Raw genomic sequence first — 55,852 nt, 5'->3', positions numbered from 1 at the left:
AAGCCGAGCGTGGTGCGCACGATCAGGAACCAGATCAGCGGTGCCGCGATAAGCGCCACGATGACGCCGAGATGCAGCCGCGTGCCCTCGATCAGCACCGGAAAATTGGCCGAATCCTCAATCGGAGGCGAGATCGGATAGCCACTGAAACTATCCTTCCATGGCCCTTCGATCAGCGCCATCAGCGCGTAATAGATGACCGAATTGAGCAGCAGCGAACTGACGACGTCGTCGACCTTGAATTTCACCCGCAGCGTTGCCGGCACGAGCGCGACGGCTGCACCGGCCGCGGCGCCTGCCACTGCCATCAAAAGCATGGCGAGCGGTCCCGGCATCGGGATCGCGCCGACGAAGCAGCTCGCCACCGCGCCGGCAAGCAGTTGCCCTTCGGCGCCGATGTTCCAGAATTTGGCGCGGAAGGCGACAGCCACCGCCAGCCCGGTGAAGATCATGGGCGCGGCGCGCACCAGCGTTTCGGTGATCGCATAGCTGTCGCCGAGCGACGCCGTGAACATAACGCCGTAGGATTCGAGCACGCCGGCGCCGGCCAGCGCGATCAGGCCGCTGCACAGCACCAGCGCGGCACCGATCGCCAGCAACGGCAGAGCCAGGTTGAACCAGGCGGGCGTCGAGCTGCGGACTTCGAGGCGAAACATCAGCTATGGCCCTCCGCTCCGGTCATCAGCAGCCCCAGCCGTGCGATCGTCGCATCGGCGCTGGGAAGCGTGCCGGCGATGCGGCCCTCATACATCACCGCGATGCGGTCGCAGAGCACGAGCAACTCTTCCAGATCCTCGCCGATGACGATGATGCCGCAGCCCTTGGCGCGCATGTCGAGGAATTTTTCATGGATGAAGCGCGCGGCTCCGATGTCGAGGCCGCGCGTCGGCTGCGAAACGACAAGCACCTTCGGATCGAAGGCGAGCTCGCGCGCCAAAAGCGCCTTCTGCAGATTGCCGCCGGACAGGGCGCCGGCGCGCGTCATCGGCCCGGGGCATCTGATATCATAGGCCTTGATCTGCGCCTCGGCGAAGGCGCGGATCGCATCCGGCTTGAGCAGGCCCTTGCTGCTGAAAGCGGCGGTGCCAATGCGCGGCAGCACCATGGAATCGGCGAGCGGCAAGTTGGTGACCAGTCCCGTCGTCATGCGATCTTCCGGGATGCGGCCAAGGCCCAGCGCCTGCACCTCGCGCGGCGAGAAGCGAGACACTTTCTGCCCCGCAATCGTCATCAGACCGGCATCCGGGGCTCGCACACCCGAGATCACCTCCGCCAGTGCCCGCTGGCCATTGCCGGAGACACCGGCAATGCCGAGGATCTCGCCGGCGCGCACGGAAAGCGACACATCGCGCAGCGCCGTGCCCGAATGGCTCGAGGTGGAAATGCCGTCGAGAGTGAGCACCGCTGCCCCCGGTGTCGACGGCCCCTTGGCCGGCGGCACGATCTCGTGGCCGCACATCAGTCGCGCCATTTCCGCCGACGTGGTGTTGGCCGGATCGTCGACGCGGCCGGCGACGCGGCCATGCCGCAGCACCGTGCAGCGATGGGTGAGCGCGCGCACCTCGTTGAGCTTGTGCGAGATGAAGATGATGCCCAGACCCTGCGCCGCCATCGACCGCAAGGCCGAAAACAGACCGTCGACTTCGCTCGGCGCCAGCACCGCGGTCGGCTCGTCGAGAATCAGCAGTTTTGCGCCGCGAAACAGCGCCTTGACGATCTCGAGACGTTGCTGCTCTCCGACAGACAGCGCCGAGACCGGCAGGCTGGGATCGAGTGTCAGCCCGTGCTGGCGGCTGATTTCGGCCAACCGCGCCAGTCCGCCGGACCGGTCGATCCGCCCGGACTTGCCTGGTATGCCGATAAGCAGGTTTTCCAGCACCGTAAGCCGTGGCGCCAGGTGAAAATGCTGGTGCACCATGCCGATGCCCGCGGCCAGTGCATCGGCCGAACTGGTGATCCGCACCTTCCGGCCCTGGATGAGGATCTCGCCGGCGTCGGGCGCATAGGCGCCGAACAGCACGTTCATCAGCGTCGTCTTGCCGGCACCGTTCTCGCCCAGCAAGCCGAGGATCTCGCCGGGCGCCACGCTGAGGTCGACGGCTTCGTTCGCCTTGACGGCGCCGAAACTCTTGGTGATGCCGTGCATTTCGATGAGCGGGGCGGGCAAGGGCGCTCCTGCGGAGATGGCTCTACTTCACCCTCCCCCTTGTGGGGAGGGTCGGTTTGCGATCGCAGCGAAGCGAAGATCGTAAGACGGGGGGTGCGGCGCCGAAGACCCCACCCCGCTCCGCTTCGCGGATCGACCCTCCCCACTAGGGGGAGGGTAAGGAACTCAATCCGAAACCGGTGTGTTCTCGTCCACGTCGACGCGGAAATTGCCTTCAAGGATTTCGGCCTTCTTCTTCTCGACCATGTCCTTGACCTCGGCCGGCAGCGTCTTGTCAAACTTATGGTAGGGCGCCAGGTGAGAACCGCCCTTGGCCATGCGCGAGAAATCGCCATAGTCCTGCGCCGTGAAGACGCCGGCCTTGACCAGTTTTATGGCTTGTTCGACGGTGGGATACATATCCCAGACCGGGCCGGTAATGACGGTGTCGGGGCCAAGGCTCGACTGGTCGGACATATTGGAGATGGCGTAGATCTTTTTCTCCACCGCCGCTTCGATGACACCGAAGCGCTCGGCATAGATGACGTCGACGCCGGCGTCGATCTGAGCCACGGCCGCCTCCTTGGCCTTGGGAGGATCAAAGAAGGAACCGATGAAGGCGACCTTCTTCTTGATGTTCGGATTGACCTCCTTGGCGCCGGCGAAGAAGGCGTTGACCAGCCGGTTCACTTCCGGAATGCCCATCGCCGCGACGGCGCCGACCGTGCCCGACTTCGACATCTTGCCGGCGATCATGCCGGAGAGATAGGCGGGCTCGTGGATCCAATTGTCGAAGACGCCGAAATTGGGCTCCGCCGGCCCGGCGCCGGAGCCGAACAGAAAAGCAGTCTTCGGGAACTGCTTGGCGGTACGGCGCGATTCACGCTCGGCGGCGAAGGCATCGCCCAGCACCAGTTCATAGCCGCCCTGTGCATATTCGCGCATGACGCGGCTGAAGTCGGCGGTCTGCACCTTCTCCGACCATTTATACTCGATGCCGAGTTCCTTCTCGGCCTTCTGCAAAGCGACATGGATCTGATTGTCCCACGGCTCCTCGATGGGCGTGGCGAAGATCGCCGCTACTTTCAGCTTCTTGTCCTTGGCGAAGGCGGCGCCCGGCAGCATCGCCGCGGCCAGGCCAAGCGCGCCCAGCTCAAGCACGTCGCGCCGCGAAAGGCCTTCGCGCGTTGAATGAGATTTGTTCTTCCGGTTTTCCATTGCAGTCCCCTCTGTTCGACAGCCGTGTCGAGCCGGCCGTTCTAAAAATCAGACGAGGAACTATGGAACGGGTCCGGACTTTTGTCCACATGGTCAAATTTGGCAGATCGATCATATCCACTCTCCTGGACTAGCCGGGAGAGCGGTTGTTCAGACCCGTTCGAGCGCGATAGCGATGCCTTGGCCGACGCCGATGCACATGGTCGCCAGCGCATAGCGGCCGCCGCGTTCGCGCAGCTCCAGCGCCGCCGTGCCGGAGATGCGCGCGCCCGACATGCCCAAGGGGTGGCCGAGCGCTATGGCGCCGCCATTCGGGTTGACGTGCGGCGCATCCACCGCGATGCCGAGCTGGCGCAGCACTGCGATGCCTTGCGAGGCGAAGGCTTCGTTGAGCTCGATGACATCGAACTGTTTTGGCGTCAGGCCAAGCCGCGCGCACAGTTTTTGCGTCGCCGGCGCCGGGCCGATGCCCATGATGCGCGGCGCGACGCCGACGGCGGCCCCGCCGAGGATGCGGGCGATCGGCGTCAGGCCGTATTTCCTGGCCGCCGCTTCCGAAGCGACGATCAGCGCCGCCGCCCCGTCATTGACGCCCGAGGCATTGCCGGCGGTCACCGTGCCGCCTTGCCGGAACGGCGTCGGCAGCTTGGCCAAGGCCTCTATCGTGGTGCCAGCGCGGGGGTGCTCGTCCTTCGAGACGACAACCGGATCGCTCTTGCGCTGCGGAATGGTCACCGCGGTTATTTCCTTGGCCAGCCGGCCATTGGACTGCGCGGCGACGGCCTTGTCCTGGCTGCGCACCGCGAAAGCGTCCTGGTCCGCGCGGGAAACCGAAAAATCCTCGGCGATATTTTCGCCCGTCTCCGGCATGGAATCGACGCCATACTGACTCTTCATCAGCGGGTTGACGAAGCGCCAGCCGATCGTGGTGTCGTAGATCTCGGCATTGCGTGAAAACGCCGTCTCGGCCTTGGGCATGACGAAGGGCGCCCGGCTCATCGATTCGACGCCGCCCGCGATCATCAGCTCGGCCTCGCCGGCCTTGATTGCACGGGCGGCGATGGTCAGCGCATCCATGCCCGAGCCGCACAGGCGGTTGACGGTCGAGCCGGGGATTTCCTTCGGCAGGCCGGCCAGCAGCAGCGCCATGCGCGCCACGTTGCGGTTGTCCTCGCCGGCCTGGTTGGCGCAGCCGTAGACAACGTCGTCGACCGCCTGCCAGTCGACGCCGGCATTGCGCTCGATCAGTGCCTTCAGCGGAATGGCGCCGAGGTCGTCGGCGCGTACCGAGGACAGCGAGCCGCCAAAGCGGCCGATCGGCGTGCGGATATAGTCGCAGATATAGGCTTCGGCCATGTCAGTCAGCTCTCCCGTTTCCCTCATGCGCCGCCTTGGTGCGACGCGTGCAGGTCGCGCAATGTCGTAGCTCGGTTCGCTTGGCGCCGGCATTTCGTCAAGCGCCTGCGCGAACTTAACCACCCAGCCACAGCTCTCCTGCCCCTGCTGGCGAATCACGCTTGGATGCAGCGCCACGATCAGCGGGTTGGCCGCGAGCTCAATGCTTCATCCGATCCCTCATCGCATACCACAGCATTCCCAGCACATAGAGCGGCCCGCGCAGCGCCGTGCCTCCGGGGAAGGGCATCGGGGTCAGCGTCGAGAACAGGTCCAGCCGCGAGGCGTCGCCGGTGATGGCTTCGGCGAGCAGCTTGCCCGACAGCGTCGACAGGATGACGCCCTTGCCGGAATAGCCGTGCGCGTAATAGACCTCGCCATAGTGCCCGACATGCGGCAGTCGCGACGTCGTCACCGACACCAGCCCACCCCAGGCATGGTCGATCCGGCAGCCCTTGAGCTGCGGGAAGGTGCCTTCCATGTGCGGCCGCACGAAACCGGCAATATCGGCCGGCGGCGACGGCGTGTAGCGCTCGCCGCCGCCGAACAGCAGGCGACCGTCGGCCGACATGCGGTAATAGTTGACGACGAAGCGCGTGTCGGACACCGCGACATTGGCAGGAATGACGTTGCGGGAGCCCTCCAGCGGCTCGGTGGCGACGATGTAGTTGCCGACCGGCATGATGCGGCTGTTGACGCGCGGCTCCAGCCCATTGAGCAGCGCGTCGCCAGCCAGCACGACATGCTTTGCGCGCACCGATCCTTTTGACGTCGAGACCCGGATCGAAGGCTCGCGCTCAAGCCGCACGGCCACCGAATTCTCGTGGATGACGACGCCGGCCGCGCTTGCAGCGCGGGCAAGCCCGAGCGTGTAATTCAAGGGATGCATGTGGCCGCCGAGCGGCTCGTACATCGCGCCGTGATAGGGCGTGTCGACCTTGGCCCGGGCCTGCGCCGCCGACAGGATCTCGACGTCGCGGAATTTCATCACGCTCTCTAGGCATTTCGCCTCTTCCTCCAAATCCCTGAGATCGGAGCCGTTGACCGCGCCGACCAGATGGCCGGTCAGCCTGAGATCACAGTCGATCGTATGGCGCTCGATAATGTCGAGCACCAGGCTGCGCGCCTCGAAGGCGAGATCGAACAGCGCCTTTGCCCGTTCAGGCCCATAAAGCTTGACCAGGCCCTTGGCGCCCTTGCGCAGGCCGGGGATCATTTGGCCGCCATTGCGGCCCGAAGCGCCCCAGCCAATCTTGCCGCCTTCCAGCAGCACCACCTTCAAGCCGCGTTCGGCGGCGTGAAGAGCGGCCGACAGACCGGTGCAGCCGCCGCCGACGACCACCAGGTCGGCCTCGACATCGCCGATAAGTGCCGGATGGTCCGGCGCCGGATTGGCGGTGGCGACATAGTAGGACTTGCCGATGTCGAGACCGGAATTGAAACCCGTTGAAGATGCCATGATCACACCTTCAAGAGCAGGTGGTCGCGTTCCCAGCTCGTCACCACGCTCTGGAACAGGTCGAGCTCGACGCTTTTCACGCGCAGATAGGTCTGGAAGAAGTCCTCGCCGAGCAGTTTGCGCACCGGTTCACAGGCCTCGAAACGATCCAGCGCCTCCTCCATCGTTTTCGGCAGCGTGCTCTTGATCTTGTAGGCATTTCCGGATGCTTCCGCCGAGCGCGCCAGCTTCTGTTCGACGCCCAGATAGCCGGCCAGAAGCGAGCCGGCGATCGCCAGATACGGATTGCAATCGGCACCCGGCAGCCGGTTCTCCACCCGCCGCGCGGCGCGCCCGCCGGCCGGCACGCGCAGGCCGCAGGAACGGTTGTCATGCGACCATTCGATGTTGGCCGGCGCGCTGTGGTTTGGTCTAACGCGTCGGAACGAATTCACGTTGGGCGCGAACAGCGGCATGATTTCGGGAATGTATTTTTGCAGGCCGCCGATGAAATAACCGAACATCGCGGTATCGGCATCATCGCTGCCGGCAAACAACGTGTTGCCGGCCTCGTCGATGACTGACATGTGCAGATGCATCGAGCTGCCGGCCTGTGCGGCGATCGGCTTGGCCATGAAGGTCGCATACATGCCGTCTTGCTGGGCGGCTTGGCGCGTCAGCCGTTTGAACAGCAGCACCTTGTCGGCCAGCGGCAGCGCGTCGCCATGCAGGAAGTTGATCTCCAACTGCCCCGGTCCCGATTCATGAATCAGCGTATCGAGCGGCAGTCCGGCCGCCTCCGCATAGTCATAGACGCGCCGGACCACCGGTTCATATTCCTCGAGCGCCGCCATGTCATAGGGATGCTGCACGGCCTCGGCGCGGCCATTGCCGCCGGTCGGCGCGGTCAGCGGCTTGTCGGGATCGGGATTGGGCGCGGTCAGGTAGAATTCGAGCTCCGGCGCCACTACCGCCCGCCAGCCGCGCTGCCGGTAGAGATCGAGCACGGCGCGCAGAACATGGCGCGGCGAGGCCATCCATGGCCGGCCGTCCATGTGGAAGGCGTCGGCGAAGACGTAGGCCTTGCCAGCGCCGGCGCCCGGCGCCAGGCAAAGCGTCGAGACATCGGGCACCATGCGCATGTCGGGGTCCGAATACGCAAAACCCTCGTCGATGGAACCGGAATAGCGCCCGTCTATGCTGACCAGGAAGGCGCTGCTCGGCAGATAAAGCGCGCGGTCTTCCAGCGCCGCGAGGAATTTTGCCGTCGGCAGCGCCTTGCCGCGCAGCACGCCGTTCATGTCGGGCACCAGGCATTCGACCTCGTTGATGCCGTGCTGCGCCAACCATGCCTTGGGATCGCTGAAGGGCGCGGTATTCGTGTTCTTCTCAAGCATTTCGTTCAAGTCCGTATCAGAGAGAGTATGGCTTGCGCGGCCACGTTCTGGGTGTCAGCGCCATCTGGCTGCATTTCCCTTGAGGCGGGCGCGCATGGCGTCGTCGGCCAGCAGGCCGGGAATGGCTCTCTCCAATCCTCCTTCGGTCCAGCCGTCCCGGCCAATATGATCGCCGGTGCCGGTCTCTTCGGCGCGAGGTGCATTGTCGTGGCCGTCCCGGCAATAGGGCATGATCAGCGACGCCACACAGAAGCGCAGCGCCTCGCAAAAGCCGGTGTTGCCGCCGTGGTGGATGGACAAATCCAACTTCGCCACCGCCGAGGACTGCGGAAACCAGGCGCCGAGATAGACATTGTCGGGCACCGCTCGGTAAGCGTCGCGCAGGCCGCCGACATTGACGATGAAGCGCGCCGGCAGCTTGTCGGCAAAGACGCCGGAAAGGCCGGCATGGAAGATGAAGGCGGGGCCCCGCACGGCCCGCGCGATACCGACGCAATTCAGCGCCGCGCCGAAGCCTGCTTCGGGGAACAGCGCGATGGTCGGGCTGGCTTTACGCGTCAATTATTTCCTCTTCATTCCGGCCGGCTGATCATGCCGAACGGCGCGGGAGCGCCGCGGCCGGCCGCTTGCGGTCGCAGTTTGCGAGAGCCGCAGATGGACGCGAAGCAGATCGGCAGTAACCTAATACTGCCGGCTTTCGAGCTGGTCGAGTGCTTTCAGACGTTCGCGCAGCGATTGCCGCAGCCGAAAGACATTGGCGGCCACCGGTATAGATGCCGACAGCCGCCGCAGCTTAAGGTGATCGGACAACGCATCGGCCACGAAGCGATTGGCCGCAAACACGTGTGAGGCCGGCTGCCCCGTTGTCGCTGGCGATGCTACGGCGTCGGTTGCATGGCAGCGGCCGTCTCGTCGATCTTGCCGGCAAGGACGCCTTGGGCCCAAGCGGTGACCTCGGCGTCGACGGGCTTGTTGGCCATATCGGTCAACGCCGCGTCGAGTGCGGCCGGGTCGGTGCCGACCGCCGCCGCGTCGACCACTTCCTGCTGGGCGTCGATCTGGTCCTGCAGAGCCGATATCTGTCCAGGCAGGGCCGCCTGCTCCTCGGGGGTCATGGCGGCGATCTGGTCCGGCGTCAGCGACGTCAGCGCGTCCAGCTGTGAATTCAGGACGTCCAGCTGGGTTTGTGCGACCTTGGCTTTTGCCGACTGCGTCACGAAAGCCTGAAGCGCAGCGAATTTCCTGCTCTTGGAATTCATATAGGCGTTGACGTTGCGCTGCAGCGAGTTCAACCGGCCGAGCTTGGCGTGGAGGTTCTTTTCCTTGGGCAGGGACGAAACCTTTGTCTTCGTATCGACCGTGGTCGTTGCGTCCCTTGTCGCCTTGGCTACCTGCCCGCGGGCCGACGAGGACTTACCGTGCGCAGCGCCGCTGTTGCCGTGGGCGCCACCATTGCCATTGCCATTGCCGCCGCTGTGACCACCACCATTGCTATGCCCGTTGCCGCCGGCTCCGGCCAGTGCCGGAGACGCCAGAAGCGCCAGCGCGGCTAGCGCCGCCAACACAGTTTTCCGGTTTGTCATGTTAGTCTCCTGGGGAAACGCCGCCCTGCGCCCGCTGCTATCGTAAGTTCGTATGAGAAGCCGCTAATTATGCGCAGTAAACTTTAGACAAAGACTGTCTCAATAAGAGAGCTGGGCAACCTGTCGGCACAGTAACTGGTTGACATTCAAAGGAAATCTATGTCTTTGAACGGCTGCGGTACTGAAGTCCCATGCCGGTCGGACCATGGTCCGAACTGCCGGTCAGAGTTGATTTCGGCGCTGCCGGCCGGCGACGCGGCTCTGGCCCAGAACGCGCAGGCGACGGCGCTTTTCACCAATCGGCCGAAGGCCCAGACGGCTGATTCAGCCGATGCTTTCGCCACCGTCGATCACCAACGCCTGGCCGGTCATGAAGGATGACCGATCGGACACGAGGAAGAGGATCGCCTCGGCGATCTCCTCGGCGCTGGCCCAGCGGCCCATCGGGATCTTGGTGCGGACATAGGCTTCGATTGCCTCGCGTCCGCCCATCTGGGCGATGAACGGTCCATTGAACGGCGTGTCGACCCAGCCGGGGCAGAGCGCGTTGACGCGCACATTGTGGCGGGCATAGTCGAGCGACATCTGCCTGGTCATCGCCACCACGGCATGTTTCGAGGTCGCATAGGCGATCATCTCGCGGTCGTAGAACACGCCCGAATTGGAGGCCGTGTTCAGGATGACGCCGCCGCCCTGTGCGACCATCGATGGCATGACGATCCTTGCCGCCAGGAACTGCGCCCGCACATTGACCCGCCAGGAAGCGTCCATGCCGCCGGTCTCGACCTCGGTCAGCGTGCCGCCGACCTGGATGCCGGCGTGATTGTGCAGGATGTCGATGCGCCCATGCCGGTCGAGCGTACCGGCAAGGAGCTGCTCGACCGCATTGTCGTCCGAGACGTCGGTGGCGACCGCCTCCGCCCGGCCGCCCGCGGCGCGTATATCTGAAGCCGTCGCCTCGCCGCTGGTCCGATCCCTGTCCGCGATGACGACTACCGCGCCTTCCCTGGCCATGATCATGGCGCCGGCGCGCCCGATGCCGGAACCGGCGCCTGTCACCACGGCGATGCGGTCTTCGAGGATCATGATGCGACCTTTAGTTTGACGGCTTGCGCTGGCGCAGCTGCCATTGGGCAAGCACCACGAGCAGGACGGACGCGACGAGCACGATCGTCGCGATGGCATTGATCTCCGGCGTCACCCCGCGCCGGATCGATGCGAAGACATAGATCGGCAGCGTCGTCTGCGCGCCGGCGACGAAGAAGGCGACGATGAAATCGTCGAAGGAGAAGGTGAAGGCGAGCAGGAAGCCGGCGACCACCGCCGGCAAGATCTGCGGCAGGACGATGGAACGGAACGTCGTCAGCGGCGTGGCGTAGAGATCGCTGGATGCCTCGACCAAGTTGCGATCAAGGCTGCCCAGCCGCGTGCCGACGATCATCGTCACCAGCGCCATCGAAAACAGGCCGTGCGCGGCGATGATCGAACCATAGCCGAGCGACAGGCGCGGCGGCTGATCGTCCGGCCAGATCGAGGCGAGGAACGGATTGACGACGGCGAACAGCTGGACGAGTGCGACCAGTGTCGAAATGCCGATGACGACGCCGGGAACGACGATTGCGGCTCCAAGCAAGGCGTCGAAGACGGCGCGGGTCCGCACCCCGACGCGTGCCAGGCCGAGCGCGGCCGCGGTGCCGAACACCGCCGCCAGCAAGGCGCTGGTGGTGGCGATGAACAGGCTGTTCTTCAGCGCCTCGACCAGGAATGGGTTCGCCAGCGCCTTGCCGTACCATTGCACCGAAAAACCGGTGAACTCGCTGGCATGATGGCCGGCGTTGAAGGAGAACAGCACGACCAGTGCGATCGGCAGATAGAGGAAGGCGAAGACGGCAATGACGAAGGCGCGCATCAGATCAGATCCACCCGGCGGGCGCCCGAGACGCGGGTCGAGATGCGGTTGGCGGCAATCAGCACCACGACCGAGACCAGCACCAGCGTGATCGCGATGGCCGATCCGAACGGCCAGTTGCGCGACTGCAGGAACAGGTCGACCAGCGCATTGCCGATGAAGAACACCTTGCCCCCGCCAAGCAGCGTCGGAATCAGGTACTCGCCAAGCAGCAGGATCATCACCAGCGAGAAGCCGGTCATCACGCCGGGCAGGGACAGTTTCAGGGTCACGCCCAGAAAAGTGGAGAGCGGCGTCGCGCCGAGATCGGCGGAGGCCTCCAGCAGGCGACGGTCGAGCCGCTCGAGGCTGACATAGATCGGCAGGATCATCAGCGGCAGATAGCCGTAGACGATGCCGAGCAGGACGGCGCCCGGCGTGTTGATGAGCCTGACATCCTCGATGCCGACAAAGGCGAGCAGCGCCGGGATGCCGCGTCCGCCCAAAATGTACATCCAGGCATAGGTACGCATCAAAAGGCTGGTCCAGAACGGTATCACGACCAGCGCGAGCAGGATCAACCGCCAGCGCTGCGGCGCCCGCAGGGCGAGGTAATAGGCGACGGGATAGGCGACGAGCAGACAGGCGAGCGCGCCCACCGGAGCCAGCACCATCGTGTTCCAGAACGCGGTCGCCCGCGCCGGAAGATTGGCATATTGCGCCAGCGTGAAGGCCGCCTGATAGCCGCCCTCCGGCGCCCGCTCGCCGACGCTGAAGACGGCGATGGCCATGAACGGCAGCACCAGGAACACGACGAGCCAGGCGGCCGCCGGCCCGAGCAGCATGGCCGTCAGCAGATTTTTGCGAATGCCGCGCATCGAAGGATTGCCCCGGTGCCGGCGGGTCTGGGCCCGCCGGTCAAGTTGTCTCGAATGGGATTTGTTGCCCGCCTAGCTCAAGCCGACTTGAAGCGCGCCATCAGCTCGGCGCGGCCCGGATCGGTCAGCGTTGCAGCAGCGCCGAATTCCAGCGGCGTCAACAGATCGGCCGCCGGATAGAGGATCGGATTGTCCAGCACCTCCTTCGGCAGCAGCTTGTTGACGCGGGCGTCGGTGGAAGGCGCGCCGTTGGCGAGGTGCTCCTTGACCGCGACCTGCGGGTTCATCAGATAGTTGAGCAGGGCGTAGCCGGCCGGCTTGTTCGGCGCGTCCTTCGGGATGGCGTAGAAGTCGGTCCAGATCTCGCCGCCTTCCTTGCCCAGCACATAGGCGATCTCCGGAATGTCGCGATGAAGCTGCGCACCGTCATTGGTCCAGCACATCGTCATCCAGGCATCGCCCGCGCGCATGCCCGGCTGGTAGTCGGAAGACACCGCGAACAGATGCGGCTTGACCTTGAGCAGCAATTCCTCGGCCTTGGCGAGTTCGTCCTGCTTCAGCGAGTTGAAGGAGTAGCCGTAATATTTCAGCGCATTGCCGATGGTGGTCAGCTGATAGTCGTGCACCATAGTGCGGCCGTCGCCCTCGGTCATGGCGGTGTCCCAGAATTCCTTCCAGCTCGTCATCGGCTTGGTCAGCTTCTTGGTGTTGACGGCAAATCCTGTCGTGCCCCAATTCTTCGGCACGGCGTAGATCGTGCCGTCGATCGTGCCTTCCGAGGTGAAGCGCGGGTCTTCCTGCGTGCCGTCGAAATTCGGCAGCTTGGCCATGTCCAACGGCTCGATGATGCCGAGCTTCTTGTAGGTCGAGATGGTGTAATTGGTCGGCACGAACAGGCTCCAGCCCGACGCCCCGGCCTGCAATTTGGCCAGCATCTCCTCATTCGAGCCGAACACGTTGACCTCGACGGCCACGCCTGTGTCCTTCTTGAAATTCTCGAAGGTCTGCGGGTCGTGATAGTTGGGCCAGGTGGCAATCGACATGCGGTCGCCGAGGTTCTCGGCGGCAAAGGCCGGCGTCGGCATGATGCCGATCTCGCGCGCCATCACCGCCGTCGCGATGCCGAGGCCGGTGAGGCCAAGGAAGTCGCGGCGGCCGATCGAGCCGCGCTTGAGGCGCATCAGCTGGTCGACGAAATTCTCGGGGCTTATCGGCAGTCCGTCACGATATGATTTCGACATGTTTTTCTACCCTCTGGTTGGTCCCGTTGTTCTTTGGATCCGCGAACGCCAACGGCGTTCCGGCGGCAAAGCCGATGGCGACGGGTTCACCCGGCTTGAAGAGATTGCCCTGGCCGATCATGTGGTCGGCCTTGGCCAGCAGCGTTCCGATGCCCTGGACCTCGACTGCGTATTCCGCCGTGGAGCCCAGAAAGATCCGGTTGCGGACGATGCCCTTGAGCGGGCCGCTAGTCGGGCCACCGAGACTGAGCGATTCAGGACGCAGGCTGACCGAAACGGTTTCGCCCTGCCGCAAATCCACCCGCTTGCGCGCCGCGATGACGGTGCCATCGGCCAGCTTCACATCCACCAGATCGCCCGAATGCCCTGCGACGGCGCCGCTCAAGAGATTGGTCTTGCCGACGAAATCGGCGACGAACAGGTCGGCCGGTTCGTCATAAATCTCGCTCGGCTGCCCAAGCTGAACGATGCGGCCGCCATTCATGACGCAGACGAAATCGCTCATCGACAGCGCTTCCTCCTGGTCGTGGGTGACCAGCACGAAGGTGATGCCGATCTCGCGTTGCAGGTTCTGCAATTCGATCTGCATGTCGGTGCGCAGCTTCTTGTCGAGCGCCGCCAGCGGCTCGTCGAGCAGCAGCACCGCCGGTTTGTTGACCAGCGCGCGGGCGAGAGCGACACGCTGCTGCTGGCCGCCGGACAGTTCGTGGACCTTGCGGCCGCCATAACCGGCGAGCCGCACCATTTCCAGCGCTTTGCCTGCCCGCAGGCCGATCTCGCGCGACGACAGCCGCGGTCGTGCCTGGCGCAACCCGTAGGCGACATTGTCGTTCACGTCCAAATGCGGGAACAGTGCATATTGCTGGAACACCATGTTGACAGGCCGCCTGTAGGGCGGCGTGTCGGCCATGTCCTGGCCGCGGATGAGCACCTTGCCCTCGCTCGGCTGTTCGAAGCCGCCGATCATGCGCAGGCAGGTCGTCTTGCCGCAGCCGGATGGTCCGAGCAGGGCGACGAAGGCGGAGGGCGGCACGGCCAGATCGATGCCGCTGACCGCGGTCACCGCGCCATAGCGCTTGGTGACGCCGCGAAACTCGATGTCGGGCACTGCGGTCAAGGCTGCGGGCTCCAGCGACAGGACGATGCGATTTCGGGACGCTACCAGAGCCAATGGCAGCTAGTATATACCTCGCAGGTGGTATATCTGACCTATTTTCTTGTTTAAGGGGGTATTGGATGTCCCGCAGCGACGACTACAGCCAGCTCGCCGCGCTGGTCGCGGCGACGCGGGAGACGAGCGGCGACGTCTTCGGCAGGGCGATGGTCGCTTGGCTGCGGCAGCACGTCGACTTCGATCATTGCGTGATCTTCGGCTACCGCGGCGCTGCCCGTCCGCCGCTGCTGTTCGAGACCTTCTCGTCGGCCGAGAGCCATGTCTTCGTCGCGCTCTATCAGGAAGGCCCATACCTGCTCGACCCGTTCCATCACGCGGCGGTCGAACGCAAGGAAGGGTTCTGGCGCATGCGCGAGCTGGCGCCCGACCGCTTCTACGCCAGCGAATATTTTCGCTCCTACTACAGCCAGACCAGGCTGGCCGAGGAGGTCGGCTTCTTCGTTCCGCTGCCGGGCAAGGATGCGCTGGTGCTGTCGCTGATGCGGTTGCGCGCTTCAGGTCCGTTCGGGACCGCCGACGCCAGACTGCTGCGCGACATGGCGCCGGCGGTGGTCGCCTTCGCCCGATTGCGCTGGCCCGCCCTTCCCGCCGACGAGCCGGCCGAGGCCGGGCAAGACGATGCATTGGCGGCGGTCAACGAGTTCGATCGCGCCCATATCTGGAAGAGTCTGTCCCTGACGCCGCGCGAAAAGCATGTCGTCGACCTGGTGCTGCAAGGGCATTCCACAGAATCGATCGCCCGGGCCATGCGCATCGTGCCGGGGACGGTGAAGGTCCATCGCCGCAACATCTATCGCAAGCTCAAGATCAAGTCGCAGGCCGGCCTTTTTGCCCGCTTTGTCGAAATCATCGACGCGCGGATAAGATAGTCCGACCCACTTCGACCACCTTTCGATCAGGGTCTTGCACCAGCTTCCCAGGAGCCGGTCTCGGCCATCCGTTTCAGCAGCCGCACCGGCTTGAAAACATCCTTGCCCGTCCGCTGATGCCAATATTCGAGCCGCTGGACGATCCCGGTCGCGCCTTCGAGGCCGGCCCAGAACATCGGCCCGCCCTTGCCGATGGGAAAGCCATAGCCGTTGACCCAGATGACATCGATGTCGGAGGCGCGGGCGGCTATCCCTTCTTCGAGGATTTTCGCTCCTTCATTGATTAGTGGGTAGTGGGTGCGCTCGATGATTTCTTCCGCGCTGATTTCGCGCGGCGCGATGCCCTTCTCGGCTGCCTTACCGCGGATCAGCGCCTCGACCTGCGGGTCCCGGACCGGCATACGTGACCCGTTCTCGTAAAGATAGAACCCACGGCCGGTTTTCTGACCGAAACGCCCCTGTTCGCACAGCATGTCGGCGATCACGGCCGTCTGGCCTCGCGCCTTGCGGTTGCGCCAGCCAATGTCGAGGCCGGCGAGATCGCCCATCTGGAACGGCCCCATCGGCCAGCCGAAATCGGTGAAGGCCTTGTCGATCTGGCTGGGCGTCGCGCCTTCCAGCAGCAAGGCTTCCGATTCGGAGCCGCGCGCGGCCAGCATGCGGTTGCCGACGAAGCCGTGGCAGACGCCGACGACGACGGCCACCTTGCCGATCCGCCGCGCCAAGTCGACTACGGTTGCCAGCGCGTCGGGCGCGGTCTTGTCGGCGCGCACGATCTCCAACAGCTTCATGACGTTGGCCGGCGAGAAGAAGTGCAGGCCGAGCACGTCTTGCGGGCGCGAGATCGAGGCGGCGATTTCGTCGATGTCGAGATAGGAGGTGTTGGTGGCGAGTATCGCTCCCGGCTTGGCCATGGCATCGAGCTTGCCGAACACCTCTTTCTTGACCGCCATGTCCTCGAACACCGCCTCGATGATCAGGTCGCAATCGGCGAGGTCGGAATAGTCGGTGGAGCCCTTGAATTGAGCGAGGCGTTGGCGCTTGGCGTCTTCGGTCAAGGAGCCACGCGAGACCGAGACGGCATAGTTCTTGTCGATCATGCCGAGCCCGCGCTGCAAGGCTTCCTGGCTGGTCTCCAACAAGGTGACTGGAAAACCGCCATTGACGAAGGCCATGGCGATGCCGCCGCCCATCGTGCCGGCGCCGACGACGCCGACGCGGGCGATCCTGCGCCGGACAAGATCCTTGCCCGGGACCTTTGCCGCTTCACGCTCGGCGAAGAACAGATGCCGCTGCGCCCGCGACTGATCGCTGGCGACCAGCTTCATGAACAGCGCGCGTTCGGCAGCCAGAGCTTCCTCGAACGACATCGTGACGGTATTGCGCACCGCTTGCGCGCAAGCGATCGGCGCGTCGAGGCCGCGCGCTTTCCTGGCGAGATCCGCCGCCTCGGCATCGAAAGCGGCCAGCTCGGTTTTCTTGATCTCGTCATCGCGATCGCGCACCGGCGTGAACGGCCCGCCCTTGCGAGCGATCTCCCTGGCGAAGTTCACGGCATGCGTGATCACGTTACTCTCGAACACAGCATCGACCAGTCCGGCTTCATGCGCCTCATCAGCACCGACCAGCGCACCGGAAACGATCATCCTGAGCGCTTTGATCGCGCCGACGAGGCGCGGCAGCCGCACCGTGCCGCCGCCGCCCGGCAGCAGTCCAAGCTTCACCTCGGGCAGGCCGAGCCTGGCGTCGGCATCGGCAACGCGGAAGTGACAGCCGAGCGCCAGCTCCAGCCCGCCGCCCAGCGCGGTGCCGTGGATGGCGGCGACCGTAGGTTTGGCGATGGTTTCCAGCGTCCCAATGATGGCACGCAGCTCGGGCTGCTGCACGGGCTTGCCGAATTCGGTGATGTCGGCGCCGGCGACGAAGGTCCGGCCCGCGCATGCGACGACGATGGCTCCGACCGATGCGTCGTCACGCAAGGCAGCCAGCGCGTGCATCAGTGGTTCGCGGACATGAAAGCTCAGCGCGTTGACCGGCGGGTTGTCGATGGTGACGATGGCGACGTCGCTGTCCCTGGCGACGCTGACAAAATTGGACAAGTTGACCCTCCCGACACCGGCTGCGATCCGGAGGGTTTACTAGGCTGCGCCGCGAATGGGAACCGCGTGCCGCACTGGCACAGGACTTGTCAGGACAGGCTGTAAGACGGCACGCTGGCGAGTTGCGGTTGAAGAGAAGCGAATATCACCGCACCGCCTTCTCCCCGCCTGCCGCCGTGATGACGCCGACGATGATCAGCCCGGTCAAAAGCAGGCGCACGCCGGCGCTGAAGCCGAATGTGTTGAGCATGGTCAAAAGCAGCACCAGGAACAGTGCTGCGCCCCAGACGCCGGGGACATTGGCCTTGCCGCCGGCCACCGAGGTGCCGCCGATGACCACCACGGCGATCGAAGCCAGCAAATACTCGTTGCCGATATCGACATTGGCGCCGCGGAAATAACCGGCGAGCAGCGCGCCGTCGATGCCGCCGAGCGCGCCCGACAGCGTGTAGGTGAGGAAACGGACGCGGCCGACATTGACGCCGGCGAGCCAGGCGGCGCGGATGTTCTGGCCTATCGCCAGCACCGAGCGGCCATAGATCATGCGCTGCAAGGCGATGGCCGCACCGATGGTAAACAGCACGGTGAGAACCGCCAGCACCGGAATGCCGAGAACCTGCCGGTTGGCGAAATCGGCAAAGCCCGGCGGCGGCTTGATCTGCAATCCGCGCCCATAGCTGATGTCGACCGACTGGATGATGAAGCTCGCCGACAAAGTGGCGATGATCGGCGGTATTCGCAGCGCCCAGATCAGCAGATAGTTGACGGCACCGATCGCGGCACCACAGGCAAGCGCGGCCAGCAGCCCGACCACGATCATGGCATCGCTGCCGCCCATCACCTTCATGGCCACCGCGCTGGCGAGCCCGATATTGGCCGGCAGCGACAGGTCGACATTGCCCGGCCCAAGCGTGATGACGAACATCTGGCCGACGCCGACGATGACGGTGAACACGGCCAGCGACAGCGCGGCGGTGACCATGCCGCCGGCGCCATAGCCGCCGGTGAAAGCGATGGTCGCCAGCCACACCACAAGCGCGCCGACGAACGACCAGATCCAAGGCTTGGCGGTCAGCGACCTCAGCAATATCATCGCTCACCTCTCCTTGCGGCTGATCAGCACCCGCGCCGCCAGCACGATGATGAGGATGGCGCCGTTGGCCGCCACCTGCCAGTCGGGCGGGATGTGCATGAAGGTGAGCAGCGGCGATGCCGCCAGCGCCAGCGTCAGCGCGCCGATTACCGCGCCGATCGGCGACACGCGGCCGCCGACGAATTCGCCGCCGCCGAGGATGACGCCGGCGATCGAAAGCAGCGTGTAGCCATTGCCGATATTGGCATCGGCCGAAGTGGTGATGCCGATCAGCGCCATGCCGGACAGCACGCCGAACAGACCCGTCAGCGCGAACAACACGACCTTGGTCTTGAGCAGCGACCAGCCGGCACGTTTGAGCGCAGCCGGGTTGCCGCCGGAGCCGCGTAGGATGACGCCATAGGAGGTGCGCATCAGGCCGAAATGGACGATGAGGCCAATCAGCAGCGCGGCGATGATCGGGAAGGGCACAAAGGGCGGCTTGAACGCCATGATCGCCAGCAGCCAGTCCGGCGCCTTGCCGCCGGGCTTGGGCAGCACCAGGATGGCCAGCCCCTGCCAGACGAAACTCATGCCCAGCGTCACCACGATCGATGGCAAATTGCGCAGATGGATCAGCGCGCCGAGCAGCGCATAGATGCCGATCGATCCGAGCAGGACGAGAACCCCAATGAGCGGTGCGTCCTTCAACCAGGTCGCGGTGACGCAGCCGACGAAACCGACAAAGGTGCCGATCGACAGGTCGAGCTCGTTGCCCGATATGACGAACATCTGCGCGATCGTCGCCAGCGCGATCGGGATCGCCAGGTTGAGCATCAGGCCGAAGCCGAAATAGCTGATGGCGCGCGGATTGAGCCAGGCGATGGCGAGCAGCACCAGCACCAGCGACAGCGCCGGCAGCAGCCCACGCAGTAGGCGGGCGCGTGCCGCCCCGCTCCCAAAGGTCTTCGAACCGTGTTGAACAGAGACGGCCGTCATCTCAGGCCGCGTCGCCGAAGGAGGACTGGATGATCTTTTCTTCCGTCAGCTCGTCGCGCGTCAGATTGGCGACGATGCGGCCGTTCTTGAAGACATAGACATGGTCGCAATTGTCGAGTTCTTCCGTTTCCGTGGTGTACCAGAGGAAGGTGCGGCCCTTGCCGGCCTCCTCGCGCACGAGATCGTAAACCTCGAGCTTGGTGCCGATGTCGACGCCGCGCATCGGGTCGTCCATCAGCACGATCCCGGCGTCGGAGCCGAGAGCCCGGGCGAACAAAGCCTTCTGCTGGTTGCCGCCCGACAGCGAAAAGATGTTGTTGTTCATATCCGGCGTGCGGATGCCGATCTTCTTTTGCCAGAACCCGGCCAGTTCGGCCTCTCGCCGCGGCGAGATCAGCAGCCCGTTGCGCAGCCGAGCCAGCGAGCGGATGCCGATATTTTCAGCGATCGACCACTGCGGAAAGATGCCGTCCGCCTGGCGGTCGCCGGCCACAAGCGCCACCGGTGCGGTGACCTCGACGCCGGCCCTGGCGCGCGATGCCGCGGCGAAGATCGCCAGCAGCAGGTCGGTCTGGCCATGGCCGGCCAGGCCGGCAAGTCCGATGATCTCGCCGGCGCGGGCCACTAGCTCCTTGCCGTCCTGCTGCCGCGCCGGCCGGGCGCGCACGCGCAACGGGCCGGCCTCGGCTTTCCGGATTTCGGTGGCGGTCCTCCGATGTCCTTCGGCGCCGCCCATGGTGGCGACCAGCCTATCGCGGTCGAAAGCGTTCGCCGCGTCGGCGCCGACAACCTTGCCGTCGCGCATCACGACGATGCGATCGGCGTTCTGCAGCACTTCGCCCAGCACATGCGAGATGAGAATGCAGCTGCCGCCCGACGCGACGAAGCGGCGCACGAAGGCAAGCAGCTGACCCGCCGTGTGCGCGTCGAGCGAGGACGTCGGCTCGTCGAGGATAACCAGGTGCAGCGGCTCGCGGGTCAGCGTGAACGCGCGCGCCACCTCCACCATCTGTCGCCGTCCAATGGAAAGGTCACCGGCGATGTCGGCCGCCGAGATGCCATGGTCGGGAAAGATTTCGTCCAGCTTGGCCGTGATCAGCTCGGCCGCCTTGCGCCGCCAGCCGAAGCCGGTGAGCGAGGCGTGGTTGATGCGCGTGTTCTCGGCGACGCTGAGATTGGGGCACAGCGACAATTCCTGGAACACGCAGCGTATGCCGAGCTGCTGTGCCCGCGACACCGAGTAGTTCTCCTCGGCCTCACCATGCACGCCGATCGTTCCGCTGTCGGGTGTCAGCGTGCCCGCCACCATGTGCATGAGCGTCGATTTGCCGGCGCCGTTGTGGCCGACGAGGCCGACGCACTCGCCGGGCCCGACAATGAAGTCGACGCCGCCAAGCGCGCGAACGGCGCCGAAGTGTTTTTCGGCGCCGCTCAGTCTGATGATGTCCGCGTTCCCTTCAGGCATGCTCAACGATATCCGGTCGGCGATGTGCACGGCAACGCGTGTGCGACATTCACTTGATATTGGCTTTGATGGCCGCGATGGCATCTTCCTGTGTGTATTCGTGCGTGGCGACACCGCCCTCCTTGATCTTCGGCAGAGCGGCCTCGAAATCGTCCTGAGTGAAGGCGAGATACGGCACCAGCAGGTCGTGCGGAATGTCCTTGCGGCCATCGAGCACTTGCTGCGCCACCCAGAAGGCGAGCGTCGAGACACCGGGCGCGATCGAGGCCGACCAGGTCTGGTAGCCGTCCTTTTCCTTCTGTTCCTTCCACCATTTCAGCTCGTCCTGGCGGTTGCCCATGATGATGGTCGGGCGCGGCTTGCCGGCGGCGGCGAAGGCTTGCGCGGCGCCATAGCCGTCACCGCCCTGGTCGACGATGCCGACGATTTCGGGCAGCGAGGGCAGGATGGTCGCCACCGCCTTCTGCGCCGTCGTCTGGTCCCAGTCGCCGGTCACCGAGCCGACGATCTTGAACTCGGGATGGGCGGCCACGCCTTCGAGGATGCCGGCATGGATGGCGTCGTCGATCGAGGTGCCGGCGAGGCCACGGATCTCGAGCAGGTTGCCGCCCTTGGGCTGGAACTTGGCCATATGCTCGACTTCCTGCTTGCCCATGTCCTTATAGTCGACGACGACGCGGTAGGCGCAGGGTTCGGTGACGATGCCGTCGAAGGAAACGACCACGATGCCGGCGTCGCAGGCCTGCTTGATTGCACCGTTCAGCGCGTCGGGCGAGGCGGCGTTGATGACGATGGCGTCATAGCCCTGTAGAATCAGGTTTTGCACCTGGGCTGCCTGGGTCGGCACTTCCTTGTCGGCCGTCGTGAAGACATCGGCGGCCCCGACCACCTTGTCGGCCACCGCCTTCTTGGTGACGGCGTTGTAGCTGTCGAGCATCGCCTGCCGCCACGAATTGCCGGCGTAATTGTTGGAGAAAGCGATCTTCTTGCCGCTGGTGTCGGCAAACGCCGTACCGGCTGCGAGCACCGCTGCAAGGGTGCCCAGGACGAACAGTTTCTTCATGTCATACTCCTCCCGAGTTGCTGGTCTTGATGGCTGCTGGTGACTATCGCGCTTGCGTACCTGTTTTTTATCTATTGTCAGACAAAAGTGCAGAAGGCCGGCGAGCTGTCAACTGCAATCCATAAGATGCCGCTGATCACATTGCGGTGCGACGATTGAAAAGGCTTCGGTGGATGGGCTAGGCATGCGGGCAGGAGGCCGCAGACGCATGGCAGTGACGCCGATCGTTCCCCCGGGGGCTCCGGGAATTCCGGCGCGCTGGACGTCAAGCGCCAAAAGCGGCGTCGGCGCGGCGCTTTCGCCGTCGAGCCGCGTCTGGTTCACGGTCAGCCATGGCATCCTGAACGAGATCTACTATCCCGGTGTCGACAGTGCCTGCACCCGCGACCTCGGCCTGATTGTCACCGGCCCGAACGGATATTTCTCGGAAGAAAAACGTGATGCCGCGCATGGCATCGAACCGTTCGAAGAAGGCGTGCCAGCCTACAGGCTGGTCAACACCGCTGATGACGGCGCCTACCGGATCGAGAAGCGTATCCTGGCCGACCCTGCACGACCCACCTTGCTGCAGGAGATCACCTTCACGCCGCTCAAGGGCGCGCCGGGCGACTACCGCGTCCACGCCTTGCTGGCGCCGCATCTGGTCAATGCCGGCATGGGCAACACCGCCTGGGTCGGCGACCATGAGGGAGAGCCTGTGCTGTTCGCCTCGGGCTGCGGCACCTGCCTTGCGCTGGCCTCATCGCTGCCCTGGCGGAACGGCTCGGCCGGCTATGTCGGCGTCTCCGACGGCTGGCAGCAACTGCGCAACACCGGTCGGCTCGATCCAGCCTTTCAGCGAGCCGAGGACGGCAATGTCGCACTGACCGGCGAAATCGGGTTTTCCGCCAACGACGCCAAAGCCGTGCTGGCGCTGGGCTTCGGAGCGACGCCCAAAGAGGCTGCTCGAAATGCCTTCGCCAGCCTCAGGCAGGGTTTCGCGGCGGCGGCAATGTCCTACGCCGAACAATGGCGCGAATGGCAGGCGGGCCTGCTGCGACTGGATCGCCATGACGCGTCCGGAGTGAACAGCTACAGGATCTCCACCGCCGTCCTGGCGACGCACCGGTCATCCCTCATGCCAGGCGCGGCGGTCGCCAGCCTGTCCATCCCATGGGGCTTCGACAAGGGCGACGACGATCTCGGCGGCTACCATCTGGTCTGGCCGCGCGATCTGGTCGAGACGGCGGGCGGTTTTCTCGCCGCCGGCGATGCCGCTTCGGCCCTGCAAACCCTCGACTATCTCTGCTCCATCCAGCAGCCGGATGGCCACTGGCCGCAGAACGCCTGGCTCGATGGGACAGCTTATTGGCCGGGCATCCAGATGGACGAATGCGCCTTTCCGCTGCTGCTGGCGGATGCGCTGCGGCGCCAGGGCCATTTGCCGCGCGCCAGGCTTTTGGCCTTCCTGCCAATGATCGAGCGCGCCGCAGCCTATGTCGTGCGCAATGGACCCGTCACCGGCGAGGACCGTTGGGAGGAGGATTCCGGTTACAGCCCGTTCACGCTCGCCGTTGAGATCGCGGCGCTGCTTGCCGCCGCGGATATGCTGGAGGCCTGCGGCAAGCAGGACGCAGCAAGCTATCTGCGCGAGACCGCCGACGGCTGGAACGACCAGGTCGAGCGCTGGACCTATGTCACCGGCACGGCAAGCTGCGAGGCGACCGGCGTCGCGGGTTACTATGTCCGCATCGCACCGCCCGACAGCGCCGAGGCCGGTTCGCCGAAGGACGGCTATGTGCCGATCAAAAACCGCCCGCCTGGCGATGCCGACCGGCCGGCGCAGGAAATCGTCAGCCCGGACGCATTTGCCCTGGTGCGCTTTGGCCTCAGGGCAGCCGACGATCCGCGCATCGTCGACACGGTCAAGGTCATCGACGCGCAGCTGCGCCGGCAACTGCCGCAGGGGCCGCTCTGGTATCGCTACACCGGCGACGGCTATGGCGAGCACGAGGACGGCGCGCCATTCGACGGCACCGGCCAGGGCCGCCCCTGGCCGTTGCTCGCCGGCGAACGGGCCCATTACGAGCTGGCGGCCGGACGCAAGGACAAGGCGACCTCGCTGCTGGCGGCAATGGAGGGCTCGTCCGGACCGGGCGGCCTGTTGCCGGAGCAGATCTGGGACGGCGCCGACCTCCCCGAGCGCGAACTGCTGCATGGCAAGCCCTCGGGCAGCGCCATGCCGCTGGTCTGGGCGCATTCCGAACATATCAAGCTGCTGCGCTCGCTGCGCGACGGCGCGGTGTTCGACATGCCGCCGCAAGGCGTCGAACGCTATATCGACAATAGGACCGTCTCGCCGTTCCGGACATGGCGCTTCAACAACAAGATCCGTTCCATGCCGGCCGGCAAGACAATGCGCGTCGAGCTTTTGGCGAAGGCAACCGTTCATTGGAGCGTCGACAATTGGGCGACCGTGCATGACAGCGCGACCAGCGAGAATGCCTTCGGCGTCCATGTTGCTGATCTGCCGGTCGCCGGCCTGCCCGAGGGGAGCACGCTGATCTTCACTTTTTTCTGGCCCGGCAGCGGCGATTGGGAGAATGTCGACTTCTCCGTCATCATTGGTGAACAGGACAGACTGTAGATCCTTCCCGGCAGATCCTCTTCAAGACACAAGGATGAGACCATGCAGATCGGAATGATGGGACTGGGCCGAATGGGCGCCAACATGGTCCGGCGCCTGATGCGTGACGGCCACGAATGCGTCGTCTACGACATCAACCCGGCAAGCGTCGCGGCCCTGGTCGGCGACGGCGCCTCGGGGGCTGCATCGATGGCGGAATTCGTCGGCAAGCTCGCCAAGCCGCGCTGCGTGTGGCTGATGCTGCCTGCGGCCATCACCGGCAAGATCGTCGATCAGGTGGCGGCGCTGATGGAACCCGGCGACATCATCATCGACGGCGGCAATTCCTACTATCACGACGACGTCGACCGGGCCGCCAAGCTCGCCGCCAAGGGCCTCAACTATGTCGATGTCGGCACCAGCGGCGGCGTCTGGGGCCTGGATCGCGGCTACTGCCTGATGATCGGCGGGCCCGATGACGCGGTCCGGCATCTCGATTCGGTCTTCGCCACGCTGGCGCCCGGCGCGGATGCCGGTGCGCCCGCTCCTGACAAGACGGCCGGCACGGCGCCCTTCGGCTATCTGCATTGTGGCCCGAGCGGCGCCGGCCACTTCGTCAAGATGGTCCATAACGGCATCGAGTACGGCGTCATGGCCGCCTATGCCGAAGGCATGAATATTCTCAAGGCCGGCAATGCCGGCAAGGTCAAGCGCGAGGCCGATGCCGAGACCAGCCCGTTGCAGAACCCCGAATACTACCAGTTCGACATCGAACTTGCCGAAGTGGCCGAGGTCTGGCGGCATGGCAGCGTCATCGGCTCGTGGCTGCTTGATCTCACCGCCGGCGCGTTGAAGAGCGATCCCGGCCTGATCCAGTTTGGCGGCCGGGTATCCGATTCCGGCGAAGGCCGCTGGACCCTGAAAGCGGCCATCGACACCGGCGTGCCGGCGCCGGTGCTGTCCTCGGCCCTGTTCGACCGCTTCTCCTCGCAAGGCGAATCCGAATTCGCCGACAAGCTCTTGTCGGCCATGCGCTATGCATTCGGCGGCCATGTCGAAAAACCGAAGGCCGGCAAGTGACGGCGGCAGGGGAGACGCGCTCATGAGCCCGGAACGGTCCGATACGCTGGTGCTCTTCGGGGCTACCGGCGACCTCGCCCACAAGAAGATATTTCCTTCCCTCTATGCCATGGTCGCCAAGGGAACGCTTACCGAACCGGTGATCGGCGTCGCCTTCGACGCCTGGGATTTGAGGAAATTGCAGGACCGCGCGCGCGACGGCATCGTCAATACGCTCGGCAAGATCGACGAGAAGGTGTTCGCCAAGCTCGCTTCGCTGCTGCGCTATGTCAGCGGCGACTATCGCGACCCGGCCACGTTCGAGAAACTGAAGAGCGCGCTGGGCACCGCCCAGCGGCCGCTGCACTATATGGCGGTGCCGCCGACCATGTTCGAGACGGTGGTCCAAGGCCTGGAGCAATCGGGCACGGCGCGCGGCGCGCGGCTGATGGTGGAAAAGCCCTTCGGCCATGACCTGCAATCGGCGCGCTGGCTGAACCGGGTGCTGCATCTGGTGTTCGACGAACAGTCGATCTTCCGCATCGATCACTATCTCGGCAAGGAGGCGATCCAGAACCTGCTCTATTTCCGCTTCGCCAATTCCTTCCTGGAACCGATCTGGAACCGCAATTTCGTCGAGAGCGTGCAGATCACCATGGCCGAGGATTTCGGCATCGATGGGCGCGGCCGGTTCTATGACGAGGTCGGCTGCGTCAGGGACGTGATCGAGAACCATCTGCTCAACATCCTCCTGCTGCTGGCGATGGAACCGCCGGTCGGCCGTTCCGCCGACGACCTGATCGACGAGAAGGTGCAGGTGCTGCGCGCGATCCGCACCTTGACCAAGGACGATATCGTGCGTGGCCAATTCGACGGCTATCTCGCCGAGCCCGGCGTGGCGCCCAACTCGCCGGTCGAAACTTTCGCGGCGGTGCGCTTCTTCGTCGACACCTGGCGCTGGCGCGACGTGCCGTTCTTCATCCGCGCCGGCAAGAACATGCCGGTGCATGCCACGGAGGTGATCGTGCGGCTGAAGCGGCCGCCGCTCGATGTCTTCGACCCGATCAAGCCGAACGACGCCAATTATGTGCGCTTCCGCATCGACCCGCAGGTGGCGATCTCGATCGGCGCCCAGCGCAAGGCAGCGGGCGACGACATGGTCGGCGAACAGGTCGAACTGACGGCGCTCGACGACAGCAAGGGCGATATGCCGCCCTATGAACGGCTGATCGGCGATGCCATGAACGGCAATGGCCAGCTTTTTACCCGCCAGGACGCCAGCGAACTTGCCTGGCGCATCGTCGGGCCGGTCCTCGGCGACACCACGCCGCCGCATCTTTATGAACCGAAGACCTGGGGGCCGGCAGCCGCCATGAACGGCTTCGGGCCGCCGAACGGCTGGATCAATCCATCGAAATAGGCTGGGAGAGGGCAGCATGGCCAGGACGGCAAGGCCGAAAGCGGCGAGCGGCGATCCGATCGTGCTGTCGATCGACATAGGCGGCTCGCACGTCAAGATCCTCACCAGCTCAGGCGGTGCTGAGCGCCGCGCCGATTCCGGGCCGGACCTGAGGCCCCAGCAGATGATCGATGCGGTGAAGGCGCTGGCCGACGGACTGTCCTACGACGTCATCTCGATGGGCTATCCCGGCCCGGTGCATCACAACAGGCCCTTGTTCGATCCCGCCAATCTCGGCAAGGGCTGGGCCGGCTTCGACTTCGCCGCGCAGTTCGGCAAACCGGTCAAGGTGGTCAACGACGCGCTGATGCAGGCCATCGGCAGCTATGAAGGCGGTCGCATGCTGTTCCTGGGGTTGGGAACCGGCCTGGGTGCGGCGATGATCGTCGACAACGTCGCCCAACCGATGGAACTCGCCCATCTTCCCTATAAGAAGGGCAAGAGCTTCGAGGACTATGTCGGTGAGCGCGGCCTGATAAAACGCGGCAAGAAGAAATGGCGAAAATCCGTTTTCGACGTCGTCGACCGGCTGCGCGCCGCCATGCAGCCCGATTATGTCGTCATCGGCGGCGGCAATGTCGACAAGCTCGGCGATTTGCCCGCCGACAGCAGGCGCGGCGACAACACACGCGCCTTCGAAGGCGGATTTCGTCTGTGGCGAGACAAGGCCCTGATCGTCTGATAGTATTACAGTTCAGTATAGTTATTCAAAATAATGTGTGACGCGGGGCCAAGTCGTTGCATTGCGCAGATTTGCCGACTAGGAATTCCGGCGCACTACATCGCGACGAACCGCGAGGGACGTGCAAAGACGCCGCCGCACTTTAACTTTGCGCATCATCCCATCCGAAACTGTGCCGATTTCGGGCCCCATACGCCATAGACGGAGGAAAATAGATTGACCGACGACAGCAACGACGCTCGCAAGGATATCGACCTTCTCGAGCTGACCGCCCATATCGTGTCGGCTTACGTCGAGAAGAACCGCCTGCCCGCCTCCGGCCTGGCCGACCTCATCGCCAGCGTCAGCGCTTCGATCAGCGGGCTCGGCCAGCCGGCCGTACCCGTGGCGGCGCCGCTCGTGCCGGCGGTCAATCCCAAGAAGTCGGTGACGCCGGATTTCATCATCTGCCTGGAGGACGGCAAGAAGTTCAAATCGCTGAAGCGTCATCTGGGCGTGCATTTCGGCCTGACGCCGGACGCCTACCGAGCCAAATGGGGCTTGCCGTCGGACTATCCGATGGTCGCTCCCAATTACGCGGCCTCGCGTTCGGAACTGGCTAAGTCGATCGGTCTCGGCCGCAAGGCCGTCGCCCCGAAAGCGCCGGCCAGGGGCAGGAAAGCCAAGGTCTCGGCCTGAGCGCGCATTCCGGCGCTGAGCCAATGGTTTGATTGAGGCCTGCCGGCGGTTCCGTCTTGGCAGGCTGCCCGATGTTGCGCTCTTCCACGGCGAGCGCGCAATTGCAGGGGGGCTCGACGCCATCTCCGGCGAGCTGAGGGAATGATTTTCCACCCCGCCTGCAGGCAGGCAGGAAAGCTCAGTTCGCTGCCGGAACGGAACAGCTCAGATCGCCTTCCTTGCAGTTCAGGTAACCGTCGAAATCCTTGACCCGGGATTGCGTCAGGCCATCCATGCACATCGAGAGGAGCATGGGGACCACGCTGCCTCCGGCCGCTCCCGCGGTCTGAAAATTGCACTCAGCGTCGCGGAACTTGATCCAATCCTGCTGCGCTTGGACAAGAAGCTTCTTGGTATCCGCGTCGTCCTTCAGGCGGGTTTCGATCTGCTTGTAAAGTTCGTTGAGCTTCTTGTCGGATTTCCTGAACGAAGCATCGGCGCACTGGTTCATGGTGGCCTGATCCTTGGCGTCGGCACACTTGTCCTTGGCAAAAGCGAAAGCCGGCATGGCCAGAACCACGGCGGTGGTCAGAATTGCGGTTTTCATTGGTCTCGTCCTCTTTGCAGGTGAGCGGCATCGTCATTCCGTAACGGTTTCGGCGAAGCACCTGGCCAGCTTTTCCGGTGCTCCAAGCTTCTTCGCCCAGGATACCAGTCCAGGCTTTTCCGATGGATCGGCATAGCCGCCCCATACGTCACGAAACTGCTTCTTTCCGTCGACGGTCTGGAAGAACATCACGCCGTCATCGCTCACAGGCGTGGAGACATAAGCGGCGCTCCAGTTGCCGCTTTCCAAGATGGTGATGAACTTGGCGCGGGCGGGCTTGAACTTATTGTCCATCGCCGAAGCGACGAGCGGTGCATATTCCTGTTTGCGCGCCTTCGTCACTTCGACCTTGACGCCGTCGCAGGCATCGTTCGCGAAAGCAGATGTCGGTATCAATCCCGCCAGCCCGATCATGACGGTTTTGGCGTGCCGTCGAACCAAGTCGCCGAATTCAGACATGGGTGGTTTTCCTCTTCCTTTGCGGAGTGTGGCTGTCAGTCGGAATCGTCGTCATCGGACGAATTGTCATCGTCAGGCGCATCGACCTGGCAGCCGATGCCATTGCACCCCTGATAGTTGCCCTGCGTATCGAAGCTTGGATTGCCGGGCTGTGGCCCATGCATTCGACGACTTTGCGGCCGGCCGTCGCAATTCCTCAAGTCGAGGGGAGCGCTCCCAGCGGGAGCCGCCTTGGCGAATGTCCATTTCCCTCTCCATGCCTAGCGCCCATCCGCCCAAGCATGCCAACGATCCGCCGGCGCGGTTGATGTATCCATAGGTTGTAGCCGATGTCGCCGGCTAGCAAGGGAAAATTGCCAGATCTTGAGTTCTGTTTTGAGAATGCTTAATAATCCAGTAAGCGCCCTGCTTGATTTAGCAAGTACTTAAATATAATTGACAGAAAGGCTCCAGCAAAAAGATTGCTGGGTTACGCCTACGCTTTTCGACTATTCCAACATAAAATGGTCTATTATTCCAATTCACAAGGGACGACGATATATAAGGGTGAAGTTACGCTCGACATTATCGCCAGAGCCCCAATGTATTGGTAGGTTTCGGCCAGGCCAGTGGGCAGGCCAAAAGAATGCTGCTCACGGATCGGCTTTCAAGGTTATCGCGTGCACGATGGGGGAGACATGCGGTCTTCGAGACACCCGATAGGCTTTCCTGTCCCGCTGGGTCTTGGCGGGTGAGTTTCGTGTGCGTTCGATGGAACACGCCAGAAAATCCTTGATCCAGAACCTGTTTTTTGCGCGCGTCATACGTCGAACTGGGCTAAAGGGTTCCCCGGCCGGACCAGCGTCCATCGTGGAAGTGCCCCGCCGGCCTCCATCCTTCTAACGGGGCCTCGTTCCATGACCGCCGAACAGATATCACCGGACCAGCGCTATGCCGCGTTCCGCCATCGCTCCTTCCTGAGCTATTGGGCGGCGCGCTTCCTCACCACATTCGCCACCATGATCGTTTCCGTCGCGGTCGGCTGGCAGATGTACGACCTGACCCGTGACCCGCTCGATCTCGGTCTTGTCGGCATCGTCCAGTTCCTGCCTTCGCTACTCCTGGTGCTGGTCACCGGGGTCGTTGCCGACCGTTTCGGCCGCCGGCTGATCATGGCGCTGGCGGTGCTACTCGAGGCGATCTGCGCGCTCGCGCTGCTCATCCTGACCCTGCGCGGCATCAGTGGCCCGCTGCCAATCTTCATCGTGCTCGCCATGTTCGGCATCGCCCGCGCCTTCTTCGGACCGGCCTCGTCGTCGCTGTTCGCCAATCTGGTGCCGCCCCGGGATTTCGCCAACGCCATTGCCTGGAACTCGTCGGCCTGGCAGACGGCGACCATCGTCGGGCCGGTCGCCGGCGGCCTTCTCTACGGCGTATCGGCCGAGGTGGCCTATGGCACGGCCACGGCGCTGATGCTCGTCGCCGGGCTGCTGATCTTCACCATACCGAGGCCGGCACAGCGCAGCGAGACCGACAAGCCGACCATGCAGACCCTGTTCGCCGGCTTCGGTTACATCTGGGGCGAGAAGATCGTGCTTGGCGCCATCTCGCTCGATCTCTTCGCCGTGCTCCTGTCCGGCGCCTCGGCGCTGCTACCGATCTATGCCCGCGACATATTGCAACTCGGTCCCTGGGGACTTGGTTTGCTGCGCTCGGCGCCAGGGGTGGGTGCCATCTGTGTCGCCATCTGGCTCGCTGGTCATCCTATCCGAAACCACGCGGGCCTGATCATGCTCGGCTTCGTGGCCGCGTTCGGCGCCTTTACGGTGCTGTTCGGCCTGTCGACCTTCACCTGGCTGTCGATCCTGGCATTGGCCTTCCTCGGCGCCACCGACATGTTCAGCGTCTACATCAGGGAAACGTTGATCCAGCTCTGGACCCCCGATCATGTCCGCGGCCGCGTCAACGCCGTCAATCAGGTCTTCGTCGGCGCCTCCAACGAGCTCGGCGAATTCCGCGCCGGCACCATGGCGGCGCTGATCGGCACGGTGCCTGCCGTCGTCATCGGCGGCGTCGGCGCCATTGCCGTTGCCGGCCTGTGGGCCTATCTGTTCCCGGCGCTCCGAAGGGTGCGGCACCTCAGTGGACGAAACTGACGGGGATCGAATTCAGGTCCACCGGTATCGGCGGGCTGCGAATCTGTGCTAAGCCGCCGCCCGACCAATCAAAGGACGATAACTGTGAGCGAACCGACCGTGGCTGAGGCAACCGAGAGTATCTATGTGTCGCTGCGGGCCGATAATGCCGATCTCGACGCCCATATCGCGACGCTTAAGGCAGCGCTGGCACGAGAGGGGATGAAGCAGGCGGTGTTCGATCCCACCAAACTGGCGCAGAACAACCGCTCGGGCCGCAAATTGATGCAGGCTTATTTTCGTCAGCGCGGCGTGAGCGTGACGTTTTCGAACTAGCAGGTGTTAAACGACCCGCCATCAGGGGATGGTTGTGCCGCGACCGCGCCGTCGGCCGCCGAAAATCAGCATCAGGAACTCGTCCAGCCAGCGCTTGAGGTGCATGTCCCAGATCAGCCTGCCGCCGAGATGGTCGCGGCCGGGCTGGGCGCCCGGCAATTCGAAGCGGTGCGCGCCGCGCACCACCCAGCGCTGCATCATCAGCCTGGTCAATTCGCCGTGGAACTGGATGCCCCAGGCATTGTCGCGGTAGCGGAAAGCCTGGTTGGGATAGGTCTCGGCGGTCGCCAGCAAGGTCGCGTCGCTCGGCAGCGAAAAACCTTCGCGATGGAACTGATAGACCATTTCGGGCCAGTGCATCAGCTTTCTGCCGGCTTCGGTCGCCTTCAACGGATACCAGCCGATCTCGACCAGACCTTCGCCATGGCCCTCGACCTTGCCGCCGAGATGGTTGGCCAGCATCTGCGCACCAAGGCAGATACCCAGCAGCGGTCGGTTCTCACGCAGCGGAACCTCAAGCCAGTCGGTCTCGCGGCGGACGAACTCGTCCTCGTCATTGGCGCTCATCGGCCCGCCGAACACCACGGCCCCGGCATGGCCGTCGAGCGTCTCTGGCAAGGCATCGCCAAGCGGCGGGCGGCGGATGTCGAGATCGAAGCCCTCTTCGAGAAGCATGTGGCCGACGCGCCCGGGGCTCGAATTCTCCTGATGCAGCACGATCAGGATTCTCGGCTTCGAACGCGGCGGCATCGGCGGCATCGGCGGCATCGGCGGATGGATCCTATTCGTCGCTCGACGTTCCACGGGCCCCCGGCGCCGCGGCCGCCGCCTTGCGGCGCGCCTCGATGCGATCCTGGCGTTCGACGCCGATCAGCTCGGCAACGCGCCAGACCGTGTTGTCTTCCAACTCGTGCAGCTCGCCATCGGCATAGACGATCTCCCACATCAGGCCGATGAAAGCCTTGCGGCCTTCGGCATCGAGGTGGCGCTTCAGCACGCTGGTGAAGGCATAGAGGTCGATCGCCTCGTTGTCGGCGCGCTCGCCGGCGGCGGCCAGCGCGTCGAGCTCGTTGCCGCTGACCGAATAGGCCTGCGCCAGCACTGCCTTGAACCGTTCCCACTCGACGTCCTGGCGCACGCCGTCGGCGCTCATCACGTGGTAGAGCAGCGCCGAGGCTGCCACGCGCGGATCATCGGCGCTGGCGCGGGCGCCGGTGCCGGTCGGCAAATCCCTCAGAAACGACAAAACGCGTTCGAACATCGATCCATTCCCAAACGGCCGGGCCACCCAGCCAACTCAAAACAACCGGAACCGGCGCGGCGACTTTTCCGCCGCATCGTCCGGATCGACGCCGGGATCGTCCGGCAGGCGTGCCAGTTCCTGCGCCGGTTCGACGGCCTCGGCATCGGCGGGCACCGCGGCGAAAGCCTGCGCCGTCACCGGCCTGACGTGGTCCTGATCGTTCTCGGCCTGCTTGCCGGCCGTCTCGCCGCCCGGGCCAGCGTGATCGATCACCTCGACCGACTCTTCCTGCGCCGGCCTGCCCGGCGCCTCGATAGCCACCGCCGGGGCGTCCGGCGCATCGTCACGGCTGTCGATCAGCTGGCCGAGACGCTCCATCGGGGCGCGCCACTCGAAGGCGTCAAGCCGGCCGGTGACCGGCGATACCGGCGCCCAGCGCTCCGAGACGACGCCGTCGGCGACCCAGGCCGGGTCGCGCGGCGCCCGCACCGCCTTGGACAAGAGCTGTCGCACCTTGCCTTGGTCGCCCGTCTCGGCTTCTTCGATGTCGGCCAAAAGCAGATAGGCGCCCTCGCGGCGGTCCATCCGGATCGCCGCCTCGGCTTCGCGGCGGGCAGTCGCAAAATCCTGTGCATCGAGCGCGGCGCGCGCCACCGTCATCGAGGATTCGGCGTGGTTCTTCTTCATCTCCTGCAATTTCCTCGCCCGGTTGAGGCGATCGAGCACGGCGTCACCCGGCCTGGCATGGGTATAGAGCTCCGCTATCTCCGGATGCGGTTCGGCCCTCCAGGCTGTCTCGAGGATCTTCGAGCCCTTGCGCACGTCGTTCTGGCGAAACAGCAGCGTCGCAGCCGCGACCGCGGCCGGCGCGAACTCCGGCTGCAGCCGATTGGCCTCTATCGCCGCCGTGCGGGCGGCTGCGGGATCGCTGTCGGCGAGTGACTGCGCCTTGGCGGTCAACAGCACGGCGCGTCGGCGGTTGGCGGCGTCACGTTCGATCTGGCGGGTCGCCTTCTGCGCCTCGACCAGCTTCAGCGCGCCGTCCCAGTCGCCGCGCCCGGTCAGCTCTTCAAGCGTCGATTCGGCCGCCCAGGCCAGTTGCGGCGCCATGCCGGCGGCGCGCCCGGCATAGTGCCTGGCGGCATTGCGGTCCCCCAGGCGCTCGGCTTCGAGATAAAGCCCGCGCAGGCCGAGCAGCCGCATTTCGGGATCGTCGAGCATGCTCTCGAATTTCTGGCGCGCGCCTTCGTGGTCGCCTTCGAGCAGCGAAGCCTGGGCTTCGAGCAGATGGATCAATGGCTCCTGGTCGGAGCGGATCAGCTTGGCCGCTTCCTTGGTCTTCTTGCGGGCCAGCGCGCCGTCGCCGGCGCCGGCGGCGATCATGCCGGTCGACAGCGCCTGATAGCCGCGGTCGCGGCGCCGCACCCGGAAATAGCGCGAAATGGTGTAGGGGCTGTTCCAGACCGACTTGATCAGCCACCACAGGATCATCACCGCCGCGACGACAGCGACCACCGCCACCGCCGCCACCATCAGGCTGACCTGATACTGGTAGCCGTTGAAGGTGATGACCATGTCGCCCGGCCGGTCCGCCAGCCAGGCAAAGCCTAGGCCCAGCGCGAAGACGACGGCGAGGAAGAGCAGGATTCGGATCATCGCCAGTTCCTCACGCCTTCATCGCGCCTGATATCAGCGCATCGATCAGCGTCTCGACCTCGATGCGTGCCTTCAGCTTGCCGGCAAAATCGGCGCCGGCCGCCTTTGCAGGCGCGGGCAGCGTCTCATATTCTGTGAGCGCCTTGGCATAGTCGCCCTGATTGACCGCCACCTCCATGCGCGCAATGGTTTCCGGCGCGCCGGCGCCCTGGACAGCGCCGATCGGCCGGACCTTGACCAGCGATTCGGCGCTCGACAGAAGGTTCTGCAGCAGCCCGGCATTTTCGTCGACCGGCGTGGCCGCCGCGACCATGGCGTTGGCGGCGGCATCCATCTGCGATGCGATCTCGGTGCGGGTCTGGACGCCCTTTTGGGCGTAGGCGCGCAGAGCCGCAAGCTGCGGCGCGTCCGGCGCGATCGCGGCGAAGGTCTCGAGTTCGGCACCAAACGGCGCGCCACGGTCGAGCGCCGCCTTCAGTGCCGAAGCGGCGATGGCGAGCGCGACCTTCGGCTGTCCGGCCTGCGCCTCGACTTTCCCAGAAAGCTGCGACACCGACTGCTCCAGCGCGGTGAGCCGACTGTCCTGCTTCGCCGCCGCCTCGCCGGCCGATTTCACCAGCGCATCGAGGCCAGCCAGCCTTTCATTGAGCGGACCGAGATCGACTGGGGCCGAGTTGCCGGCCTTGCCGAGCGCCGTAACCGCCGTCTCGATCTGCCTGACCTTGTCGCCAAGCGCGGCCAGCCCGGCATTGTCGCCCGCTCCGCCTTGCTCGACCGCCGATTTGAGCGCTGCGACATCCGTCCTGACCTGATCCAACGCCGCGGACAACCCGTCGACCTTGGCCGACGCACCGCCGTCGCCGGCTTGCCTCAGATCCGCGATCTCGGCTCTGAGCGCGGCGATTTCGCCGTTGACGCCTTCGAGCGAGACGCTGGGAGCGGACCCCGGCGCGCCGAGCAGGCCGGCGAACTGCAATCCGCCGGCGCCGACCAGTGCGATGACACCGCCGATGATGCCGGCCGCGATGCCGTTGACCCGCTTCGGCGGTGGCGGTGCGGATGCGGTTTTCCCGTTCCCCGCCGAGGCGCCGGTTACTGGCCCGGCCGGTTCAGGTTCGGCGCGCTTCGCCGATGTGTCCTCGAAACTGTAGTCGAAGGCGCCGGCCTTGCCAGCGGCGTCGTCCCGGGAACCGGGGTAGGCTGCCGCCGGTTCGTCCGCCTTGGCGGCGCTTTCCGCGGATCGTTCCGATCGGGGCGCTGTCGCCTCGGCGTGCTCCCAGGGTTCTAGATCGGTCTGGTCGGCGTGCACAGGCTCTTCGGGCGCCTCCGGCCGCGAGGCGTTCGCGGCTTCCTCCGCCTTGGCCTCGTCGGTTTGCGCCCCGGCCCTGGCGGCATTCTCGTCGGCGATGCGGGAAACGGCGCCGGGCTCAAGTTCGATGGTCACCGGCTCGCGGCGGCTTTTCGAATGTCGCATCTTCGGCGTCTTGACCATGCTTGGGCTCCGCAAATTCGCTTGGGGATGGTTCAAAGAGGGTCTAGCACATCACCAAGCGGTGAAAAGGGGCGGTGTGATGACGCGGCTCAGGACCCGGGCCGCAAAAGCGAAAGCAGCGCACCCTCGTCGGGCCGCGCGGCTATGTGGATGCGGTCGCCAGCGACGTCGCCAAGGACGGCGGCGATGCGATGCGACAGGGCAAAAACCCGCGTCTTGTCAAAGGCTTCATGCAGCGCAGGCCGCCTGACCAAGGCCTGCAGCGCAGCAGCCGCCCTGGCGGAATAGAGCAGCACCGCATCCGCGGTTTGCCCCGACAGACGGGCAAGCACGGCCTCGTCCGAATAGGTCACGGCGAGCGTGTCGTATGTCTCGACGGGGCGGACCCCGACATCGGCAGCTTGCAGCCGCTGCTCGAATGCCGGGAAGCGCACGCGTCCGCAGAGATAGACAATGGTCTTGCCCTGGAATTCGCCGGCAAGACTGCCAGCAAGACCTTCGGCATTGCCGGGACCTTCGCTGACGGACAAAAATCCTGCTTCACGCGCGGCTTGCGCGGTCCTCTTGCCGACGGCATGGCAAGGCAAGTCCGAAAGCCGGGCGACGACCTCCTTAGGCGCAAAGCGCACGCCATTGGCGCTGGTCACCGCAACGGCCACGGCATTGCCGATGACGAGGTCCGTATCGATCGGCAAGGCCACCGTCTCGGTCAGCGGCAAAAGCAGCGGTAGAAACCCCATGTCCTTGAGCATTCGCGCGGTGCGGGAGGCGCCCGGTTGAGGCCGCGTCACCAGAACGCGCTGCACCGTCAGGCCCAGCCGTCGAAGAATGTCTCGCCGGCCCTGGCCCGCACCGTCCTTGCCGCCTCTTCACCGATGCGGGCGGCATCCAGCGCCAGGCCTTTCATCTCGACCATGTGCGACTGCGTGCCATCAGGCGAGATGATCAATCCCGCGAAAGAAAGGTCCGCGCCGTCTATCACGGCATGACCGGCAATCGGCGTGCGGCAGGAGCCGTCGAGGGCCGCCAGGAAAGCGCGCTCGCAAGCCAGCGCCTGTCCGGTCGGCAGGTCGTGGATGGCCGCCAGCATCTGTTCGACGTCGCCATCGCCTATGCGGGTTTCGATGCCGATCGCGCCTTGGCCCGGCGCCGGCGGAAAGATGTCGAGCGGGATCAGATCGGTGACCACGTGGCCGAGCCCGAGCCGCTTCAGCCCGGCATGGGCGAGGATGGTGCCGGCGGCAACGCCTTCATTGAGCTTGCGCAGCCGCGTCTGCACATTGCCACGAAACATCACCACGTCGAGATCCGGCCGCATGCGGCGGATCAGCGCCTGCCGCCTGAGCGACGACGAGCCGACTTTGGCGCCACGCGGCAGGTCTGCAATCGTCTTAGCCGCCTTGCCGACGAAAGCATCGCGCGCGTCCTCGCGCGGCAGGAAAGCAGACAGCTCCAGCCCATCGGGCAACTGCGTCGGCATGTCCTTCGAGGAATGCACGGCAATGTCGATCGCGCGGGCGAGCAGCGCCTCCTCGATCTCCTTGGTGAAGAGGCCCTTGCCGCCAGCTTCCGACAGCGGCCGGTCCTGGATGCGGTCGCCGGTGGTCGAGATGACGACGATTTCGAACGCTTCTTGCGGCAAACCATGCGCCGCCATAAGCCGCGCCTGGGTTTCCTGCGCCTGCGCCAGCGCCAGCGGGCTGCCGCGTGTTCCGATCTTCAAGATTGTTTGCATGGCGCGCGGTCCGTGATAACCCCCCGGCAAGCGAAGTCGCCTTTTCCGGGCGTCTCCTACCGGGGAATGCCCCGATACACAATCCTTGGGGACAGCGACCAATTGATCCGCGTTCTGGGCATTGAAACGAGTTGTGACGAGACCGCCGCCAGCGTCGTGGCGTTGGAGGGCGATGCCGCGCCCAAAATCCTGTCCAATATCGTGCTGTCGCAGATCGAGGAGCATGCCGCCTTCGGCGGGGTTGTGCCGGAGATCGCCGCGCGCGCCCATGTCGAGGCCCTGGACGGCATTGTCGAGGCAGCCCTTGCCGATTCGGGCGTGGCGCTGGCCGACATCGACGCCATCGCCGCGACCGCAGGTCCGGGCCTCGTCGGGGGCCTCATCGTCGGGCTGATGACGGCCAAGGCGATCGCGGCCGCAACCGGCAAGCCGCTGATCGCCGTCAACCATCTCGAAGGCCATGCCTTGACGGCGCGGCTGACCGATGGGCTCGACTTTCCCTATCTCCTGCTGCTGGTCTCCGGCGGCCACACACAGATCCTGGCCGTGCGCGGTGTCGGCGACTACCAACGCTGGGCGACGACCATCGACGACGCGCTCGGCGAAGCATTCGACAAGACGGCCAAGATGCTTGGCCTACCCTATCCCGGCGGTCCCAATGTCGAGAAGGCGGCGGCATCGGGCGATGCGGGTCGTTTTGCCTTCCCGCGTCCGATGAAGGGATCGGCGCAGCCCGATTTTTCGTTCTCCGGCTTGAAGACCGCTGTGCGCCAGGCGGCGAGCGCGATCGAGCCCTTGAGCGACCGGGACGTCGCCGACATCTGCGCGTCCTTCCAGGCGGCGGTGGCCGACGCGCTGGGCGACCGTGTCTCGCGCGCGCTCGCCCGGTTCCGCCGGGAATTCCCCGACACGGCCGCGCCGGCGCTGGTCGTCGCCGGCGGCGTCGCCGCCAACCATACGATCAAGGCGACGCTGGAACGGCTGTGCGCCGAGGCGCGCTTCGCCTTCGTCGCGCCACCGCTGAAACTTTGCACAGACAATGCGGCAATGATCGCCTGGGCCGGCATCGAGCGGATGCGCGAAGGCCTGGCGCAAGAAAACGGCTTCGATTTCGTGCCGCGCTCGCGCTGGCCGCTGGACAGCATCTCCGCGCCGATGATCGGTTCGGGCCGGCGCGGGGCCAAAGCATGAGCAAGGAGGGCATGAGCGAAGAAGGCATGAGCGGCATCGAGATCGCGCCAACCGGCTGGCGCGTTGCCGTGCTCGGTGGCGGGGCCTGGGGTACCGCTTTGGCGCTGGCCATGCTGCGCGCCGGCCATTTCGTCCGCCTTTATGCGCGCGACCCGGAGACCGTCGCCGCAATCGACCACGGCGAAAATCGACGCTATCTGCCTGGCATCGCGCTCCAGGCCGGCATCGTGGCGACGAGCAACATCCAAGCCGCGCTCGACGGTGCCGATTGCGTGCTGGCGGTGACGCCGGCGCAATCGTTGCGGGCCATGCTTGCTCACGCCAACGGCCATATGCCGGCCGGCGTCCCACTGGTGCTATGCGCCAAGGGCATCGAGCGCGACACCGGCGCTTTGCTGTCGGCGATCGTCGGGGAAATCCTGCCTGTGAATCCGGTCGCCGCTCTGTCCGGTCCGAGCTTCGCCACGGACGTTGCCCGGGGCTTGCCCACGGCGGTAGTGGTTGCCGCCCGGGACGAGGCGCTGGCGGCCAAGCTTGCCGCGCGCTTCTCGGCGGAAAATCTGCGCTGCTATTCGAATGATGATTTGATCGGCGTCGAGATCGGCGGCGCCTTGAAGAACGTCTTCGCCATCGCCGCGGGTGCCGTCACCGGCGCCGGGCTCGGCGCCAGTGCCCAGGCCGCCATGGTGACGCGCGGCTTCGTCGAACTGCGCCGCATCGGTGCCGCCTTCGGCGCCAGGCCCGAGACGTTGATGGGGCTTTCCGGCCTTGGCGACCTGCTGCTCACCTGCTCGTCCACGCAATCGCGCAACTTTGCCTACGGACTGGCGCTCGGCCAGGGCAAGCCGCTTGGCGGGCTGCCGCTGGCGGAAGGCGTGCCGACGGCGGCGATCGCCGCCCGCATCGCCACCGAGCGCGGCATCGACGCGCCTATCATCGCCGCAGTCGCCGCCATACTGGACGGCACCATCACCATCCGGCAGGCTGTGGCGGCCTTGATGACCCGGCCGCTGAAGACCGAAACCGACGATTGATTCCAGCATCAGGAGACAGAGACATGTTGTTCGCGTTGATTTGCAAGGACAAGCCCGGAAGCATGCAAGTGCGCATCGATACGCGGCCGGAGCACCTCGCTTTTCTCGAAGGGCTGAATAGCGACAAGAAGCTGGCCTTCGCCGGTCCGTTCCTCGACGCCGACGGCAAGTCCAACGGCAGCCTCGTCGTCGTCGAAGCGCCTGACATGGCAGGCGCGCAGGCGCTGTCGGCAGCCGATCCCTATGCCAAGGCGGGACTGTTCGAAAGCGTCGAGATCCGCCAGTGGAACTGGACCTTCAACAAGCCGGCGGCTAATTAATCGGCACAAGGCTGGAGGAGCAATACGAATGAACTACTGGCTGTTCAAATCCGAACCCTCGGTCTTCTCGTTCGAGGCGTTGAAGGCCAAGGGCAAGGCAGGCACGCAATGGGACGGCGTGCGCAACTATGCGGCGCGCAACAACATGAAGGCCATGCAGATCGGTGATCTCGGCTTCTTCTACCACTCCAACGAGGGGCTGAACGTGGTCGGCATCGCCGAAGTGTGCGCACTGGCTCATCCCGACACCACATCGGACGATCCGCGCTGGGAATGCGTCGACATCCGCGCCTTCAAGGATGTGCCGAACCCGCCGACGCTGGAGCAGGTCAAGGCCAATCCCAAGCTCGCCGACATGGCGCTGGTGCGGCTCGGACGGCTTTCCGTGCAGCCGGTGACGCCGGCCGAATGGAAGGAAGTCTGCCGCATGGGTGGCCTGACGCCGGCTCCGTGACGGTTCTCACGAGCCATAGCGCCGAACGCTTCATCCTCGACAATACGGCGCTGATGGCGCCGCCGCATGTGCCCGAGATTGCGCTGTATCTTGCCGACGAGGCGCATGATCTGTGGCAGCGGACGGAGGACGAGCTGGTCGAGATCGGGCTGCCGCCGCCTTTCTGGGCCTTTGCCTGGGCCGGCGGCCAGGGGCTTGCCCGCCATATCATCGACAATCCGGCCATGGTGCGGGGCAAGCGCGTGCTCGACTTCGCCTCCGGCTCCGGTCTCGTCGCCATCGCCGCAGCCAAAGCCGGCGCGGCAGGGGTGACCGCCGCCGACATCGACCCGTTCTGCGCCACGGCGGTCCGCCTCAATGCGCAAGCCAATGGCGTCGCGGTCGAATTCGTCCAGAATGACTGCGTCGGAACGGATGCGGACTGGGACGTGGTTCTTGCCGGCGATGTCTTCTACGACAAGCCGTTCGCAGACCGGCTGACGCCCTGGTTCGCGGCTCTGAAGCGGCGCGGCGCCGATATCCTGATCGGCGATCCCGGCCGCTCCTATCTGCCGCGGTCGGGGTTGGAACCGCTTGGCGTCTACCAGGTGCCGGTGACGCGGGCGCTCGAGGATGCCGAGATCAAACGCACCACCGTCTGGCGGTGGAGCACCGCGCGCCCGGCTTGACGCCGCCACTGAACAGGCGTTTCCATGAGCTCCGTATCAGAGGGGGATATCATGGATTTTTCAGCGGTTAACTGGCTGGCGGTGATCGTCGCCGCAATCCTGGCGTGGCTGTTCGGCGCCGGCTGGTACACCGGTTTGAGTAAGCCATGGCTGAAGGCTGCAAAACTCGATCCGGCGACCATGAAGAAATCGTTGCTGCCGTTTCTCATCTCTTTCATCGCCGAGTTGGTCATGGCGCTTGTGATGGCCCTGGTCGTCGGCGCGGTGACTGGCGGCGAGCCGACATTGCTGGCGGGACTGGTCTTCGGTTTCGTGCTTTGGCTCGGCTTCGTCGCAACCACGCTGTCGGTCAATCATCGCTACGAGAATTTCGGCTGGGACCTGACCATCATCGACGGCGGCCACTGGCTTGGCGTGCTGTTGATCGTCGGCGCCGTGGTCGGCTGGTTCGGCGCCGCAGCGAGTTGAAGGCCTCCGCTACACCCGGTCCGCGGTTTGGGATTTTGCCATTTCCTCCAGAATCCACGTGCGAAAGGCAACGATGCGCGGATCGTTCACCAGTTCCTTGGGATAGACCAGGAAATAGGCGAATTCCGGCGCGACCTTGATGCCGAGTTCGAAAGGCCGCACCAACCTGCCTTCGGAAAGGTCGTTGGCCACCATGGCGAAATCGGCGAGCGCCACGGCGCTGCCCTCCATCGCCGCCTGGACCGCGTCGGCCGAGGTGCCGAAAACGATGGTGCGGCTGTCGTCGAAATCGTCGACGCCGGCTGCCGCCATCCACATGCGCCAGTTCGGCCAGGTCACGCCCTGACGCGCCCATTCGATATGGGCAAGCGTGTGATGGAAGAGATCGCGCGGTTCGCGCAGCGGCGGACCTGACGCCAGCAGGCTCGGGCTGCATACCGGGATGATGACGTTGTCGAACAGCCGATGCGCGCAAAGTCCCGGATATCTGCCGGCGCCGAAGCGGATGCCGACATCGACATCGTCAAGGTCGAAATCCCGCAATCCGTAGGCGATGTCGAACCTGAGTTCGATGCCTTCATGTTTTTTTCGAAAATCCTCGACCCGCCGCATCAGCCATTTCGTCGCGAATTGGGCGTCGAGCGTCACTTTCAGCAGCGTCGTGCCGCGCGTCATCTTCTGTGCCCGCGAGACGGCCTTGCCAAGCAGGTCGAGCGCATCGGCAGAGGCCTCGAACAGCACCGTTCCGGCCTCCGTCAGCCGGATGCTGCGGCTGGAGCGCGTGAACAGGACGATGCCGAGCTGGTCTTCGATCTCCTTGATCTGGTGGCTGACGGCGGCTGGTGTCAGGCCGAGTTCGTCGGCGGCCCGGGTGAAATTGAGATGCCGGGCCGCTGCCTCCAGCGTCCTCAGCGCCCGGGTTCCCGGCACCAGGCGGGCCATCAGCGTGGCCCCAGAACAGACGCGGTCATGGCGTCCTGATCCTCAAAGAAAACTTGATAATCCGGAAAGAACTACTCGTTTCTCTCCAATCTTTCAATCGGGCATGATGCGACCATCGAACCAATATCAAACCGGATTTTATGTCCGGATGGAAGGAACCGTATCATGTCTCACATAGCTTTGAGAGCTCCCGCGAGCCGGCTGAACTGGCTGACCGCCGCGTTCGACTGGCTCCGCCAGGCCAAGGTCGCGGCAAGCCTGCCGCAGGACGACATCGAGGACCTGTCGGATCGCCAGTTGCGCGATGTTGGCGCCACGCGCAAAGACGTCTCCCGCGCCATGGACCGCGAACTCGGCCGGCTGGGCCTGCTCGACATCGGCTGGCAGGTAAGGAAAAGGGAATAGGAATTAGGAGTAGGCAATAGAAAGAGAACCCTACTGCCTACTGCCTATTCCCTACACCATTCCCTACCTTACCACCCTCACCACCGTCCGGTCCGACAGCAGCGGCAAAAGGCGCGCCATCGTGCGTGCGGTCACCGCGACGCAGCCTTGCGTGGGCGTGAAGCCCGGGCGCGCCAGGTGGAAGAAGATGGCGCTGCCGCGTCCGCGGCGGCGCGGCGTTATATTCCAGTCGAGCACAAGGCAGGCATCATAGAGCCTGTCGTCGCGCCGCATGCGTTCGTGGCTGGCGCCGTAGGGGATCTTGACCGGCCTGTTATAGTTTCGGTCGTCGGGCACTTCGCACCAGCCGAGATCAGGCCCGATCGGCGTCATCGCCAGCCGGGTGATGCGGCCGCTGGAGAAGTGGTCTCCACGGAAATAACCCGACAGGATCCGCATTTGGCCAAGCGGCGTGGCGCCGTCGCCTTCGCGCTTGCCCGCCGAGATGCCGCCACGCCCCAGCGCGCAGGCAAACACCGTTCTGCCCGCCTGCAGCAGCCCCTGGCTGGGACGGCCGGGCCTTGCCCGCACGGTCAGCACCCGCAGTCCTTTTCGCAAAATTGCGCCGGCTGCATTGCGATCGTGTTTTTTCTTGTATGATCGTGCCACGGAACAAATCACTGTGATCGGCTGTTGTGCCGGTCAGCTTCCGCATAAACAGGCAGCGGTCAACTGAATTTTCTTTTCAAAACAACGGATTGATCCATGACTTCACGAACCATCCTGATCGTCGACGACGATGACGACCTGCGCGGCACGTTGGTCGAGCAATTGTCCCTTTATGAGGAATTCGACGTGCTGCAGGAGTCCACTGCGGCAAAAGGCGTCGCCGCGGCGCGTGGCGGCCTCATCGACCTGCTGATCATGGATGTCGGCCTGCCCGACATGGACGGCCGCGAAGCGGTGAAGATCCTGCGCAAGGGCGGCTACAAGGCGCCCATCATCATGCTGACCGGCCACGACACCGATTCGGACACGATCCTTGGCCTCGAAGCCGGCGCCAACGACTACGTGACGAAGCCGTTCCGCTTCGCGGTGCTTTTGGCGCGCATCCGCGCGCAGCTGCGCCAGCACGAGCAAAGCGAGGACGCCACCTTCTCGGTCGGCCCCTACACCTTCAAGCCAAGCCAGAAGCTGCTGATCGACCCGCGCGGCGCAAAGGTGCGGCTGACGGAGAAGGAGGCCTCGATCATCAAATATCTCTACCGCGCCGACCAGAAGGTGGTGACGCGCGACGTGCTGCTCGAGGAGGTGTGGGGCTACAATTCCGGCGTTACCACGCACACGCTGGAAACCCATGTGTATCGCCTGCGCCAGAAGATCGAGCGCGATCCTTCCAATGCGGAAATTCTTGTGACAGAAAGCGGTGGCTACAAGCTGGTTCCTTAAACATTTTATTATCCAATAAGCGGTCTGGGCGGGGCTGCTTTTGGGTGCGATCCTGTTGGAGCGGGATTCTGGATCGCACCGCAGAGGAGGGATTGGACTGACCGTTCGGGGACACAGCTAGATGGCGCTGGATGACGACATCCGCATCCTGTCAGCCGTGAGGCTTTTCGAGGGCTTCACGCAGGAACAATTGCGCCTGCTCGCCTTCGGCGCCGAGACCATGCTGCTGCAGGCAGACCACAAGCTCTATCGCGAGGACGATATGGCTGATTCGGCCTATATCGTGGTCAGCGGAGAGATCGTGCTCTACCGCGAGCAGACAGGCGAACGCATCCCTATCGGCACGGCCGGCCCCGGCACCATGCTGAGCGAACTGGCGCTGATCGCCGACACCAACCGGCTGACCAGTGCATCGGCCGCGGTCGATTCGGAGGTGATCCGGCTCAGCCGAAAGATGTTCCGCCGCATCCTGGAGGAATATCCGGATTTGGCGGCACAGCTCCACCAGCGCATCCTGGAAGACTTTCAGGCAATGATCCACCGCATCGAGAAGCTGGCGCCGCGCTTTTCCGAGTGAACGGGAGAGACAGGTGGAGTTCCGGCTGGTTCGCGCCACCGAAAATGACCTGCCCTTCATCATGGCGACCGAGCGGCTTGACGCAATTGTCGCCGGAGTGGGAAAAGCGCCGGCCCGGCTGATCAGTCCAGGTTGAACCGCGCGATGACCGGAACATGGTCCGAGGGACGTTCCCAGCCACGCGCCGCCCGCAGGATTTCGTAGCCGGTGAAATCAGGCACCAGGTTCGGTGACGACCAGACATGGTCAAGCCGCCGGCCGCGGTTGGATGCCTCCCAGTCCTGCGCGCGGTAGCTCCACCAGGTGTAGAGCTTCTGTTCTGATGGCACGTTGAGCCGCATCAGGTCGACCCAGTCGCCGGCCAGCCGCATGGCCTCGAAACTCTCCGTCTCGACCGGTGTATGGCTGACCACGTTGAGCAGTTGCTTATGCGACCAGACATCGTGTTCGAGCGGCGCGATGTTGAGGTCGCCGACCAGGACCGAGGCGGACACTTCGCTGTGTTCGGCGCGGATTGCGTTCATCTCGGCGACGAAATCGAGCTTGTGCCTGAACTTGCGGTTGACCTCCGGGTCCGGTTCGTCGCCGCCCGCCGGAACGTAGAAATTGTGCAGCAGGATCGTCTTGCCGCCGGCCCGCACGGTCACCGACAAATGCCGGCTGTCGTCGATGTCGCAGAAGCGGCGCTTCTCGACCACCGCGATCGGCCGGCGCGCGACCGTCGCCACGCCGTGATAGCCCTTCTGACCGTGAAAGGCGATGTGCCCGTAGCCGAGCCTGCGGAAGGCCTTTTCGGGGAACAGCTCGTCGGGAACTTTTGTTTCCTGCAGGCAAAGCACATCGGGCGCGTATTCATCGAGCAGGCGCTCGATGATCGGCATGCGCAGGCGAACGGAATTTATGTTCCAGGTGGCGATGGAAAAGGGCATTTGGCGGGTCCGGCGAAAGATCGCCGAACTACTGCCAGCCCCGCGCCATAAAGACAAGCATTGCAGCAGTTGCGGAGGTCGGCGCCGCGCCGCCGACACTGCACGAAAGGCTTCGCCAGCGCGAGGAAAGCTATCTGGTTTTCGTATTCAGCTCGCGATTGGCCGTATAGTCGATGGCAAACGTGTCGGGAGCGAAGCTGACGCCTTCCTTGGTGTTGAAGATCATCACCGTGGTGTCCTTGCCCTGCGCATCGGTGATCGTCCACTGGCGCAGATCATAGGTCTTCGGATCGAACATCATGGTGATCCGCGCATTGCCGAACACCGACTTGTCCGAGAGCTGGATGGTGGTGAGGTCGTCCTCTTCCTTGACGCTCTTGACGCGGTTTCCGGAGAGGTCGATCCGGTCGTCGAGCAACAGTTTCAGCGGCGTCTTCGACAAGGGATAAAGATCGGACGTGTTCAGTTTCTTGTTGAGGATGACCACCGACTTGCCGTCCGAAATCACCCGGAAATTCGAGGATCCGTCATAATTGAAGCGGATCTTGCCCGGTCTTTCCAGGAAGAACTTGCCGCCGGTCTGTTCGCCCTTGGGGCCGAACTGCACGAATTCGCCGCTCATCGACTTAACCGAGGAAAAATGATCGGCGATCTTCTGCGCGGCTGCCGGCACGGCCGCCTGCGCGGACGCCAGCAACTCGAATCCGGGCACCACGTTGAGGGCGGCAGCGCCCGCGAGCACCAGGCCGAGGCCAAGCAACTGGCGGCGCGTCGGGGCAAGATCGCCGAGCGCGGAAAGATCGTTTTTCATGTCGGTCACTCTCATCTTGAGTCCTGATTTGTTGTTGTCCTGAACCCCCAGTTGGGCTGAAGTTTGACGGCGCGAACACTGCTTGACCGCTTGAACGCGCCAGAAGGTTCAAAGTTGCCGCCGGTATTTGTCGCGATCAGAATTTGTCCTCTTCGGTCGGCACCAGGATCTCGCGTTTTCCGGCATGGTTGGCGGGGCCGACAATGCCTTCTTTTTCCATCTTCTCGATGATCGAAGCGGCGCGGTTGTAGCCGATGCCCAGACGCCGCTGGATGTAGCTGGTCGAGGCCTTGCCGTCGCGCAACACCACGGACACCGCCTGGTCGTAAGGATCGTCGGAATCCTCGAAATTGCCGCCGCCGCCGCCCGAGCCGCCCTTGCCGGAGGGCTCGTCCTCGTCCTCATCATCGTCCTCGGTGATGGCGTCGAGATATTCCGGCACGCCCTGCAGTTTCAGATGCGCGACGATCTTCTCGACCTCGTCGTCGGAGACGAACGGGCCGTGCACGCGCTGGATGCGGCCGCCGCCGGCCATGTAGAGCATGTCGCCCATGCCGAGCAGCTGCTCGGCGCCTTGCTCGCCCAAGATGGTGCGGCTGTCGATCTTCGACGTCACCTGGAAGGAGATGCGGGTGGGGAAGTTGGCCTTGATGGTACCGGTGATCACGTCGACAGACGGACGTTGCGTCGCCATGATGACATGGATGCCGGCGGCGCGCGCCATCTGCGCCAGGCGCTGGACGGCACCCTCGATGTCCTTGCCGGCAACCATCATCAGATCGGCCATTTCGTCGATGATGACGACGATGTAGGGCATCGGCTCGAGGTCGAGATTCTCGGTCTCGTAGATCGCCTCGCCGGTCTGGCGGTCGAAGCCGGTCTGCACCGTGCGCGAGATCTTTTCGCCCTTCTTCTCCGCCTGTTGGACGCGTGCGTTGAAACCGTCGATATTGCGCACGCCGACCTTCGACATCTTGCGGTAGCGGTCTTCCATCTCCCGCACGGTCCATTTCAGCGCAACCACCGCCTTCTTCGGGTCGGTGACGACAGGCGTCAAAAGGTGCGGGATGCCGTCATAGACCGAGAGCTCCAGCATCTTGGGATCGATCATGATCAGCCGGCATTCCTGCGGCGTCAGCCGGTAGAGCAGCGACAGGATCATGGTGTTGATGGCGACCGACTTGCCCGAGCCGGTGGTGCCGGCGACCAAGACGTGCGGCATCTTGGCGATATCGACGATGACCGCCTCGCCGTTGATGGTCTTGCCCAGCGCCAGCGCCAGCTTGGCCTTGGTGGTCTCGAAATCGCGGCTGGCCATGATTTCCCTGAGATACACCGTCTCGCGCTTGGCGTTCGGCAATTCGATGCCGATGGCGTTGCGGCCCGGCACCACGGCGACGCGGCAGGCGATGGCGCTCATCGAGCGGGCGATGTCGTCGGAGAGGCCGATGACGCGCGATGATTTGATGCCTGGCGCAGGCTCCAGCTCATAGAGCGTGACGACGGGGCCGGGGCGGACATGGATGATCTCGCCCTTGACGCCGAAATCCTCCAGCACGCCTTCGAGCAGGCGGGCGTTCTGTTCCAGCGCGTCTTTCGAGAGGCTCGGGTCGCGCGCGACGTTCTTCGGTTCGGACAGGAAATGCAGCGACGGCATCTCGAATTTTTCCGAGCCGATCAACGAGGCCTGCGCCTCGCGCTGGACGCGCGCACCCGGAGCCGGGCGCGGCGCCGGCGCTTCAACGCGCGTGGCGGCATCCGAGCGGAACGGCTGGACTTTGGCGGTGGAAGCCGCGCGACGCTGGACGAGGGGTTCATCGTCGAAATCGACATCGTCATCGCCGGTGTCGAAGCGATCGTCGAAGACGTCATCGTCCGGATCGACGGAAACGCTGCGGTCGTTGACCATGGCGGCGAAGAATTCCGGTTCGACGCGGGCACGGCCATCCGGGCTCATCCGCTGCTCGGCGAACTCGGCCGATTCGACCCGTTCGGCGGCACGCCGCCAGGCGCTGGCGCGCGGCTCCATTCCCGGCTCGAATTCGTCCCGCCGCTGCCTGCGGCGCACGGCGCGGCGGTGCATCCACGCGCGGAACGAAAGCCACCAATGGGTCATTGCGCCGAGCGCCAGTATGCCTTCGTCGCCTTCATCCTCGTCATTGTCGAACAGCAGCTCATCCTCACGCGGATCGGCGGCGGCCGGTTCCTCCATGACGGCGAAACCGTTCTTGCGTGCGATCAGCGCCGAACCGTAGGCGAATAGCCATAGCGCCGGACCGGCCATCAGAATGGCGAGCACGCTGGCCACCAGCCCGGTCGGATAGCCACCGATGACAACGCCCGGAATCTTCAGTACCATGTCGCCGAACACGCCGCCGAGCCCGGTCGGCAGCGGCCAGGTCTTGGGCGGCACCACGCAGCCGGCGATCGCGGCGGCCAGCAGGGCAAAGCCGAACCAGAACAGACCGCGCCTGGGCAGCCTGTCGACGCCACGCGCCGAAAACAGCAGATATCCCCAGATCACGGCCGGAACCAGCGCCGCCACGGCGGCAAGGCCGAAGAACTGCATGGCGATGTCGGAGAAGACAGCACCCGCATAGCCCATGGCATTGGTGACGGTGTTGGCTGTGGCGTGCGAGAAGCTCGGGTCGGCGACATTCCAGGTGGCCAGGCTGGCGACGCCGAAAGCGGTGAACGCGAACATGCCGGCGCCGACAAGCCGGCCGACCTGGCGTCGCGCGAATGCCTGGATGCCGTGCCCCGTATCGGTCAGCGCGAGCGGTGCTGAAGCCCCTGAACGCATGCTCTTCCCCGTCAGTGATTGCCTGGCCCGAGCGCGTGACGCACTTCGGCAGATTTGGCTGCCAGACTATGCGTGGGAAGGTTAAGGCCGCATTAACCATGGCAAGGGCCCCAGCCGCCTGCCGCAAATAACAATGGCGAGCCTCACGGCCCGCCATTTCTGCATCGGCAACGGCAGGGTGACCAGGCTCGGTGGGCCTGATCCGCCGCGGTCTCAGTTGGCTCCGCCGAGCGCCTGGACGTTGGCGCAGAACTCGGCATGCGGCTTGCTCATCGCCGCGTCCTGGCATTCCTTCTTCATCGCATCCTGCTTTTCCATTGGCATGGCCATGAAAGCGGTCTTGAATTCCGCCATCGGCTTCATGGTTTTCATGCTGGAATCGGTGAAGAACGGGGCCATATTGTCGGGTTCGTCGAGAGCCCCGGCAAATGCCATGCCGCTGACCATGGAAAGAGCGAGCGCGCCGAGACAGATATTCTTGACGTTCATTGGATAGTTTCCTTCCCTATTGTTTGCAACGACCGCCGAACAGTGGTCGTGCCCGGGAGTTCGATGCCAAGACGGCCGATGTTTCCTCGAAAATCTCAATCACGCGAACGTGATTGCGTTCGTCCAACCAAACGGGCTCCAAAAAAAGAGGCCCGGAGCGATCCGGGCCTCAAGGCGTGAGCACCTTGCGGAGCGTCACGACGGGATTTCAAAACAGTTCCGGAAGACGTGCAGCGGTTTTCCGTACGTGATTACCGAAAGAGATGGGACCGGCGGGAGGAGGTCCGCCGGTCCCATCGCAAAGAGGCCTTACGGCACCACTTCGCCGTGCTGGCTGATGTCGAGACCCTCGACCTCTTCCTGGGTCGACGGACGCAGGCCGACGAGCGCCTTGACGATGTAGAGGATGACGAAGGTGGCGATTGCCGTCCACAGGATGGTGAAGACGATGCCGTAGAGCTGCTTGCCGATCGACGCGCCCGAGGAGAGGCTGTTGATTGCCGGGTCGGCGAGCACGCCGGTCAGCAATGCGCCGACCACGCCGCCGACGCCATGGACACCGAAGGCATCGAGCGAGTCGTCATAGCCGAACATGTGCTTTACCTTGACCGCCGAGATGTAGCAGACGACGCCGGCGACGATGCCGACGATGAAGGCGCCCGTCGGGTTGACGAAGCCGGAAGCCGGCGTCACCGCGACAAGGCCGGCGACGGCGCCGGAGATGATGCCGAGCACCGAGGGCTTCTTGGCGACGATCCATTCGGCGAACATCCAGGCCAGCGCCGCTGCCGCGGTGGCAACCTGGGTGTTGAGCATCGCGGCACCGGCGAGGCCGTCGGCGGCGAGTTCCGAACCGGCGTTAAAGCCGAACCAGCCGACCCACAGCAGCGAAGCGCCGATCACGGAATAGACCAGGTTATGCGGCGCCATGTTGGTGGTGCCGTAGCCTTCGCGCTTGCCCAAGACCAGGGCGCAGACGAGACCCGCGACACCGGCATTGATATGGACGACCGTGCCGCCGGCGAAGTCGAGCACGCCGGCAGCGCCGAGGAAGCCGCCGCCCCAGACCCAATGCGCGATCGGCGCATAGACGACCAGCAGCCACAGCGCCATGAAGATCAGCAGGGCCGAGAACTTCATGCGCTCGGCAAAGGCGCCGGCGATCAGGGCCGGGGTGATGATGGCGAAGGTCATCTGGAACATCGAAAAGACGAATTCAGGAATGTTGGCCACGCCCGGCGCCCACAGCGTCGAGGTGGTGATGCCGTGATGGAAGAACTTCGAGAAGCCGCCGAGATAGGCATTCATGCCGCCGCCGTCGGAAAAGGCCAGCGAATAGCCGAACATGAACCACAGCACCGTCACCAGGCAGGTGATGGCGAAGCTCTGCATGACGGTGGCAAGCACGTTCTTCTTGCGCACCATGCCGCCGTAGAACAGTGCCAGGCCGGGGATGGTCATCATCAGCACCAGCGCCGTCGAAGTCAGCATCCAGGCGGTGTTGCCGGTGTCGAGCGCCGGGGTGGGAGCGGCCGGCGCGGCGGCAGCCGCGGCCGGAGCCGCTTCCTGCGCGAGGGCGGCGACGCTGCCCAACGCTGCGAGAGCGAGCGAGCCAAAAAGGGCGGCGCGTCCCGTCTTCTTCAAGGTGGAAGGAATATTCATTGAACTCTCCATTGGAATACGTGTTCGCCGCTTCAGAGCGCGTCGGTGTCTGTTTCGCCGGTGCGGATGCGCACCGCCTGGTCGATGCCGAAAACGAAGATCTTGCCGTCGCCGATCTGACCGGTCTTGGCGGCTGCGGTGATGGCCTCCACGGCCTTGTCGACCATGTCGGCGCTGACCGCGACCTCGATCTTGATCTTCGGCAGGAAACTGACCGCGTATTCCGCCCCGCGATAGATTTCCGTGTGCCCCTTCTGACGCCCGTAGCCTTTGACTTCGGTGACGGTCAGGCCCTGGATGCCGACGGCGGTAAGCGCTTCGCGTACCTCGTCGAGCTTGAACGGCTTGATGATTGCCATCACGATTTTCATAAGGTTTCACCCTTTTGCTGTTGCGGTCCCCCGCGTTTGCACACCTTCACCGATCCCGAGGAGCCGGAGAGTGCCGACGAGGATTCAAGCTCCGTGCCAATTGCCGAAGCAGCGTGTTAACCTGTTGTAAACAAAGGAATTGACGCGCCCGCAATCGCACCGTGCCGATGGGCGCGGCACAGCTTCTGCTCAATAATTAAGCAATTTTCTGAAAACGCCTATTTGGGAGGCTTTGGGCGAAAGGACTGCTCAACGCTTGAGCCGGATCAAGCCTTCCTGGGCCATCGAGGCGATCAGCGTACCGTCGCGGGCGTAAAGCGTGCCGCGGCTGAATCCGCGCGATCCCGAGCTCGAGGGGCTGTCCTGCGCGTAGAGCAGCCAGCCGTCAAGCGAATGCGGGCGGTGGAACCACATCGAATGGTCGAGGCTGGCCGCCTGGATGTCGGGATCGAACAGCCCGCGCCCATGCGCGAAGGTCGAGGTGTCGAGCAGCGTCATGTCGGAGAGATAGGCGAGCAGCACCGATTGCAGCGCGCGGTCGTCTGGGACGGGACCGGCGAGGCGGATCCAGACATTCTGCCGGGGCGGCAGCTTGTCACGGCTTTCATAGTGCTGGAGATTGACCGGCCTGAGCTCCAGCGGCCGCTCGCGCGCCCAGAAGCGTCGCACCGCTTCCGGCACCCGGTCGGCCTTTTCGAGCAGTTGGCGCTGCGTCTTCAGCCTTTCCGGCGGCGGCACGTCGTCGGGCAAAGCGAACTGGTGCTCCAGCCCCTTCTCATCGACCTGGAACGAGGCCTCCAGCGAGAAGATCGCGTTCCCGTGCTGGATCGCCAGCACCCGGCGGGTGGTGAAGGAGCCGCCGTCGCGGATGCGGTCGACCTCGTAGATGATCGGCACCTTGATGTCGCCCGGCCGCATAAAATAGCCGTGCAGCGAATGCACGTAGCGGTCGGGCTCGACTGTCCGCTGCGCCGCCACCAGCGCCTGGGCGATGGTCTGGCCGCCGAACACGCGCTGCCACTCCACCTGGGGGCTGCGACCACGATACAGATTGTGTTCCAGCCTCTCGAGGTCGAGAATGCGCAGAAGCTCGTCCATGGCCGCCGTCATGTGTCGTGACCTCGCCTCAAAATTTCCTCGGCGGGTTTCCGACAGGAAGGACTGGCCGTCAAGGGCGGTGGCAGGCTGGCTTGCAAGGAGCGAAGACCATGGAAGGCAAGGCAGAGGCGAAAACCAGGTCCGGGCTCGATGTTCTGGTCGCCGGCGCCGGCTATGTCGGCCTGGCTGCCGCCGTGTCGCTGAAACAGGCGCAACCGGAGCTTGCCGTGGCCCTGGTCGATGCCGCGTCCGCCGGCTCCTGGCAAAGGGACGGGCGCGCCTCGGCCATTGCGGCGGCCGCCTGCCGCATGCTCGAGCGGCTCGGCGTCTGGGCCGAGATCGCGCCGGAAGCGCAGGCGATCACCGAGATGATCATCACCGATTCGCGTACCGCCGATCCTGTGCGCCCGGTCTTCCTCACCTTCGACGGCGAGGTGGCGCCGGGCGAGCCCTTCGCACATATGGTGGCCAACCGGGTGCTGAACGGCGCCTTGCGCCGCAGCGCCGAAAAGCTCGGCGTCGACATCATCGAAGGCGTTGCCGTGCAAGGGTTCGAAACCAATGGTGCGGGCATCACCGTGCATCTGGCCGACGGCGCGGCGCTGAAGGCGCGGCTGCTGGTCGCCGCCGACGGCGTCAACTCGAAGCTGCGTGACATGGCCGGCATCAAGACGGTGAAGTGGGAATACGGCCAGTCCGGCATCGTCTGCACCGTGGCACATGAACGGCCGCACAACGGTCGTGCCGAAGAGCATTTCCTGCCCGCCGGACCCTTCGCCACGCTGCCGCTAAAGCCGGGCGAGGACGGCTCCAACCGCTCGTCGATCGTCTGGGTCGAGCGGTCGGAAGATGCTCAGACGCTGGTCGCCGGCGACGACCTCCTCTTCGAGCACGAACTGGAACAGCGTTTCGGCCTCAAGCTTGGCGAGATCCGCGTCGCCGACAAGCCGCGCGCCTGGCCGCTGGGTCTTACCATCGCGCGCGCCTTCGTCGCGCCGCGCGTGGCGCTTGCCGGCGATGCCGCCCACGGCATCCACCCGATCGCCGGCCAGGGCCTCAATCTCGGCTTCAAGGATGTCGCCGCCCTGGCCGAGGTGATCGTCGAAGCCGACCGGCTGGGCCAGGATATCGGCGCGCTCGACGTGCTCGAGCGTTACCAGCAATGGCGCCGTTTCGACACGGTGCAGATGGGCGTCACGACAGATGTGCTGAACCGGCTGTTTTCCAACGATATCGGCCCGCTGCGCGCGGTGCGCGATATCGGCCTCGGCCTGGTCGAACGCATGCCGCGGCTGAAGGAATTCTTCATCCGCCAGGCGTCGGGGCTTTCGGCCGGCACGCCGCGCCTTTTGAAGGGCGAGGCGATCTGACCCGCCGCGCCATCTATGACCCGGGCACGTCATAGATCGCCCGGACCTCGATCGTGCCGAGTTCGGCCAGCGGAATGCCGCCAGCGATGTCCAGCGCCTCCTGGAGGTCCTTCGCCTCGATCATGACGAAGCCGAGCAACTGCTCCTTGGTTTCGGCGAACGGGCCGTCGGTGACCAGCCGCTTGCCCTTGCGACGGCGCACGGTCTTCGAGGTCTTCACCGATTGCAGCGCCTGCGCGACGATGAGCTTGCCTTGTTGGTCCAAGGACCGGTCATAGGCCAGCGAATCGGCGTCGAGCTTGGCCGATCCTTCCGGAGTGAGCGCGTAGAGGTCTTTCTCCTCACCATAGACCAGGCAGACATATTTCATTTCGCGCTCCCTTGCTGCGATGAATCATAGGATGCGGCGACGAGCGTGTCAGCCTTGCCTTCGACCGCTGCCGCATGGTCGAGAAGGCATGCCGCGACCGCGACGATGGCGACAGCCGCCAGCAGCCTGCGGACACCGGACGGCGGCGGCTCCAGCCAGAAGTCCTGCCGTCGTTGAGCCTTGCGGCCCGGGGTCTTCCATATTGCGAAAAACAGATTGTCCATGTGAACCTCCATCCGGCCACAATCCCGTGGTCGCCCGCAGGACGGTCGGGCCGAATGGAAGCCGACATTTTTGCACGCGGATTTTTTTCGAAAGGAATGAACCGTCATCACGCCGTGGTCCAAACAGCGCAGTGTCGTAAGCAGATGAGTTGTCCGGATTAGGTAGCACGTGAGTTGTCCGGTTTTATCGCCAGCGGATGGAGGCTGGG

At 64.5% G+C, this 55,852-nt stretch carries 55 protein-coding genes and 1 pseudogene (1 of these 56 cut by a window edge); 19 read left to right on the top strand and 37 right to left on the bottom strand.

Annotated features, from left to right (window positions below; translation table 11 throughout):
* The 7 genes and pseudogenes from FJ951_RS06155 to FJ951_RS06125 all read right to left on the bottom strand — a co-directional run.
* On the bottom strand, window positions 1-656 hold the 5' portion of the coding sequence (locus FJ951_RS06155) for an ABC transporter permease (RefSeq protein ID WP_140513979.1). Its footprint begins 400 nt before the window's first position; only the first 656 of its 1,056 coding nucleotides appear in the window; it begins with the start codon at window positions 654-656; its stop codon lies beyond the left edge, outside the window.
* Complete coding sequence (locus FJ951_RS06150) at window positions 656-2,167, bottom strand: ABC transporter ATP-binding protein (protein ID WP_140513978.1); 1,512 nt, start codon at window positions 2,165-2,167, stop codon at window positions 656-658. Before FJ951_RS06150 ends, FJ951_RS06155 begins: the two co-directional genes overlap by 1 nt.
* A 165-nt stretch (window positions 2,168-2,332) precedes the next feature.
* Window positions 2,333-3,364: a BMP family protein gene (locus FJ951_RS06145; RefSeq protein ID WP_140513977.1), complete on the bottom strand. Its 1,032-nt coding sequence runs from the start codon at window positions 3,362-3,364 to the stop codon at window positions 2,333-2,335.
* A 150-nt stretch (window positions 3,365-3,514) separates the two neighbouring features.
* Window positions 3,515-4,720 carry a 3-oxoadipyl-CoA thiolase gene (gene pcaF / locus FJ951_RS06140; RefSeq protein WP_140513976.1) on the bottom strand — a complete coding sequence of 402 codons (1,206 nt, stop codon included), beginning with the start codon at window positions 4,718-4,720 and terminating at the stop codon, window positions 3,515-3,517.
* 199 nt (window positions 4,721-4,919) lie between these two features.
* Complete coding sequence (locus FJ951_RS06135; protein ID WP_181172203.1) at window positions 4,920-6,218, bottom strand: FAD-binding oxidoreductase; 1,299 nt, start codon at window positions 6,216-6,218, stop codon at window positions 4,920-4,922.
* Between the two features lie 2 nt (window positions 6,219-6,220).
* Window positions 6,221-7,594 carry a glutamine synthetase family protein gene (locus tag FJ951_RS06130; protein ID WP_140514411.1) on the bottom strand — a complete coding sequence of 458 codons (1,374 nt, stop codon included), beginning with the start codon at window positions 7,592-7,594 and terminating at the stop codon, window positions 6,221-6,223.
* Window positions 7,595-7,648: 54 nt separating this feature from the next.
* Window positions 7,649-8,026 (bottom strand): annotated as a pseudogene (locus FJ951_RS06125) (nucleotide disphospho-sugar-binding domain-containing protein); the annotation flags it as partial.
* A 222-nt stretch (window positions 8,027-8,248) separates the two neighbouring features.
* Between FJ951_RS06125 and FJ951_RS28375 the strand changes: the two are divergent.
* Window positions 8,249-8,443, top strand: a complete 195-nt coding sequence (locus FJ951_RS28375) for a hypothetical protein (protein ID WP_181167274.1) — start codon at window positions 8,249-8,251, stop codon at window positions 8,441-8,443.
* Window positions 8,444-8,472: 29 nt separating this feature from the next.
* Here FJ951_RS28375 and FJ951_RS06115 read toward each other — a convergent pair whose 3' ends face one another.
* The 6 genes from FJ951_RS06115 to FJ951_RS06090 all read right to left on the bottom strand — a co-directional run bounded on the left by FJ951_RS06115 (window position 8,473) and on the right by FJ951_RS06090 (window position 14,301).
* Window positions 8,473-9,177 (bottom strand): hypothetical protein, encoded by a 705-nt coding sequence (locus FJ951_RS06115; RefSeq protein WP_140513975.1) that lies wholly within the window; start codon window positions 9,175-9,177, stop codon window positions 8,473-8,475.
* 324 nt (window positions 9,178-9,501) lie between these two features.
* Window positions 9,502-10,263, bottom strand: coding sequence for a glucose 1-dehydrogenase (locus FJ951_RS06110; protein ID WP_140492572.1), 762 nt, complete (start codon window positions 10,261-10,263; stop codon window positions 9,502-9,504).
* 10 nt (window positions 10,264-10,273) lie between these two features.
* On the bottom strand, window positions 10,274-11,086 hold the full coding sequence (locus FJ951_RS06105) for an ABC transporter permease (RefSeq protein ID WP_140513974.1): 813 nt from the start codon (window positions 11,084-11,086) through the stop codon (window positions 10,274-10,276).
* Window positions 11,086-11,943: an ABC transporter permease gene (locus tag FJ951_RS06100; RefSeq protein WP_140492578.1), complete on the bottom strand. Its 858-nt coding sequence runs from the start codon at window positions 11,941-11,943 to the stop codon at window positions 11,086-11,088. The genes FJ951_RS06105 and FJ951_RS06100 overlap by 1 nt, the downstream gene beginning before the upstream one ends.
* Before the next feature lie 77 nt (window positions 11,944-12,020).
* The gene (locus tag FJ951_RS06095) at window positions 12,021-13,184 is read right to left on the bottom strand and encodes a spermidine/putrescine ABC transporter substrate-binding protein (RefSeq protein WP_140492580.1); all 1,164 of its coding nucleotides are present in this window, start codon (window positions 13,182-13,184) and stop codon (window positions 12,021-12,023) included.
* Complete coding sequence (locus tag FJ951_RS06090) at window positions 13,165-14,301, bottom strand: ABC transporter ATP-binding protein (RefSeq protein WP_140513973.1); 1,137 nt, start codon at window positions 14,299-14,301, stop codon at window positions 13,165-13,167. The genes FJ951_RS06095 and FJ951_RS06090 overlap by 20 nt, the downstream gene beginning before the upstream one ends.
* Before the next feature lie 119 nt (window positions 14,302-14,420).
* On the opposite strand from FJ951_RS06090, the gene FJ951_RS06085 reads away from it, so the two are divergent.
* On the top strand, window positions 14,421-15,227 hold the full coding sequence (locus tag FJ951_RS06085) for a LuxR C-terminal-related transcriptional regulator (RefSeq protein ID WP_140513972.1): 807 nt from the start codon (window positions 14,421-14,423) through the stop codon (window positions 15,225-15,227).
* 26 nt (window positions 15,228-15,253) lie between these two features.
* On the opposite strand, the gene FJ951_RS06080 is transcribed toward FJ951_RS06085, so the two are convergent.
* The 5 genes from FJ951_RS06080 to FJ951_RS06060 form a co-directional block, all read right to left on the bottom strand.
* Window positions 15,254-17,326: a 3-hydroxyacyl-CoA dehydrogenase NAD-binding domain-containing protein gene (locus FJ951_RS06080; RefSeq protein ID WP_140513971.1), complete on the bottom strand. Its 2,073-nt coding sequence runs from the start codon at window positions 17,324-17,326 to the stop codon at window positions 15,254-15,256.
* 145 nt (window positions 17,327-17,471) lie between these two features.
* Window positions 17,472-18,419, bottom strand: a complete 948-nt coding sequence (locus FJ951_RS06075; protein ID WP_140513970.1) for an ABC transporter permease — start codon at window positions 18,417-18,419, stop codon at window positions 17,472-17,474.
* 3 nt (window positions 18,420-18,422) lie between these two features.
* The gene (locus tag FJ951_RS06070; RefSeq protein WP_140513969.1) at window positions 18,423-19,397 is read right to left on the bottom strand and encodes an ABC transporter permease; all 975 of its coding nucleotides are present in this window, start codon (window positions 19,395-19,397) and stop codon (window positions 18,423-18,425) included.
* A gap of 1 nt (window position 19,398) precedes the next feature.
* On the bottom strand, window positions 19,399-20,862 hold the full coding sequence (locus FJ951_RS06065; RefSeq protein ID WP_140513968.1) for a sugar ABC transporter ATP-binding protein: 1,464 nt from the start codon (window positions 20,860-20,862) through the stop codon (window positions 19,399-19,401).
* Window positions 20,863-20,911: 49 nt separating this feature from the next.
* The gene (locus tag FJ951_RS06060; protein ID WP_140492600.1) at window positions 20,912-21,925 is read right to left on the bottom strand and encodes an ABC transporter substrate-binding protein; all 1,014 of its coding nucleotides are present in this window, start codon (window positions 21,923-21,925) and stop codon (window positions 20,912-20,914) included.
* A gap of 208 nt (window positions 21,926-22,133) precedes the next feature.
* Between FJ951_RS06060 and FJ951_RS06055 the strand changes: the two genes are divergently transcribed.
* From FJ951_RS06055 to FJ951_RS06035, 5 genes are all read left to right on the top strand, one after another.
* On the top strand, window positions 22,134-24,551 hold the full coding sequence (locus FJ951_RS06055) for a glucan 1,4-alpha-glucosidase (RefSeq protein ID WP_140513967.1): 2,418 nt from the start codon (window positions 22,134-22,136) through the stop codon (window positions 24,549-24,551).
* A gap of 42 nt (window positions 24,552-24,593) precedes the next feature.
* Window positions 24,594-25,610 (top strand): phosphogluconate dehydrogenase (NAD(+)-dependent, decarboxylating), encoded by a 1,017-nt coding sequence (gnd, locus tag FJ951_RS06050; RefSeq protein WP_140513966.1) that lies wholly within the window; start codon window positions 24,594-24,596, stop codon window positions 25,608-25,610.
* Between the two features lie 22 nt (window positions 25,611-25,632).
* Window positions 25,633-27,009, top strand: a complete 1,377-nt coding sequence (gene zwf, locus FJ951_RS06045; protein WP_140513965.1) for a glucose-6-phosphate dehydrogenase — start codon at window positions 25,633-25,635, stop codon at window positions 27,007-27,009.
* A 16-nt stretch (window positions 27,010-27,025) separates the two neighbouring features.
* Window positions 27,026-27,730: an ROK family protein gene (locus FJ951_RS06040; RefSeq protein WP_140492612.1), complete on the top strand. Its 705-nt coding sequence runs from the start codon at window positions 27,026-27,028 to the stop codon at window positions 27,728-27,730.
* A gap of 216 nt (window positions 27,731-27,946) precedes the next feature.
* Window positions 27,947-28,408: a MucR family transcriptional regulator gene (locus FJ951_RS06035; RefSeq protein WP_140492615.1), complete on the top strand. Its 462-nt coding sequence runs from the start codon at window positions 27,947-27,949 to the stop codon at window positions 28,406-28,408.
* A gap of 178 nt (window positions 28,409-28,586) precedes the next feature.
* On the opposite strand, the gene FJ951_RS06030 is transcribed toward FJ951_RS06035, so the two are convergent.
* Window positions 28,587-28,994 (bottom strand): lysozyme inhibitor LprI family protein, encoded by a 408-nt coding sequence (locus FJ951_RS06030; protein WP_140513964.1) that lies wholly within the window; start codon window positions 28,992-28,994, stop codon window positions 28,587-28,589.
* A gap of 33 nt (window positions 28,995-29,027) precedes the next feature.
* Window positions 29,028-29,408, bottom strand: a complete 381-nt coding sequence (locus tag FJ951_RS06025) for a hypothetical protein (RefSeq protein WP_224518940.1) — start codon at window positions 29,406-29,408, stop codon at window positions 29,028-29,030.
* A 941-nt stretch (window positions 29,409-30,349) separates the two neighbouring features.
* Between FJ951_RS06025 and FJ951_RS06020 the strand changes: the two genes are divergently transcribed.
* Both FJ951_RS06020 and FJ951_RS06015 read left to right on the top strand, forming a co-directional pair.
* On the top strand, window positions 30,350-31,588 hold the full coding sequence (locus FJ951_RS06020) for an MFS transporter (protein ID WP_140513962.1): 1,239 nt from the start codon (window positions 30,350-30,352) through the stop codon (window positions 31,586-31,588).
* 84 nt (window positions 31,589-31,672) lie between these two features.
* Complete coding sequence (locus FJ951_RS06015) at window positions 31,673-31,903, top strand: hypothetical protein (RefSeq protein WP_140492627.1); 231 nt, start codon at window positions 31,673-31,675, stop codon at window positions 31,901-31,903.
* A gap of 21 nt (window positions 31,904-31,924) precedes the next feature.
* Here FJ951_RS06015 and FJ951_RS06010 read toward each other — a convergent pair whose 3' ends face one another.
* From FJ951_RS06010 to hemC, 6 genes are all read right to left on the bottom strand, one after another.
* The gene (locus FJ951_RS06010; protein WP_246671693.1) at window positions 31,925-32,662 is read right to left on the bottom strand and encodes a glutamine amidotransferase; all 738 of its coding nucleotides are present in this window, start codon (window positions 32,660-32,662) and stop codon (window positions 31,925-31,927) included.
* Window positions 32,663-32,684: 22 nt separating this feature from the next.
* Window positions 32,685-33,164, bottom strand: coding sequence for a TerB family tellurite resistance protein (locus FJ951_RS06005; RefSeq protein ID WP_140492633.1), 480 nt, complete (start codon window positions 33,162-33,164; stop codon window positions 32,685-32,687).
* A 36-nt stretch (window positions 33,165-33,200) separates the two neighbouring features.
* Entirely contained in the window at window positions 33,201-34,802 is a 1,602-nt protein-coding gene (locus FJ951_RS06000) for a heme biosynthesis protein HemY (RefSeq protein WP_140513961.1), read from the bottom strand.
* A gap of 10 nt (window positions 34,803-34,812) precedes the next feature.
* A complete protein-coding gene (locus tag FJ951_RS05995; protein ID WP_140513960.1) occupies window positions 34,813-36,294 on the bottom strand; it encodes a COG4223 family protein in 1,482 nt (493 codons plus the stop codon).
* Between the two features lie 89 nt (window positions 36,295-36,383).
* Window positions 36,384-37,100 carry a uroporphyrinogen-III synthase gene (locus FJ951_RS05990; RefSeq protein ID WP_140513959.1) on the bottom strand — a complete coding sequence of 239 codons (717 nt, stop codon included), beginning with the start codon at window positions 37,098-37,100 and terminating at the stop codon, window positions 36,384-36,386.
* Window positions 37,101-37,102: 2 nt separating this feature from the next.
* Window positions 37,103-38,029: a hydroxymethylbilane synthase gene (gene hemC, locus FJ951_RS05985; protein ID WP_140513958.1), complete on the bottom strand. Its 927-nt coding sequence runs from the start codon at window positions 38,027-38,029 to the stop codon at window positions 37,103-37,105.
* A gap of 105 nt (window positions 38,030-38,134) precedes the next feature.
* Between hemC and tsaD the strand changes: the two genes are divergently transcribed.
* From tsaD to FJ951_RS05955, 6 genes are read left to right on the top strand one after another with little or no spacing between them, the layout of a single operon-like run.
* Window positions 38,135-39,220 carry a tRNA (adenosine(37)-N6)-threonylcarbamoyltransferase complex transferase subunit TsaD gene (gene tsaD, locus FJ951_RS05980; RefSeq protein WP_181167281.1) on the top strand — a complete coding sequence of 362 codons (1,086 nt, stop codon included), beginning with the start codon at window positions 38,135-38,137 and terminating at the stop codon, window positions 39,218-39,220.
* Window positions 39,217-40,254 carry an NAD(P)H-dependent glycerol-3-phosphate dehydrogenase gene (locus FJ951_RS05975; protein WP_246671685.1) on the top strand — a complete coding sequence of 346 codons (1,038 nt, stop codon included), beginning with the start codon at window positions 39,217-39,219 and terminating at the stop codon, window positions 40,252-40,254. Before tsaD ends, FJ951_RS05975 begins: the two co-directional genes overlap by 4 nt.
* 23 nt (window positions 40,255-40,277) lie before the next feature.
* The gene (locus FJ951_RS05970) at window positions 40,278-40,574 is read left to right on the top strand and encodes a YciI-like protein (protein WP_140513955.1); all 297 of its coding nucleotides are present in this window, start codon (window positions 40,278-40,280) and stop codon (window positions 40,572-40,574) included.
* Between the two features lie 28 nt (window positions 40,575-40,602).
* Window positions 40,603-41,028: an EVE domain-containing protein gene (locus FJ951_RS05965; protein WP_140492656.1), complete on the top strand. Its 426-nt coding sequence runs from the start codon at window positions 40,603-40,605 to the stop codon at window positions 41,026-41,028.
* Window positions 41,025-41,696 (top strand): methyltransferase, encoded by a 672-nt coding sequence (locus FJ951_RS05960; protein ID WP_140513954.1) that lies wholly within the window; start codon window positions 41,025-41,027, stop codon window positions 41,694-41,696. The genes FJ951_RS05965 and FJ951_RS05960 overlap by 4 nt, the downstream gene beginning before the upstream one ends.
* Before the next feature lie 51 nt (window positions 41,697-41,747).
* Complete coding sequence (locus FJ951_RS05955) at window positions 41,748-42,164, top strand: DUF1761 domain-containing protein (protein ID WP_140513953.1); 417 nt, start codon at window positions 41,748-41,750, stop codon at window positions 42,162-42,164.
* Between the two features lie 9 nt (window positions 42,165-42,173).
* Here FJ951_RS05955 and gcvA read toward each other — a convergent pair whose 3' ends face one another.
* Window positions 42,174-43,106, bottom strand: coding sequence for a transcriptional regulator GcvA (gcvA, locus tag FJ951_RS05950; RefSeq protein WP_140492662.1), 933 nt, complete (start codon window positions 43,104-43,106; stop codon window positions 42,174-42,176).
* 165 nt (window positions 43,107-43,271) lie between these two features.
* On the opposite strand from gcvA, the gene FJ951_RS05945 reads away from it, so the two are divergent.
* Window positions 43,272-43,511 (top strand): hypothetical protein, encoded by a 240-nt coding sequence (locus FJ951_RS05945; protein ID WP_140513952.1) that lies wholly within the window; start codon window positions 43,272-43,274, stop codon window positions 43,509-43,511.
* Between the two features lie 63 nt (window positions 43,512-43,574).
* Here the strand turns inward: FJ951_RS05945 and FJ951_RS05940 are convergent, their stop codons facing one another.
* Window positions 43,575-44,111 carry a L,D-transpeptidase gene (locus FJ951_RS05940; protein ID WP_181165209.1) on the bottom strand — a complete coding sequence of 179 codons (537 nt, stop codon included), beginning with the start codon at window positions 44,109-44,111 and terminating at the stop codon, window positions 43,575-43,577.
* Window positions 44,112-44,255: 144 nt separating this feature from the next.
* Between FJ951_RS05940 and FJ951_RS05935 the strand changes: the two genes are divergently transcribed.
* Together FJ951_RS05935 and FJ951_RS05930 are read left to right on the top strand one after the other, a co-directional pair.
* Entirely contained in the window at window positions 44,256-44,939 is a 684-nt protein-coding gene (locus tag FJ951_RS05935) for a response regulator transcription factor (protein ID WP_091576052.1), read from the top strand.
* Window positions 44,940-45,060: 121 nt separating this feature from the next.
* Complete coding sequence (locus FJ951_RS05930) at window positions 45,061-45,516, top strand: cyclic nucleotide-binding domain-containing protein (RefSeq protein ID WP_140492671.1); 456 nt, start codon at window positions 45,061-45,063, stop codon at window positions 45,514-45,516.
* Between the two features lie 122 nt (window positions 45,517-45,638).
* Here the strand turns inward: FJ951_RS05930 and FJ951_RS05920 are convergent, their stop codons facing one another.
* The 7 genes from FJ951_RS05920 to tesB all read right to left on the bottom strand — a co-directional run bounded on the left by FJ951_RS05920 (window position 45,639) and on the right by tesB (window position 53,691).
* Window positions 45,639-46,445 (bottom strand): exodeoxyribonuclease III, encoded by an 807-nt coding sequence (locus FJ951_RS05920; RefSeq protein WP_140492674.1) that lies wholly within the window; start codon window positions 46,443-46,445, stop codon window positions 45,639-45,641.
* Window positions 46,446-46,575: 130 nt separating this feature from the next.
* Window positions 46,576-47,256 carry an outer membrane lipoprotein carrier protein LolA gene (locus FJ951_RS05915; protein WP_140513951.1) on the bottom strand — a complete coding sequence of 227 codons (681 nt, stop codon included), beginning with the start codon at window positions 47,254-47,256 and terminating at the stop codon, window positions 46,576-46,578.
* Between the two features lie 136 nt (window positions 47,257-47,392).
* Complete coding sequence (locus FJ951_RS05910) at window positions 47,393-50,059, bottom strand: DNA translocase FtsK (protein WP_140513950.1); 2,667 nt, start codon at window positions 50,057-50,059, stop codon at window positions 47,393-47,395.
* A gap of 213 nt (window positions 50,060-50,272) precedes the next feature.
* Complete coding sequence (locus tag FJ951_RS05905) at window positions 50,273-50,548, bottom strand: hypothetical protein (RefSeq protein ID WP_140513949.1); 276 nt, start codon at window positions 50,546-50,548, stop codon at window positions 50,273-50,275.
* Between the two features lie 309 nt (window positions 50,549-50,857).
* Window positions 50,858-52,210 carry an ammonium transporter gene (locus FJ951_RS05900; protein ID WP_140513948.1) on the bottom strand — a complete coding sequence of 451 codons (1,353 nt, stop codon included), beginning with the start codon at window positions 52,208-52,210 and terminating at the stop codon, window positions 50,858-50,860.
* A gap of 32 nt (window positions 52,211-52,242) precedes the next feature.
* The gene (locus FJ951_RS05895; protein ID WP_013528889.1) at window positions 52,243-52,581 is read right to left on the bottom strand and encodes a P-II family nitrogen regulator; all 339 of its coding nucleotides are present in this window, start codon (window positions 52,579-52,581) and stop codon (window positions 52,243-52,245) included.
* A 249-nt stretch (window positions 52,582-52,830) separates the two neighbouring features.
* Complete coding sequence (tesB, locus tag FJ951_RS05890) at window positions 52,831-53,691, bottom strand: acyl-CoA thioesterase II (RefSeq protein WP_140513947.1); 861 nt, start codon at window positions 53,689-53,691, stop codon at window positions 52,831-52,833.
* A gap of 98 nt (window positions 53,692-53,789) precedes the next feature.
* Here tesB and FJ951_RS05885 point away from each other — a divergent pair, with 98 nt between their 5' ends.
* The gene (locus FJ951_RS05885; protein WP_140513946.1) at window positions 53,790-55,049 is read left to right on the top strand and encodes a ubiquinone biosynthesis hydroxylase; all 1,260 of its coding nucleotides are present in this window, start codon (window positions 53,790-53,792) and stop codon (window positions 55,047-55,049) included.
* A 13-nt stretch (window positions 55,050-55,062) separates the two neighbouring features.
* Here the strand turns inward: FJ951_RS05885 and FJ951_RS05880 are convergent, their stop codons facing one another.
* Both FJ951_RS05880 and FJ951_RS28695 read right to left on the bottom strand, forming a co-directional pair.
* Window positions 55,063-55,419 carry a YciI family protein gene (locus FJ951_RS05880; protein ID WP_140492691.1) on the bottom strand — a complete coding sequence of 119 codons (357 nt, stop codon included), beginning with the start codon at window positions 55,417-55,419 and terminating at the stop codon, window positions 55,063-55,065.
* On the bottom strand, window positions 55,416-55,852 hold a 437-nt coding region (locus FJ951_RS28695), incomplete at its 5' end, for a hypothetical protein (RefSeq protein WP_246671684.1). The genes FJ951_RS28695 and FJ951_RS05880, both read right to left, overlap by 4 nt.

This window comes from Mesorhizobium sp. B2-2-3 (genome assembly GCF_006442405.1).
In the GTDB taxonomy this organism is placed as follows: Bacteria; Pseudomonadota; Alphaproteobacteria; order Rhizobiales; family Rhizobiaceae; genus Mesorhizobium.
This window is presented reverse-complemented; position numbering and strand designations above follow the sequence as displayed.

Coding starts and splice junctions, on each gene's coding strand:
- FJ951_RS06145 (WP_140513977.1), bottom strand. CDS start 3,364: ATGGAAAACCGGAAGAACAAATCTCATTCAACGCGCGAAGGCCTTTCG.
- pcaF (WP_140513976.1), bottom strand. CDS start 4,720: ATGGCCGAAGCCTATATCTGCGACTATATCCGCACGCCGATCGGCCGC.
- FJ951_RS06135 (WP_181172203.1), bottom strand. CDS start 6,218: ATGGCATCTTCAACGGGTTTCAATTCCGGTCTCGACATCGGCAAGTCC.
- FJ951_RS06130 (WP_140514411.1), bottom strand. CDS start 7,594: ATGCTTGAGAAGAACACGAATACCGCGCCCTTCAGCGATCCCAAGGCA.
- FJ951_RS28375 (WP_181167274.1), top strand. CDS start 8,249: ATGGACGCGAAGCAGATCGGCAGTAACCTAATACTGCCGGCTTTCGAG.
- FJ951_RS06115 (WP_140513975.1), bottom strand. CDS start 9,177: ATGACAAACCGGAAAACTGTGTTGGCGGCGCTAGCCGCGCTGGCGCTT.
- FJ951_RS06110 (WP_140492572.1), bottom strand. CDS start 10,263: ATGATCCTCGAAGACCGCATCGCCGTGGTGACAGGCGCCGGTTCCGGC.
- FJ951_RS06105 (WP_140513974.1), bottom strand. CDS start 11,086: ATGCGCGCCTTCGTCATTGCCGTCTTCGCCTTCCTCTATCTGCCGATC.
- FJ951_RS06100 (WP_140492578.1), bottom strand. CDS start 11,943: ATGCGCGGCATTCGCAAAAATCTGCTGACGGCCATGCTGCTCGGGCCG.
- FJ951_RS06095 (WP_140492580.1), bottom strand. CDS start 13,184: ATGTCGAAATCATATCGTGACGGACTGCCGATAAGCCCCGAGAATTTC.
- FJ951_RS06085 (WP_140513972.1), top strand. CDS start 14,421: ATGTCCCGCAGCGACGACTACAGCCAGCTCGCCGCGCTGGTCGCGGCG.
- FJ951_RS06075 (WP_140513970.1), bottom strand. CDS start 18,419: ATGATATTGCTGAGGTCGCTGACCGCCAAGCCTTGGATCTGGTCGTTC.
- FJ951_RS06070 (WP_140513969.1), bottom strand. CDS start 19,397: ATGACGGCCGTCTCTGTTCAACACGGTTCGAAGACCTTTGGGAGCGGG.
- FJ951_RS06065 (WP_140513968.1), bottom strand. CDS start 20,862: ATGCCTGAAGGGAACGCGGACATCATCAGACTGAGCGGCGCCGAAAAA.
- FJ951_RS06060 (WP_140492600.1), bottom strand. CDS start 21,925: ATGAAGAAACTGTTCGTCCTGGGCACCCTTGCAGCGGTGCTCGCAGCC.
- FJ951_RS06055 (WP_140513967.1), top strand. CDS start 22,134: ATGGCAGTGACGCCGATCGTTCCCCCGGGGGCTCCGGGAATTCCGGCG.
- gnd (WP_140513966.1), top strand. CDS start 24,594: ATGCAGATCGGAATGATGGGACTGGGCCGAATGGGCGCCAACATGGTC.
- zwf (WP_140513965.1), top strand. CDS start 25,633: ATGAGCCCGGAACGGTCCGATACGCTGGTGCTCTTCGGGGCTACCGGC.
- FJ951_RS06040 (WP_140492612.1), top strand. CDS start 27,026: ATGGCCAGGACGGCAAGGCCGAAAGCGGCGAGCGGCGATCCGATCGTG.
- FJ951_RS06030 (WP_140513964.1), bottom strand. CDS start 28,994: ATGAAAACCGCAATTCTGACCACCGCCGTGGTTCTGGCCATGCCGGCT.
- FJ951_RS06025 (WP_224518940.1), bottom strand. CDS start 29,408: ATGATCGGGCTGGCGGGATTGATACCGACATCTGCTTTCGCGAACGAT.
- FJ951_RS06020 (WP_140513962.1), top strand. CDS start 30,350: ATGACCGCCGAACAGATATCACCGGACCAGCGCTATGCCGCGTTCCGC.
- FJ951_RS06010 (WP_246671693.1), bottom strand. CDS start 32,662: ATGCCGCCGATGCCGCCGCGTTCGAAGCCGAGAATCCTGATCGTGCTG.
- FJ951_RS06005 (WP_140492633.1), bottom strand. CDS start 33,164: ATGTTCGAACGCGTTTTGTCGTTTCTGAGGGATTTGCCGACCGGCACC.
- FJ951_RS06000 (WP_140513961.1), bottom strand. CDS start 34,802: ATGATCCGAATCCTGCTCTTCCTCGCCGTCGTCTTCGCGCTGGGCCTA.
- FJ951_RS05995 (WP_140513960.1), bottom strand. CDS start 36,294: ATGGTCAAGACGCCGAAGATGCGACATTCGAAAAGCCGCCGCGAGCCG.
- hemC (WP_140513958.1), bottom strand. CDS start 38,029: ATGCAAACAATCTTGAAGATCGGAACACGCGGCAGCCCGCTGGCGCTG.
- FJ951_RS05975 (WP_246671685.1), top strand. CDS start 39,217: ATGAGCAAGGAGGGCATGAGCGAAGAAGGCATGAGCGGCATCGAGATC.
- FJ951_RS05970 (WP_140513955.1), top strand. CDS start 40,278: ATGTTGTTCGCGTTGATTTGCAAGGACAAGCCCGGAAGCATGCAAGTG.
- FJ951_RS05965 (WP_140492656.1), top strand. CDS start 40,603: ATGAACTACTGGCTGTTCAAATCCGAACCCTCGGTCTTCTCGTTCGAG.
- FJ951_RS05955 (WP_140513953.1), top strand. CDS start 41,748: ATGGATTTTTCAGCGGTTAACTGGCTGGCGGTGATCGTCGCCGCAATC.
- gcvA (WP_140492662.1), bottom strand. CDS start 43,106: ATGGCCCGCCTGGTGCCGGGAACCCGGGCGCTGAGGACGCTGGAGGCA.
- FJ951_RS05945 (WP_140513952.1), top strand. CDS start 43,272: ATGTCTCACATAGCTTTGAGAGCTCCCGCGAGCCGGCTGAACTGGCTG.
- FJ951_RS05935 (WP_091576052.1), top strand. CDS start 44,256: ATGACTTCACGAACCATCCTGATCGTCGACGACGATGACGACCTGCGC.
- FJ951_RS05930 (WP_140492671.1), top strand. CDS start 45,061: ATGGCGCTGGATGACGACATCCGCATCCTGTCAGCCGTGAGGCTTTTC.
- FJ951_RS05920 (WP_140492674.1), bottom strand. CDS start 46,445: ATGCCCTTTTCCATCGCCACCTGGAACATAAATTCCGTTCGCCTGCGC.
- FJ951_RS05915 (WP_140513951.1), bottom strand. CDS start 47,256: ATGAAAAACGATCTTTCCGCGCTCGGCGATCTTGCCCCGACGCGCCGC.
- FJ951_RS05910 (WP_140513950.1), bottom strand. CDS start 50,059: ATGCGTTCAGGGGCTTCAGCACCGCTCGCGCTGACCGATACGGGGCAC.
- FJ951_RS05905 (WP_140513949.1), bottom strand. CDS start 50,548: ATGAACGTCAAGAATATCTGTCTCGGCGCGCTCGCTCTTTCCATGGTC.
- FJ951_RS05900 (WP_140513948.1), bottom strand. CDS start 52,210: ATGAATATTCCTTCCACCTTGAAGAAGACGGGACGCGCCGCCCTTTTT.
- FJ951_RS05895 (WP_013528889.1), bottom strand. CDS start 52,581: ATGAAAATCGTGATGGCAATCATCAAGCCGTTCAAGCTCGACGAGGTA.
- tesB (WP_140513947.1), bottom strand. CDS start 53,691: ATGACGGCGGCCATGGACGAGCTTCTGCGCATTCTCGACCTCGAGAGG.
- FJ951_RS05885 (WP_140513946.1), top strand. CDS start 53,790: ATGGAAGGCAAGGCAGAGGCGAAAACCAGGTCCGGGCTCGATGTTCTG.
- FJ951_RS05880 (WP_140492691.1), bottom strand. CDS start 55,419: ATGAAATATGTCTGCCTGGTCTATGGTGAGGAGAAAGACCTCTACGCG.